The organism is Pseudomonas sp. GXZC (assembly GCF_026967615.1).
Lineage (GTDB): Bacteria > Pseudomonadota > Gammaproteobacteria > Pseudomonadales > Pseudomonadaceae > Aquipseudomonas > Aquipseudomonas azotoformans_A.
This window is the reverse complement of sequence record NZ_CP114115.1, coordinates 6,423,927-6,480,122: the sequence shown is the minus strand read 5'-3', so window position 1 is coordinate 6,480,122 and position 56,196 is coordinate 6,423,927. Positions and strand designations below refer to the sequence as shown.

Sequence of the window (56,196 nt, the reverse complement as noted above, 5' to 3'; positions counted from 1 at the left end):
TGAAAGCCCCGTGGTTTCAGGCTTCCATCACTTTCCGAATATCCGCCGCCAATTCTCTTACACGTTCTTCCTCGGTATCCCACGCACACATGAAGCGTGCGCCGCCTTTGCCGATAAAGGTGTAGAAACGCCAGCCCTTGTCGGTCAACGCGGCAATCGCCGGTTCCGAGAGTTGCAGGAACACGCCGTTGGCCTGCACCGGGAACATCAACTCCACTCCGGGAATGTCCGCCACCAGGCTGCTCAGCAATTGAGCGCAGTGGTTGGCGTGACGGGCGTGTTTGAGCCAGGCGTCGTTTTCCAGCAGGCCTACCCAGGGGGCTGACAGGAAACGCATCTTCGACGCCAGCTGGCCGGCCTGTTTGCAGCGGTAGTCAAAGTCTTCGGCCAGCTTGTGGTTGAAGAACAGGATCGCTTCGCCCACGGCCATGCCGTTCTTGGTGCCGCCAAAGCACAGCACGTCCACCCCGGCTTTCCAGGTGAGGTCCGCCGGTGAGCAGCCGAGGAACGCGCAGGCGTTGGAGAAGCGCGCGCCGTCCATGTGCAGGTTCAGACCCAACTCTTTGCAGGTGGCGCTGATGGCGCGGATTTCATCCGGGGTGTACACGCTGCCGACTTCGGTGGCCTGGGTCAGGGTGACCACGCGCGGCTTGGGGTAGTGAATGTCTTGGCGCTTGAGGGCGATCTCGCGGATCGACTCCGGGGTCAGCTTGCCGTTTTCGGTGCGAGCGGTGAGCAGCTTGGAACCGTTGGAGAAAAACTCCGGCGCGCCGCATTCGTCGGTTTCGACGTGGGCGGTTTCCGAGCAAATCACGCTATGGTAGCTCTGGCACAACGAGGACAGCGCCAGGGAGTTGGCGGCGGTGCCGTTGAAGGCGAAGAACACTTCGCAGTCGGTTTCGAACAGGTTGCGGAAACCGTCGGCGGCGCGGTGGGTCCATTCATCATCGCCGTAGGCGCGCTGATGGCCTTGGTTGGCTTGTTCCATGGCGGCCCAGGCTTCCGGGCAGATGCCCGAATAGTTGTCACTGGCGAATTGTTGGCTCTTGTCGGTCATGGCCCATTCCTGTGGTCGATGTTGGTGCGCACTGTAACCAAGATTGTTGCGGGTGCGCACGCACTGTAAATGCAAAGTCACTGGGGAATTATGCACGGTACTGGAACCCTGCCTGTCGGACGTGTCCGTGATGGCGCTTTGGATCTGCTCAAGTGGCTGGCACTCTTGAGCATGGTGCTCGATCACCTACGCTATGTCGGTTTGAGTCTGGACGGCCTGTACGTGCCGGGGCGCCTGGCGTTCCCTTGGTTTTGCCTGGCGATTGCGGCGAATCTGCACCGGGTCAGGAGTGCGCCCGTGACCGGCCAATGGCGCTACCTGGGCTGGCTGTTGCTGTTCAGCGTGATCAGCGAAGTGCCGTACCGCCTGTTTATCGACGATGCCGATACGTTGAACGTCTTGCCGACCTTGGCGCTGGGCCTGCTGGTTGCCCGGGGATGGCAGCAAAAGGCGCTTTTTGATCGAGGATTGGCGCTGATTGCCCTCATGATCGCGGCGGTGTTTTCTGCGCAGCTGATGTTCGGTTTTTTCGGCGTATTGCTGCCACTGGCGATGTTGCTGGTATTCCGTCGCCCTTGGTATTTCAGTGTATTGCCGGGCCTGGTCTGTGTGGCGGCCAATCAATGGCAGGTTCTGCTCAATAGCGGCACCCCCGTAGCGTTGGTCGGATTGGCCGCTTGCCTGATTGCGCCAATGCTTGGCCTGGTCCTCTTGCGACACGCTCAAAACGCCTCGCCACCGGCCATGCGCCGCTGGGCGTATGCCCTCTATCCCGCGCATTTCCTGCTACTGCTGGCTTTGCGCCACAGCCTTGCCTGAGTCGCTGAATTCATTCCATGTCGTAAACGCACCTTTGCGTGGCGTGCGTAGGCATTTGACCTGCTGGCGCCAGCCCTACCATCGCATCAAAGGGCCCTGCACGGGCCTCAACAATACGAAAGGCTGGGAGAGACGCGATGTTCAGCAAACAAGACCAGATTCAGGGATATGACGACGCACTGCTGGCGGCCATGAATGCCGAGGAGCAGCGCCAGGAAGATCATATCGAGCTGATCGCGTCAGAGAACTACACCAGCAAACGCGTAATGGAAGCCCAAGGCAGCGGCCTCACCAACAAATACGCCGAAGGCTACCCGGGCAAGCGCTACTACGGTGGCTGCGAGCACGTGGACAAAGTGGAAGCCCTGGCCATCGAACGTGCCAAGCAATTGTTCGGCGCCGATTACGCCAACGTGCAGCCGCACTCCGGTTCGTCTGCCAACAGCGCGGTGTACCTGGCTCTGATCAATGCGGGCGACACAATTCTGGGCATGAGCCTGGCCCACGGCGGTCACTTGACCCACGGCGCCAAAGTGTCGTCCTCGGGCAAGCTGTACAACGCGGTGCAATACGGCATCAACACCGACACCGGCCTGATCGACTACGACGAAGTCGAGCGCCTGGCCGTCGAGCACAAGCCGAAAATGGTTGTGGCCGGTTTCTCTGCCTACTCCAAGACTCTGGATTTCCCACGTTTCCGTCAGATCGCCGACAAAGTGGGCGCGCTGTTGTTCGTCGACATGGCCCACGTCGCCGGCCTGGTTGCCGCTGGCCTGTACCCGAACCCGCTGCCGTACGCCGACGTGGTCACCACCACCACCCACAAGACCCTGCGTGGTCCACGGGGCGGTCTGATCCTGGCCAAGTCCAACGAAGAGATTGAAAAGAAACTCAACGCCGCCGTATTCCCTGGCGCCCAGGGCGGCCCGCTGATGCACGTCATCGCCGGCAAGGCTGTGTGCTTCAAGGAAGCGCTGGAGCCAGGCTTCAAGGCCTATCAGCAACAAGTGATCGACAACGCCCAGGCCATGGCCGAGGTGTTCATCAAACGCGGATATGACGTGGTGTCCGGCGGTACCGATAACCACCTGTTCCTGGTCAGCCTGATCCGTCAGGGCCTCACCGGCAAAGAGGCGGACGCCGCCCTCGGTCGCGCCCACATCACCGTCAACAAGAACGCCGTGCCGAATGACCCGCAGTCGCCGTTCGTGACCTCGGGCCTGCGCATCGGCACCCCGGCGGTGACCACGCGTGGTTTCAAAGTGCCGCAGTGCGTCGAACTGGCCGGCTGGATCTGCGACATCCTCGACAACCTCGGCGACGCCGATGTCGAGGCCAACGTGGCCAAGCACGTGTCTGCCCTGTGCGCTGATTTCCCGGTTTATCGCTGAGCGCGGTTTTGGAGTAATGACTATGCAACGCTACTCGGGCTTCGGCCTCTTCAAGCACTCCCTCAGCCACCACGAAAACTGGCAGAAGATGTGGCGCACGCCCACCCCTAAGAAGGTGTACGACGTGGTCATCGTCGGCGGTGGCGGGCATGGTCTGGCGACCGCCTATTACCTGGCCAAGGAGCACGGCATCACCAACGTGGCCGTGGTCGAGAAGGGCTGGTTGGGCGGCGGTAACACCGCGCGCAACACCACCATCGTGCGTTCCAACTACCTGTGGGATGAGTCGGCGCACCTGTACGAACACGCGATGAAACTGTGGGAAGGCCTGTCCCAGGACCTGAACTACAACGTGATGTTCTCCCAGCGTGGCGTCTACAACCTGTGCCATACCCTGCAAGACATCCGTGATTCCGAGCGCCGCGTGAGTGCCAACCGCCTCAATGGCGTGGACGGCGAACTGCTCAACGCCAAGCAAGTGGCCGACGAGATCCCGTACCTCGACTGCTCCAAGAACACCCGCTATCCGGTGCTCGGCGCCACCGTGCAACGGCGCGGCGGCGTGGCCCGTCACGATGCCGTGGCCTGGGGCTTTGCCCGTGCGGCTGACGCCCTTGGCGTGGACTTGATCCAGCAGACCGAAGTGATCGGCTTCCGCAAGGAAAACGGCGTGTGCATCGGTGTGGAAACCAACAAAGGCTTTATCGGCGCCACGCGCGTCGGTGTGGTCACCGCCGGTAACTCCGGGCACATGGCCTCGCTGGCGGGCTTTCGCCTGCCGATCGAATCCCACCCGCTGCAAGCGTTGGTGTCGGAGCCGATCAAGCCGATTATCGACAGCGTGATCATGTCCAACGCCGTGCACGGCTACATCAGCCAGTCCGACAAGGGCGACCTGGTGATCGGCGCCGGTATCGATGGCTACAACGGCTACGGCCAGCGCGGCTCGTACCCGGTGATTGAACACACCATCCAGGCCATCGTCGAGATGTTCCCGGTGCTGTCGCGCGTGCGCATGAACCGCCAGTGGGGCGGCATCGTCGACACTACGCCGGATGCGTGCCCGATCATCTCCAAGACTCCAGTGCCGAACATGTTCTTCAACTGCGGTTGGGGCACCGGTGGTTTTAAAGCGACTCCGGGCTCAGGCAACGTGTTTGCCGCCAGCCTGGCCAAGGGTGAAATGCACCCGTTGGCCGCACCTTTCTCCATCGACCGTTTCCACAACGGTGCGTTGATCGACGAACACGGCGCTGCGGCCGTCGCCCACTAACAGGAGAAATTCCCTATGTTGCATATCTTCTGTCCTCACTGTGGCGAACTGCGCTCCGAAGAGGAATTCCACGCGTCCGGCCAAGCGCACATCCCGCGCCCGCTGGACCCGAACGCCTGCACCGATGAAGAGTGGGGCGACTACATGTTCTTCCGCGACAACCCCCGTGGCCTGCACCACGAACTGTGGATCCACGCCGCCGGTTGCCGCCAGTACTTCAACGCGACCCGCGACACCCTGACCTACGAAATTCTTGAAACCTACAAGATCGGTGAGAAGCCACAATTCACCGCCAAGGCCTCTGGAGAGAAGGTATGAGCCAGACCAATCGCCTGTCCAACGGTGGCCGGATCGACCGTAATAAAGTCCTGACCTTCAGCTTCAACGGCCAGACCTACAAAGGTTTTGAAGGCGACACATTGGCCGCAGCGCTGCTGGCCAACGGCGTCGACATCATCGGCCGCAGCTTCAAGTACTCGCGCCCACGCGGCATCTTTGCTGCGGGCGCCGAAGAGCCGAACGCGGTGCTGCAGATCGGTGCCACCGAAGCCACCCAGATTCCTAACGTGCGCGCCACGCAACAGGCGCTGTACCAAGGCCTGGTCGCCACCAGCACCAACGGCTGGCCGAACGTCAACAATGACGTGATGGGCATCCTCGGCAAGGTTGGCGGCAAGCTGATGCCGCCGGGGTTCTACTACAAAACCTTCATGTACCCGCAATCGTTCTGGATGACGTACGAGAAGTACATCCGTAAGGCCGCTGGCCTTGGTCGCTCGCCGACCGAGAACGATCCGGACACCTACGACAACTTCAACCGTCACTGCGATGTGCTGATCGTCGGCGCGGGCCCTGCGGGTTTGGCCGCAGCATTGGCCGCCGCGCGCAGCGGTGCCCGCGTGATCATCGCCGATGAGCAGGAAGAGTTTGGCGGTTCGCTGCTCGATTCGCGCGAAAGCCTCGACGGCAAGCCAGCTGCGGAATGGGTGGCCAGTGTCATTGCTGAATTGAAAGCCCTGCCAGACGTAGTGCTGCTGCCCCGCGCCACCGTCAACGGTTATCACGACCATAACTTCCTGACCATTCACGAACGCCTCACCGACCACCTGGGTGACCGTGCGCCGATTGGTGTGGTGCGCCAACGCATCCACCGTGTGCGCGCCAAGCGTGTGGTGCTGGCGACCGGTGCGTGTGAGCGCCCGCTGGTGTACGGCAACAACGACGTGCCGGGCAATATGCTGGCCGGTGCGGTTTCGACCTACGTACGTCGCTATGGCGTGGCGCCGGGTAAGAAGCTGGTGCTGTCGACCAACAACGATCACGCCTACCGCGTTGCGCTGGACTGGCTCGACGCCGGCCTGCAAGTGGTGGCTGTGGCTGATGTGCGCCACAACCCACGCGGCGCGCTGGTGGAAGAAGCCCGCGCCAAAGGTATTCGTATCCTCACCGGCAGCGCCGTGATCGAAGCCCGTGGCAGCAAGCACGTCACTGCCGCCCGCGTGGCTGCAATTGACGTCAAAGCGCATAAAGTCACCAGCCCTGGCGAGTGGCTGGACTGCGATCTGGTCGCCAGCTCCGGTGGCTACAGCCCGGTGGTCCACCTGGCCTCGCACCTGGGCGGCAAGCCGACCTGGCGTGAAGACATTCTCGGTTTTGTGCCGGGCGAAGCACCGCAGAAACGTGTGTGTGTCGGTGGTATCAATGGTGTCTACGGCCTTGGCGATTCCCTGGCCGATGGTTTTGAAGGCGGCGTGCGCGCAGCCAGTGAAGCCGGTTTTTCACCAGTCGAAGGCACCCTGCCAAAGGCCCTGAGCCGTCTGGAAGAGCCGACACTGGCTGTCTATCAAGTCCCGCACGACAAGCCAACCGCACGGGCGCCGAAGCAATTTGTCGACCTGCAAAACGACGTGACCGCCGCCGCCATCGAACTGGCGACCCGCGAAGGTTTCGAGTCGGTCGAACACGTCAAGCGCTACACCGCGCTGGGCTTCGGCACCGACCAGGGCAAGCTGGGCAACGTCAACGGCCTGGCGATTGCCGCCCGTTCGTTGAACGTGACCATCCCACAGATGGGCACCACTATGTTCCGCCCGAACTACACGCCGGTCACGCTCGGCGCCGTCGCCGGTCGTCACTGTGGGCACATCTTCGAGCCGGTGCGCTACACCGCGCTGCAAGCCTGGCACGTGAAGAACGGCGCCGAGTTTGAAGACGTCGGCCAGTGGAAACGCCCGTGGTACTTCCCACGCAACGGTGAAGACCTGCATGCCGCGGTAAAACGCGAATGCCTGGCCGTGCGCGACAGCGTCGGCCTGCTGGATGCGTCCACCCTCGGCAAGATCGACATCCAGGGCCCGGACGCACGCGAATTCCTCAACCGCATCTACTCCAACGCCTGGACCAAGCTCGATGTGGGCAAGGCGCGCTACGGTTTGATGTGCAAGGAAGACGGCATGGTCTTCGATGACGGCGTGACTGCCTGCCTCGCTGACAACCACTTCCTGATGACCACCACCACCGGCGGCGCCGCCCGCGTACTGCAGTGGCTGGAAATCTATCAACAAACCGAGTGGCCAGACCTCAAGGTGTACTTCACTTCGGTCACCGACCACTGGGCCACCATGACCCTGTCCGGCCCCAACAGCCGCAAGCTGCTGGCGGAAGTGACTGATATCGACCTGGACAAGGACGGCTTCCCGTTCATGACCTGGAAAGAAGGCCTGGTCGGCGGCGTACCGGCGCGGGTGTTCCGGATCTCGTTTACCGGCGAGCTGTCGTACGAAGTCAACGTGCAGGCCGACTACGCCATGGGCGTGCTGGAAAAAATCGTCGACGCCGGCAAGAAGTACAACCTGACCCCGTACGGCACCGAAACCATGCACGTACTGCGGGCGGAGAAGGGCTTCATCATCGTCGGCCAGGACACCGACGGCTCGATGACCCCCGACGACCTGAACATGGGTTGGTGCGTCGGCCGTACCAAACCGTTCTCGTGGATCGGCTGGCGCGGCATGAACCGTGAAGACTGCGTGCGCGAAGAGCGTAAGCAACTGGTGGGCTTGAAACCGATCGACCCGAATGTATGGCTGCCGGAAGGCGCGCAGTTGGTGTTCGATCCGAAGCAGACGATTCCGATGAAGATGGTTGGTCACGTCACCTCAAGCTATGCGCACAACTCCCTGGGCTATTCGTTCGCCATGGGCGTAGTGAAGGGCGGCTTGAAGCGTATTGGTGAGCGCGTGTTCTCGCCGCAGGCGGATGGCAGCGTGATCGAGGCGGAGATTGTTTCCTCGGTGTTCTTTGATCCGAAAGGTGATCGGCAGAACATCTGATAGACCGCGTCGCCTGCATCGCAGGCAAGCCAGCTCCCACACTTGGAATGCATTCCCCTGTGGGAGCCGGGCTTGCCCGCGATGAGGCCAGAACAGACACCACAGCATTCAGAACAGGTGCTTTATGACAGCAGCCAATGTGTACCAACAACGCCCAACCACCGGGGCCAAGGCCGAGTCGTCGCTGCACCATGCCGACCTCGCCAGCCTGGTCGGCAAGGGCCGCAAGAACGCCGGCGTGACCGTGCGCGAAAAGAAACTCCTGGGCCACCTGACCATCCGTGGCGACGGCCATGATGCAGCCTTCGCCGCTGGCGTACACAAGGCCCTGGGCATCGAACTGCCGAGCGCCTTGACCGTGATCGTCAAAGGTGAAACCAGCTTGCAATGGCTCGGCCCGGATGAGTGGTTGCTCATCGTGCCAAGCGGCGAAGAATTCGCCGCCGAACAAAACCTGCGTGCCGCCCTGGGTGAGCTGCATATCCAGATCGTCAACGTCAGCGGCGGCCAGCAGATTCTTGAACTGAGCGGCCCGAACGTGCGCGACGTGCTGATGAAGTCCACCAGCTACGACGTGCACCCCAACAACTTCCCGGTGGGCAAGGCGGTGGGCACGGTGTTCGCCAAGTCGCAACTGGTGATCCGCCACACGGCCGAAGACACTTGGGAACTGCTGATCCGTCGCAGCTTCTCGGATTACTGGTGGTTGTGGTTGCAGGATGCGTCTGCCGAATTCGGCCTGAGTGTTCAAGCCTGAGGAATGCCCCATGAGCCGCGCACCTGATACATGGATTTTGACCGCCGACTGCCCCAGCGTGCTCGGCACGGTGGACGCGGTCACCCGCTATCTGTTCGAACAGGGTTGCTACGTGACTGAGCACCACTCGTTCGATGACCGGCTTTCGGGCCGGTTCTTTATCCGCGTGGAGTTCCGCCAGCCCGACGGATTTGACGAACAAGGTTTCCGCGATGGCCTGGCCACCCGTGGTGAAGCCTTTGGCATGATCTTCGAGCTGACGGCGCCGAACTACCGGCCAAAAGTGGTGATCATGGTCTCCAAGGCCGACCATTGCCTGAACGACCTGCTGTATCGCCAGCGCATCGGCCAACTGTCGATGGACGTGGTCGCGGTGGTGTCCAACCACCCTGATTTGAAGCCCTTGGCCGACTGGCACCAGATTCCCTACTACCATTTCCCGCTCGACCCCAACGACAAACCGTCCCAGGAGCGTCAGGTGTGGCAAGTGGTGGAAGACACCGGCGCGGAACTGGTGATCCTTGCGCGATACATGCAAGTGCTCTCGCCGGAGCTGTGCCGCAAGCTGGATGGCAAGGCCATCAACATTCACCACTCGTTGTTGCCGGGGTTCAAGGGCGCCAAGCCGTATCACCAGGCGTACAACAAAGGCGTGAAGTTGGTCGGCGCCACGGCGCATTACATCAACAACGACCTGGATGAAGGCCCGATCATTGCCCAGGGCGTGGAGGTGGTGGATCACAGCCACTATCCCGAGGATTTGATTGCCAAGGGGCGGGATATCGAAGGGCTGACGTTGGCCCGGGCGGTGGGGTATCACATTGAGCGGCGGGTGTTTCTAAACGCCAATCGGACTGTGGTGCTCTGATTGCAAAGACAACAAACAGCATCTGTACCCGAGCATTTAACGCGCTGCCCACCCAAGGGCAACGCGGTTCCATAAAAACAACAGCGAGGTGAAAGCATGTCTGGTAATCGTGGTGTCGTGTATCTCGGCAACGGCAAGGTCGAAGTACAGAAAATCGACTATCCCAAAATGCAGGACCCCCGTGGCAGGAAGATTGAGCACGGCGTCATCCTGCGCGTGGTTTCCACCAACATCTGCGGCTCCGACCAACACATGGTGCGCGGCCGCACCACTGCCCAGACCGGCCTGGTGCTCGGTCATGAAATTACCGGTGAAGTGATCGAGAAGGGCAGCGACGTCGAAAACCTGAAGATCGGCGACCTGGTTTCGGTTCCCTTCAACGTGGCTTGCGGCCGCTGCCGTTCCTGCAAAGAGCAACACACCGGCGTCTGCCTGACCGTCAACCCGGCCCGTGCGGGTGGTGCCTATGGCTATGTCGACATGGGCGACTGGACCGGCGGCCAGGCCGAGTACGTGCTGGTGCCATACGCGGACTTCAACCTGCTGAAACTGCCGGATCGCGACAAGGCCATGGAGAAAATCCGCGACCTGACTTGCCTCTCCGACATTCTCCCGACGGGCTACCACGGCGCGGTGACTGCGGGCGTTGGCCCAGGCAGCACCGTCTACATCGCAGGCGCCGGCCCGGTCGGCCTGGCTGCTGCCGCATCTGCACGCCTGCTGGGCGCGGCGGTGGTGATCATTGGCGACGTCAACCCGATCCGCCTGGCCCACGCCAAGGCCCAGGGTTTTGAAGTGGCCGACCTGTCCACCGACACCCCACTGCACGAACAGATCGCCGCGCTGCTGGGCGAGCCGGAAGTGGATTGCGCTGTCGACGCCGTTGGTTTCGAAGCCCGTGGCCACGGCCATGAAGGCGTGAAAGCCGAAGCCCCGGCCACGGTGCTCAACTCGCTGATGGGCGTGGTGCGCGTGGCCGGCAAGATCGGTATTCCGGGCCTGTACGTCACCGAAGATCCAGGGGCTGTGGATGCCGCTGCCAAAATGGGCAGCCTGAGCATCCGCTTCGGCCTCGGCTGGGCCAAGTCCCACAGCTTCCACACCGGCCAGACCCCGGTGATGAAGTACAACCGCGCGCTGATGCAGGCGATCATGTGGGACCGTATCAACATTGCCGAAATCGTCGGCGTGCAGGTGATCAGCCTGGATGACGCACCACGTGGCTACGGCGAGTTCGATGCGGGCGTGCCGAAGAAGTTTGTGATCGATCCGCATAAGATGTTCAGCGCGGCGTAAAGAAAGAGCTGAAAAAATGGCGACCGTAAGGTCGCCTTTTTTATTCTGGGATTATCGGTTTTTCAATGGTCGATTGGAGCCATCCGGTGCTGGATAATCAGGTCGAGGTTTATTTTGATCCGTGAGTTCAAGCCCTGCTAACCGGCAATAAATTGTCCTGTTTGCTTCAGGGTACTTTTTTTTCATTTCGCCTATTGCCTCAGCTTCGCTATTAGCCTCTACAAAATCATCTATTACGTTTTGCGAGCCGTTGGTTGTACCAATTGTGCATAAGTATCGAGTCATTTTCGCTCTCCGTCGTTCTGCTTATAGTCGAGCAGATGTAGATTGATTTTAAGCGGTGCTTAAATCTTTTTAACCTGTTAAATCTCACAGTATTTTATAAACTATTGCTATAGCTTTCAGGTCGGTTGTTTCTATTTAGGTGACATATACGTCTGGGTTGGAGGGGTTTATTTTTTTATAAACAATGGCGACCCTGGGAAGGTCGCTGTTTTGTTAATGGGTTACTTGATGGTTGAAAGCCGCAGATAGGGATCGGCCACCTCACCGTTCTTGATCAGGCGCTTGCCGCCGTAGTCGCAATGGATTTTGTCGTTGCGTTCATTGACTGACTCAGCCTTCAGCTCGTACTCCGGGGCCAGGTAGTCATCTTTGGTTGCGGCTGTTTGCCCTGTCCACGTTTTGCCGTTAGCCGTCGCAGTGTACTGATAACCCTCGCCATAGGGCGCTGGAAGGTCAGGGTCTGTGTAGGGTTTGGATTGGATGTCACGGGGGGCGGGGCATTGGTCGATGCCAGTGGCTTGGGGCCGTGAAGTCTGGGCTTGGCTGCGAGATGGCAAATGGTTGAGTGCGCTGAAGGCAGCATAAAAATTGGGTATCAATCCGATCATGATCGTTACAGCTCCTTGTTTTGTGGCTGAGCCTCCCCGTTGAATGTGAATGGGAAGGCCAGCTTGGGTGGGCTGTGTCGATGGATGAGTTCCGCCAGAACCTGGACCGCGGGTCGTGGATGTGTGGACGGTCGCTGTAGGAATAATTCGGTGGCGCTTTTCACTGATGTGTAAATGAACATTTGGCAATCTCCAGGGCTTCGCAATACGTGCCTCTCCAATCGCCTATAGGGATAAGGTTCCACTTCAAGACCGGTTTGAGCGTGACCGAAAAGCTCGCATCGCTATTCATCGGCCCTTTGTAGGTGCAGGTGACGGAGTGGTCTTGTGCTTTGTAACGGGCGTCGTGGAACGTTGAGTCCGTCAGGTACGACGCGGTAGCCTGCGGGTTTTCACCGGACCAACTGCGCCCATCAGGCTGGCGCATCGCGTAGCGATAGCCTCCGCTGCCCATGGCATATTGTTTGATTTCGTGGGGTGTCGGACAGGTAGAAGTCGCTGCATACGCCGTGTTCGCCAGCGCCAGGGCGGCGATTACACCTGCAAGCATTGCGCTTTTCATAACGACCTCCTGCGGCGCGTGGGAGGCATCATGCTGCAGGTGATTATCCGGTGCTGGCTACTGTCAGAAGTGACAGTTTTTAAGACGGATTCGTGATCAACACCGGTTTTTTATTCCGAGATACAGCGCGTCGACTCAGCGAGCAGCCAACGCCCCCTGATAAACCGTCGGCCCCGTCGGCTGCTTGCTCAACGACCCACCCTTGGTCTCCGAACTCACCATCAACTCCACCGGCTTGCGAATGCTTTTTTGCTGGCGCGGGTTGAGGCCGATAATGCCTTTGCCATCTTCCGGCAACAGCCCCAGGGAGACCGGTGCACCCCCTTCAGGCATGGCCCAGAGTTCCAGGCTGCGATCCGGCTCAGGTGCCGCCGTGGCAATCGGTTCGACTTCGAGGTAATCCTTGTGCGCCCTGATTTGCGCTGCAGGCTGCTGGGCGGTGGTCACCAGGGTGGCGGCGGACTTGACGTTGTCTTGGGTATAGAGCGCGCCACCGAGGCCGGCGACGATGGCCACACAGACGCCGATAAACACGCGTGGGCGGCTCCAGAATGGGGGCTTTTGCTCTATCACTTGGGGGCGGGTCGCGCTCATGGGGCTATTCCTGACAAGGCTTTCAGTCCTGTCATGGACCCTGGTTTGCACGATGGGTTCCTGGCCCCGGTTCAGCTCAAAGTGATGCCAATTGGCCCTGATACAGCACCGGTCCGGTAGGTTGGCCGGTCGGTGAGCCGCCGTGCGGCTCCAGGCTCACGGCCAGGGTCAGCGGCGCGCTGAGCAACGCACGTTGTGTCTCGCTCAGTTGAATCCGGCCTTTGCCTGCGGCGGGCAGCAAGCCCAGTGAGATGGGTTTGCCACCCGGCGCAATCGCCCACAGTTCCAGGCTCAACGTCGGTGCTATCGCGGCCAGTGTCAGGGGTTCCACTTGCAGGTGGTCGGCGAACGCGCTGATCTGCAGCGCGGGTTGTTGGTTGGCGTTGACCAGGGTGGCGTTGTACGCCACCCCTGTGTCGCGTTGGTACAGCACACCGACGGTGACGGCGACGACCACTGCGCAGGCGGCGGCCAGGACGCGGAGGTTTTTCCAGAGCGCTTGCTTCGCCGGCACATGCAGCACCTGCGGCTCGATGCGTGCCTTGATGCTTGCCCACACGTGTTCCGGAACGGGTCGCTCAGGCAGGGCACCGGTCAGGCTGGCGAGCGCGTCCTGCCAATGGCCGAGTTCCATTCGCAGCGCGGCATCCTCCCGCAACAGCGCATCAAAGCGCCGACGCGCGGTAGCGGGCATCAGCCCGATGGCGTAGTCGGCGGCCAGGGCGCGGCGCAGGGCGGTGGTCTGGTAGTTCATGATTCAAGGCACCTGCGCAGGCGTTCCATGCCGCGGCGGATCCAGGATTTGACCGAGCCCAGGGGCGCTGCCAACTGCGTGGCCAGCTCCGAGCACGACAGGCCCTGGAAGTACGCCACGCTGATCGACCGGCGTTGCATGCCGTCGAGGGTGTCCAGGCAGCGGTTCAGGGCATGGGCTTGGCGTTCATGGTCGAGTTGGTCGTGGGCGCTGGGGGCGTCATCGATCAAGGCGTCTTGCTGACCATCGGCCAGCGGCTGTTCGCGGTGTTTGCGCAACTGGTCGATGGCCAGGTTGCGGGTGATGTTGACCATCCAGGTCATCGGCGCCGCCAGGTGCGCCTCGTAGCGCGAAGCGTTGTACCAGATGCGTACGAAGGCTTCCTGCAGCACTTCTTCGGCCAGGTCCGTGCGACCCATGAAGCGCAGGGCCACACCGTGCAGGCGCGGCGAAACGCTGCGGTAGAGGGTTTCGAACGCTTGGCGGTTACCCAAGGCACATTGCGCCAGCAAAGGGCGCAAGGGGTCAGCATCATCGGCGCTAATAGGGCTTCTCCAGACCCTCGTTCGAGGGTGACGGGACGGCACGCGGTAAGCGGAGGGTAGTTCAGCCTGGGCATTCATTCCATCCAACTCCGAGTGGCGTATGCAGGCTATACGCGGGCCGAGGCCATTCGGATGCAGAAAAATCTGAACTAACCTTGATGTGGGAACAATCGTTCCGGACTGTCAGTCAAACGCCTGCTTTTAGCTCTTACACCCAGAGGTTGTTTCGATGAAGATTTCACGCGGTTTCGCCCTTTCCTGCCTGATGACCCTGGCAGCCGCCCCGGTGTTCGCCGCAGGCTTCAGCCTTGGCGACGCAGCCAATGCGATTTCAGGCATGCAGGGTGGCAACAACAAGGCAGCCGCTGCCGCCCCGTCTTCCGAGACGGCCGGCCTGTTAAGCGCACTGACCTCGCAACTGAACATCACCCCCGAACAAGCGGTCGGCGGTACAGGCGCCATGCTCGGCCTGGCCAAGAACAAGCTGAGCGGCAACGATTATTCGCAACTGGGCAACAGCGTGCCGGGCCTCGACCAGTTGTCGGGCAACAACGCGTTGGGCAGCCTCGGCGCCTTGAGCGGGATGCTCGGCCAGACCGGCGGCAGCAAGACCAGCGGCCTGGATGGCCTGTTGGGTAATGTGAAAAGCACCAACGACCTGAACACCGCCTTCAGCGCCTTGGGCATGGACAGCGGCATGGTCGGCCAGTTTGCCCCGGTTATCCTGCAATACCTGGGCGGCCAGGGTGCCAGCAGCTCGGTGCTGGGCAAGCTGGCCCAGGCCTGGGGCACTGGCAGTTAAGAGCGCTCCGCGCGCAGTTGCTCGATGCGCGCGTCCTTCTCCATCCAGAGTTGGTTCACCCAGTTCTGGATGGCCTGGCGAAACGCCGGATCATTCTCGTAATCCCCTTGCCACAATGCCGGATCCAGTTCGCGGGTGCGGATATCAATGATCACCTTGGGCACCGCGCCACTGATCAAATCCCAGAACCCCGGAATCTTCTGCTGTGGATAGACCACGGTCACGTCGAGCACGGCATCCAGTTGTTCACCCATCGCCGCCAGCACGAACGCCACGCCGCCCGCCTTGGGCTTGAGCAAGCGAGTGAAGGGCGAATCCTGCTGCTTGCGCTTGGTTTCGTTGAACCGCGTGCCTTCCAGATAATTGACCACCGTCACCGGCTGGCGCTTGAACAGCTCGCAGGCCTCCTTGGTGATTTTTAAATCCTGCCCCGCGAGTTCCGGGTGCTTGGCCAGGAAGGCCTTGCTGTAGCGCTTCATGAAGGGGTAATCCAATGCCCACCAGGCCAGGCCGAGGAAGGGCACCCAGATCAGCTCTTTTTTCAGGAAGAATTTGAAGAACGGCGTGCGGCGGTTCAGCGCCTGGATCAGGGCCGGGATATCCACCCAGGATTGGTGGTTGCTGATCACCAGGTAGGACGTATCGCCCCGCAGGTCTTCACCGCCGCGGATATCCCATTGGGTCGGGATGCACAGCGCGAAGATCAACTTGTCGATCTCGGCCCAGGTCTCGGCGATCCACATCACCGCCCAGGACATGTAGTCACGCGAGCGCCCAGGGGCCACCAGCTTGAGCAGGGCAAACACCATCAACGGCCCGATCAGGATCAGGGTGTTGAGCAGCAGTAGCAATGAGACAAAACAGCCGGTGAGCACGCGGCGCATAAGTAACTCTTGAAATCCTGTGGGCGGGCCATGATAAGCAGCTTGAGTCTAGAGGCCAAATGCCAATTCGCCGGACGAATGTTTCACAATGTGCCGGTTATGCTGGGGCGAGCTAACTAAGTGCTGCCTTTGCGGTCTAGAATCCGCCTACTTCTTTCCGAGGAAATCACTTCGTGAAACTGCTCCTTGCCTCGCTCGCCCTGGCTGCCCTGCCGGTCATGGCCGCCGAACCGACCCTCTACGGTCGCTACGAATACATCCAGTTGCCGGAGATCGGCGAAACCTTCAAGGCCAAGATGGACACCGGCGCGCTGACGGCTTCGCTGTCGGCCCGCGACATCGAGACCTTCACCCGTGACGGCGACGATTGGGTGCGCTTCCGCCTCGGCGGCAAAGACGCCTCCAACAAAGTCTACGAACACAAGGTGTCGCGCATCAGCAAGATCAAGAGCCGCGCCGACGAAGACGACGACAAAGACGAAGCCACCGTGGCCAAGCGCCCGGTGATCGACCTGGAAATGTGCCTGGGCGACGTCAAGCGCACCGTCGAGGTCAACCTCACCGACCGCAGCAGCTTCAACTACCCGTTGCTGATCGGCGCCAAGGCCCTGCGTGAATTTGGCGCTGCGGTAAACCCGGCCCGTCGTTACACTGCCGACAAACCGGACTGCTGACGGACCCACATGCCGCATATTCTGATTGTCGAAGACGAAGCGGCGATTGCCGACACGCTGATCTTCGCCCTGCAAGGCGAGGGCTTCACCACCACCTGGCTGACCCTCGGCCAGGCGGCGCTGGAGCATCAGCGCCAGACCCCCGCCGACCTGATCATCCTCGACATCGGCCTGCCGGATATCACGGGTTTTGAAACCTGCAAGCAACTGCGCCGGTTCAGCGAAGTGCCTGTCATGTTTCTCAGCGCGCGGGATGGCGAGATCGACCGCGTGGTGGGGCTGGAGATCGGCGCCGACGATTATGTGGTCAAGCCCTTCAGCCCACGGGAGGTGACGGCGCGGGTCCGGGCGATCCTTAAACGCATTGGCCCAGGTGCTGCGCCGGCCGTGTTCCAGGTGGATCTGGAGCGCATGCAGATCAGCTATCGCGGCCAGCCGTTGAGCCTTACACGCCATGAATTTCGCCTGCTGCAAAGCCTGCTGGAACAGCCCGAGCGTGTGTTCAGCCGCGAGCAACTGTTGGACGCGGTGGGCGTGGCGGCGGATGCGGGTTACGAGCGCAATATCGACAGCCATATCAAAAGCCTGCGCAGCAAGTTGCGCAGCGTGGCCGCCGATGCCGAGCCGATCCAGACCCATCGCGGCCTCGGCTACAGCTACAGCCCGAGCAACAGCTGATGCGCCTGGGGCTGCGGATCTTCCTGGTGTATGCGCTGTTTATCGGCCTGACCGGCTACTTCGTGCTCAGCACCGTGATGAAGGAAATCCGCCCTGGCGTGCGCCAGTCCACCGAAGAAACCCTGGTGGACACCGCCAACCTGTTGGCCGAGATCGTGCGCAATGACGTGAAGAACGGCACCCTCGGCCAGAGCCACTGGCCGGAGCTGCTCAAGGCCTATGGCAACCGCCAGCCGGGTGCGACCATCTGGGGCTTGCCGAAGAACCAGGTCAACCACCGTATCTACGTAACCGATGCCAAGGGCACCGTGTTGCTCGACTCCACGGGCGAAGCGGTGGGGCAAGACTATTCCAAGTGGAACGACGTGTACCTGACCTTACGTGGCGAGTACGGCGCGCGTTCCACCCGCAGCGAACTGGATGACCCCGCGTCATCGGTGATGCACGTGGGCGCACCGATCCGTGACAACGGCCAGATCATCGGCGTGGTCACCGTGGCCAAGCCGAACAGTTCATTGCAGCCTTATGTCGACCGCACCGAGCGCCGCCTGTTGTGGTACGGCGCGGGCCTGGTGATTCTGGGCCTGCTGCTGGGCGCACTGCTGTCGTGGTGGCTGAGCGTGGCGCTGCGCCGTCTGACCGCCTACGCCGAAGCCGTCAGCGAGGGGCGGCGGGCCGAGCTACCCCATTACCGTGGCGGTGAACTCAAGCAGCTGTCCACCGCCGTCGAGCACATGCGCACGCAGTTGGAAGGCAAGGCCTACGTCGAACACTACGTACACACCCTGACCCACGAATTGAAGAGCCCATTGGCCGCGATCCGCGGTGCGGCGGAGCTGTTGCAGGGTGAGATGACCCGCGAACAACAGCAGCGCTTCGTCAGCAATATCGACAGCGAAAGCGCGCGTCTGCAGCAGTTGATCGAGCGCCTGCTGAACCTGGCGCAGGTCGAACAGCGTCAGGGTCTGGAAGAACAGGCGAGTATCCCGCTGGCGGCTATGGTCGATGAAGTGCTCAAGGCTCAGTGCGCGCGGATTGAAGGCGCCGGGTTGCAGGTCGAGCAGTCGATTGCGGCGGATGTGAAGGTGTACGGTGAACCCTTCCTGTTGCGCCAGGCCCTGGGTAATCTGCTGGACAATGCCCTGGACTTCACACCGCCCGGCGGCCTGTTGAAGTTCAGCGCACAGACGCGACACAACAACGTGCAAGTCAGCCTGTTCAACCAGGCCGCACCGATTCCCGACTACGCGTTGCCGCGCCTGAGCGAGCGTTTCTATTCGCTGCCACGCCCGGCCAGTGGGCGCAAAAGCACGGGGCTGGGCCTCAACTTTGTCGAGGAAGTGATGAAATTGCACGGCGGTGCGTTGCAGATCGGCAATGTCGACGGCGGCGTGCAGGTGGTGCTGCATCTCCACACAGTCTCCACATTGCCCACATAAATCTCCCACACGGGCTGCCCAGACTCTCTCCATCAAAACAGGGAGAGACCCATGAACCGCAGCCTGCTTTTCAAACTTGGCGCGATTGCGCTGCTGATGCTGGTATTGCTGATTCCATTGCTGATGATCAACGGCATCATCAGCGACCGCCAGCAACTGCGCGACGGCGTATTGATGGACATCGCCCGCAGCTCCAGCTACGCCCAGCGCCTCACCGGTCCGGTGATGGTGGTGCCGTATCGCAAGACCGTCCGCGAGTGGAAACTCAATGAAAAGCTCAACAAACGCTACGAAGTCACCCGTGAAGAGCGCGGTCGTCTGTATTTCCTGCCGGATCGATTTGAACTCGACGGCAAGGTGCAGACCGAACTGCGTGCGCGGGGCATCTACCAGGCGCGGCTGTTCCATGCCGACAACCGCATCAGCGGGCGTTTCGAGCTGCCTGCGCAATTGGGCATTACGGAGAATTTTGCCGATTACCGTTTTGAGCCGGCGTTTCTGGCGGTGGGCATCAGCGATATTCGCGGCATCGAGAACGCGCTGAAACTGGAGCTGGGCAGCCAGCAACTGGAGTTCGAGCCCGGCTCCCAAGTGGACTGGTTGGGTGAGGGCGTGCACGTTACACTGCCAGAGCACGACAGCAAAAAGCCCAACGTCGTGGACTTCGCCTTCGACCTGCGCCTGCAAGGCACCGAGCAACTGCAAGTGGTGCCGGTGGGCAAGACCAGCCAGGTGTCACTCGCTTCCAACTGGCCACATCCCAGCTTCATCGGCAATTTCCTGCCGGCACAACGTGAGATTACCGATAAGGGTTTTACCGCCAACTGGCAGACCTCGTTCTTCTCCACCAACCTTGAGCAAGCGCTGCAAACCTGCCTGGACAAGCAGGGCTGTGAAGACTTCAACAACCGCAGCTTCGGCGTGAACTTCATCGACCCGGTGGACCAGTACCTCAAGAGCGACCGTGCGATCAAATACGCGCTGCTGTTCATCGCCCTGACCTTCGCCGGCTTCTTCCTGTTCGAAGTGCTCAAGAGCCTGGCGGTGCATCCGATTCAATACGCGTTGGTGGGGTTTGCGCTGGCGTTTTTCTACCTGCTGTTGCTGTCGTTGTCCGAGCACATTGGGTTCGCGCTGGCTTATCTCCTCTCTGCCAGCGCCTGTGTGTCGTTGATCGGGTTCTATGTGTGCCATGTGTTGCGTAGCGTCGCTCACGGGCTGGGGTTTTCAGCGGGGTTGGCGGCGTTGTATGGCTTGTTGTACGGGCTGTTGAGTGCCGAGGATTACGCGTTGCTGATGGGCTCGTTGCTGCTGTTCGGCCTGCTGGGCACGGTGATGGTGCTGACGCGTAAGTTGGATTGGTATGGCGTAGGCAAGCGCAAGGCGGTTGAGCCTTTGGAGTTTGACCTGGAGGCGGTGCAATGATCGGGTTACGGGAGGATAGGCTGGAGCGGGCAAAATTGGTGCTACGGATTAATCAGCTGTTTTCTGTGGCGAGAGAGCTTGCTCCCGCTGGGGCGCGAAGCGGCCCCAAAGAATGGGCCTGCTACGCAGTCCAACGGGAGCAAGCTCCCTCGCCACAGTAAAATCTTACACCGGGGGTTGGGTCTGCTGCATCGAAGGCCGCTGGCTGACCTCGGCGTACCAGGCGGCAAGCTGCGGGTTATCCAGGCGCCATTGCATGTCCGGATGGCGGAAGTCGAGGTAACCCAAGGCGCAGGCCACGCTGATGGCGGCGATGTCGAAGTGGCTGGTCAGTTCAGCAATCGCATCCGCCTCCAATTCAGAGAGGCTGCGGCGGATCTTGTTGCGCTGCTCATCGAGCCACTGGTCCCAGTGCTTTTCGGCTGGACGCAGGGCCGTTTCGTAGCGCACCAACACGGCGGCATCCATGATGCCGTCGGCCATCGAGGCCAGGGTCAGGCGGCGCCAGCGGGCCGAGCCGTCGCGGGGAATCAGTGGGTTGCCGACGTGCTGGTGGTCGAAGTAATCGAGGATCACCCGGCTGTCGTGCAATACCGTGCCATCGGCCAGGCGCAGGGCCGGGATCTTGCCCACGGGGTTGCCTTGCACCACCTGCGCATCCGGGTTGACCGGGGTCGGCATGCAGCCGTGCAGCGCGACGCGGTCCTGCTGGCCGGTTTCAGCCAGCAGCACGCGCACCTTACGCACGAAGGGGGAAGCGGGGTTGTGGAACAAGGTCATGTTGGGAGCGGACATGGGCATTCCTCAAGAAAGGGCCGGGCTAATCTATCTCACCGCTTGAGCAAGGCCCAAGTGCCAATTGCAGCGGGAATGCCCAAACCGACCCAACTGAGCGAATCCCACAGCCCATCTCCCAGCAACGCCGCAAACAACCCGGCTGCGCTGAGCAGGCCGATCCCCAGCGGAACGCCAAACACTTTCCAGAAGTTCGATTGACGCGGCTTCATGCCTTGCCCGCCTTGCGCCGCACCATCCACAAGTAAATCCCACTGACCAGCACGATGATGGTCAGAACATCCAGCACCGCCCACAGGACCTTCATCGGCATGCCGCCGTAGTCGCCGAAATGCAGCGGCTGGGACATGCCCATGGCGTCCATGTACCACGGTCGTTCGGCGATGGCGGTGACGGCGAGGGTGCTGGCGTCGATCAGCACCGGCGTGAGCAGGTGCGAGGTCAGGTGGGTGCTGCCTTTCATGAACACAGCGTAGTGGTGCTCGCTGGAAAAGCGCGTGCCGGGGAAGGCGATGAAGTCCGGCTCCATGCCGGGGGCGGCCTTGGCAGCGATGGTCAGCAGTTCGGTAGCCGGTGCGCGCTGGGTCAGCGGCGGGGCGTTTTTGTAGGGCTCGATCATGGCGCTGAGGCTGTCCTGGCGCCAGGCGGCGATGATCAGGTCGGCGCAGGCGCTGATCACGCCGGTCACGCCCACCACCAGGGCCCAGGTCAGGGTGACCACGCCGATCAGGTTATGCAGGTCGAGCCAGCGCAGGCGCGTGGATTTGTCCTGGCGCACCGTGGCGAACTCCAGGCGACGCATGAACGGCAGATACAGGACCGTGCCCGAGATAATCGCCAGCACAAACAGAATGCCCATGAACGCCAGCAGCAACTTGCCCGGCAAGCCGGCGAACATGTCGACGTGCAGGCGCAGCAGAAACAAGGTGAATCCACCGTTGGCCGCCGGGGTTTCCAAGGCTTCACCGGTGCGCGCATCAAGCATGAAGGTGTGGGACGCGTTGGGCTCGGTGCCAGCGGTGGCGGCCATGATCGCGATCACGCCGTTCTTGTCATCCTCGTCCCAGGCCAGGTATTGCAGGGCATCGCCGGGGCGATGGGCCTGGGCGGCGCTGACCAGTTGTTCGAGGTTGAGCTGCGGCGTGTCAGCAGGCATTTGCGCCAGTTCCGGCTCGTTGCCCAGTAGATGATCGATCTCATGGTGAAACACTAACGGCAGGCCGGTGAGGGCGAGCAGCAGCAGGAATACCGTGCAGATCAGGCTGGTCCAAGTGTGGATGAAGGACCAGCGGCGGATGGTTTTGCTTTTCATTTTTTCAACCTTCAGACACACCAAAGCCGCCCACGGGGGCGGCCTGGGGTTAACTCAGCCGATTACCACTGGTAGGTGGCGCTGGCGACGACGCTGCGTTGGTCGCCGAAGTAGCAGTAGTTGCCATCGCAGGTCGACAGGTAGTCCTTGTTGAACAGGTTGGTGGCATTCAACTTGACCGATGCGCCTTTGAGGCTGTTGTCCAGGCGGCCCAGGTCGTAATGCACTGAACCGTCGAACACGGTATAGGCGTTGGCCTTGCCGAGCCAGGTGTTGGCCTGGTCGCCGTAGGTGTTGCCGGTGTAGCGCGCGCCGAAGCCGATGCCGAAGCCATCGAGCGGGCCGGTGTGCCACGTGTAGTCAGTCCACAGCGAAGCTTGCTGGTTGGGCATCAACGTCAGGCGGTTGCCTTTGTAGATGCCTTTTTGCACCTCGGATTTGGCCAAGGTGTAGGCGGCGATGACCTTGAGGTTTTCGGTCACGTCGGACACAGCTTCCAGTTCCAGGCCCTTTACCTTCACTTCGCCGGTCTGGCTGTTGATTTGCTGGCCCCCTGCGCCGAGCGTCGTGACCTGCACGTTTTTTTGGGTCAGGTCGTACACCGCTGCGCTCAGCAAAGTGTTGGAGCCGGGCGGCTGATACTTGACGCCCATTTCCCACTGCTTGCCTTCCGTAGGTTTGAAGGTCTTGGTGGCATTGGTATCGGCGTTGCTCGCCGGCTGGAAGGACTCGGCGTAGGACAAGTACGGTACGAAGCCCGAATCGAACACATAGCTCAGCGCCGCGTTGCCGCTGAAATGCTTGATGCGGTCAGTGTTGGTCGCGTCGTTATCGTTGAAGTACGTAGTGCCCTGATGCACCCAGTCTTCACGCCCGCCCAGGGTCAGGCGCCATTTGTCCAAGGCCATCTGGTCCTGCACGTAGAGGCCGGTCTGTACGGTTTTCTGGTTGTAGTCGTAGAAAGGCCGCACGCCGGTTGGGCGCAGCGTCGGCGTGGTGTTGATCGGGTTGAAGATGTTGATGTTTGACGCGGTCCCGTAAATCGCACGGTAGGACGTGTCGGTGCGTTGGTGATCCAGGCCCAGCAGCAGGGTGTGGATAACGTCGCCCGTGGCGAAATCCGCCTGGAAATTGTTATCCACCGCGAACTGGCCAATGCTTTCGTTGACGTTGGTGGTCGAGCGGCTGATATCGCCCGCCGCATTTGCCGGGGAAAATGCATAAGAGCCCACGGTCAACTGTCGGAAGTCCAGTTCCGACTTGGTGTAGCGCAGGTTCTGCTTGAACTGCCAGGTGTCGTTGAAACGGTGTTCGAACGCATAGCCCAGCGCATAGTAGGTGCGATCGTAGAACTCGTAGTCCGGGTCGCCCAGGTTCTTGTGGTGGGAAACGTCACCCAGCGGCGACTTGATCTTGGTGCCCTGGATCGGCATGAACTGGCTGGTTGTGCCCGTATCGTCCCGCGTGAATTGCGACAAGAAGGTCAGCTTGGTATCCGGATCGATGTTCCATGTCAGGCTTGGCGCAAGGTTGTAGCGCTTGTTGTCGATGTGGTCGACCTGGGTGCCGGCATCGCGCACCACGCCGCTGAGGCCGTAGAGGAACTGGCCGTCATCGTCGATCTTGCCGGTGCTGGCAAAGTTGATCTGACGGTAGTTATCGCTGCCGTATTGCACCTGGACGGCGTGGCTCGACTCTTCGCTGGGACGGCGGCTGACCATGTCCAGCAAGCCGCCCGGCGGGGTCTGGCCGTACACCGAGGAGGCCGGGCCGCGCAGCAGGGCGAGGCGGTCGAGGTTCCAGGTCTCGGCTTTCGGGTTGGCGTAGACGCCACGTGGCAGCGGCAGGCCGTCGAGGAACTGGGTGGGTTCGAAGCCACGTACACGCATCCAGTCGTAGCGGGTGTCGCTGCCATAGCTGGCGGACACGATGCCCGGCATGTATTTCACCGCGTCATCCAGGTTCTGCACGTTGCGGTCTTGCATCTGCTCGCGGGTGGCGACAGAGATCGAACGCGGCGCCTCGACCAGTGCGGTGTCGGTCTTTGTGCCTGCGGCGGTGCGTTTGGCCAGGTAGCCGTCGACCGGGCCCCAGGCGCTTTCATAGCTGTCCTGGCCGGTGATATTGGTGGTCGGCAACGCCACGACGCCTTCTGGAATCGCCACCAGGGTGTAGGTCCCCGCCGTACTCTGCTCAAGCTGCAACCCCGTGCCACGCAACGCCTCACGCAGCGCGCCCGGAGCATCGAACTGGCCCTTGACCGGCGCCGAGGTCTTGCCCGACGCCAAGGCCGGGCTGAGGGTCAGCGCCAGGCCGCCCTGGCTGGCGATCTGGTTCAGGGTGGTGGCCAGTGGGCCCGCCGGCAGATTGTAGGTGCGCACGCTGGACGCCTGTTCCGCAGCAATCAGCGAAGTGCTGGCCAGCGGGGCGCTGAGGGCAATCGCCACGGCTAACAGGCTGGGGCGCAACAAGGTGTCTAGCGTGCGGGACATAGGGCGGCTCCTGAATGGAAATATTTCGCAATTGCCTAGGTGCCGAACGAGAATCGAAAAGTGATAGGGCAGGATGAAAATATTTTTTATTTGGCCGCGGGTGCCTTGCCGATCACGGTCACCCACCACGGCGTGTGCTGCTCGATCTGCACCGGCAGCGTCGGCAGCAGTGCGTTGAGCGCCAGCGTGGTGTCGTGCAGCGGGAAGCTGCCAGTGATGCGCAGGTCAGCGACGTTTTTATCCACCCCCAGGTAACCGGTGCGGTAACGGCTGAGCTCCGCAACCACATCGCCCAGGCGCGCGTTATCGACTACCAGCATGCCGCGGGTCCAGGCGTCGGTGGCGGGGGTGACGGCAAGCGCAGGGCCGAGACCATCGCTGCGCATCAGCACTTGCTGGCCTTCCTTGAAGATCTGTTCCTGATTCAGCGCTTCGGGTTGGGCGGCCACGGCCGATTGCAACACGCTCAGGCGCGTAGCGTCGTCTTCGCGCTTGACGATAAACCGCGTACCCAGCGCCCGCAGGCTGCCGTCGCGGGTTTGCACATAGAATGGCCGCGCGTCGTTGTGGCCGGTCTCGACCAGGATTTCGCCTTCCTGCAACACGATCAGCCGGCGTTTTTCATCAAAACGTACGTCGATAGCGCTGTGGGTGTTGAGGTTGATCAGCGTGCCGTCCGCCAGCTTCAGCGTGCGCTGCTCGCCGGTGGCGGTGCGTTGGTCGGCCAGCCAATAGTGGATCGGCACATAGCGTTCACCGGCAAACAGCGCCAGGCCAATCACCAGCGCGATGCTGGCAAGGCCACTGCCCAGCTTGCGCACGCGCTGGCGAATACCTTCACGCGATTGCAGCAACGCCGCCCGCGCCGGGCCCGAGGCCACGCTGAAACGCTGGTCGAGCATGCCCAACTGGCGCCAGGCGCGGGCGTGTTCTTCATCGCTGGCCAGCCATTTATCGAATTCTTCACGCTCAATTACGCTGCCGTCGCCCGAATCGAGAGACAACTGCCACGCAATCGCCGCATCCAGCACGCGGGCCGAGACGGGTTTGGAGCTGATCACCGTCACAGCGGCTCGCCATATAGCGCGATGTAGCACTGGCGAATGCCCTGGGCCAAGTACTGGCGCACGCGGGGCACCGACACGCCGAGGCGTTGGGCGATTTCGGCGTGGCCCATGCCGTCGAGGCGGTTATAGAGGAAGGCGGCGCGGGCCTTGCTCGACAGCTTGCCGAGCAGGCGGTCGATGGCCTTGAGGTCTTCGAGGATCAGTTGCTGTTCTTCCGGCGACGGGTGTTCGCTTTCCGGGATCAGCATCAGTTCGGTGAGGTAGGCCTGTTCCAGGGCCGCGCGACGGAAGTAGTCGAACAACAGGCCCTTGGCGATTGCTACCAGGAACGCCCTTGGTTCGCGGGGTTCGCGCAACTCATCACGGCCGAGCAGGCGCATGAAGGTGTCCTGGCTCAGGTCTTCGGCGCGGCTCGGGCAGGCCACGTTGCGTCGAAGCCAGGCCAACAGCCAGCCACGATGGTCGCGATACAACGCGCCAACAAGCTCACTGTGGGGGTTCTGGATCGACGACAAGGCATCACCTGGTAAACGCGATGTTTAAACTAACGAGAATTATTCGCGATTGTGTCAGAGCCGTGGAGTGGGCGCAATTGGCGTCTGTCGGTTTGAAGGGGGACTTTTTTGTGGTGAGCGGGCTTGCCCCGCGCTGGGCTGCGAAGCGGCCCTGAAACCAGACGCCGCGTTCTCTCTGGAAAAATGCGGTGGTCTTATAGGGGCCGCTTCGCAGCCCGGCGCGGGGCAAGCCCGCTCACCACAACAAGCCCGGTCACCACAGGGTTCTGAGGCGTTAGAAAGAGGGCGCGTGTTGACGCCGTTTCCATTGGCTCAAACGCTCTTGCAGCGCCTGTGGCGTGTCGATGTGTTGCTGGCGCGCGCGGCTGAACAGGATCAGCATCAGCTCCGCCGTGGCCAGGGCGTCGGCGCTGGCGTGATGGCGCTCGCCCACGTGCAGGTGGAAGTGGTTGATCCAGTCGTCCAACCCGGCTTCGCGGATGTGCGCGTCCGGGCACAGCAGCGGGGCGATGTCTGCAACATCGAGAAATGGATGGGCCAGGCGATAAGCCAGGCTGTCCTTGAGCGCCCGGCACAGCATGTGTTGATCGAACGGTGCATGGAAGGCCAGCAATGGGCTGTCGCCCACAAAGTCCATGAAGTCCAGTAACGCGTCGACCGGATCGCTGCCGGCGGCAATCGCACTGGGGCCGAGGCCGTGGATCAACACGCTGGGGCTGAGTTTGGTTTCGGCCCGTTGCAGCGTGCGTTCGAACAGTTGCGAAAAATCCACCGCGCCATCTTCGATCACCACCGCGCCAATCGACAGCACCTGGTCACGGTTAAGGTTGAGGCCGCTGGTTTCCAGGTCCACCACCACCCAGCGCTGGTTGCGCAGGGTGACGTTGCCCAGCGGCGTGGGTTTGCGCAGTTGCGCCAGGCGCTGTTGTTGCGCGCTGTCGAGCCCGGGCGTTTTCTTACGCAGCCAGTTGAACAAGCTCACAGCTGATACCGCAATGTCAGGCTGCTTTGCAGGCGCTGGGCTTGGCGCAGGGATTCACGCAGGATGCGCCGGTCCAGATGGTTGAGGCTGTCCGGGTCGACACGGTTGGAATACGGCTGATTCTCGCGGGTTTGCAGTTGGTGCTGTTGCATGCGGGTCTGCTGGATAAAGTGGTAGGCCTCTTCATACGCAGCGCCGTCCAGGGGCTCAATCACCTCCTTGACCACCAGTTGGCGCAGGCGCTCCAAGGTGTTATTGGCGTGAATACCATTGGCCAGGGCCAACAGGCGTGCGCCGTCGACAAAGGGCGTCAGGCCCTGCACCTTGAGGTCGAGCGTGGCTTTTTCGCCGCCTTTACGCGTGAGTACAAATTCGCGGAAACGTCCTACGGGCGGACGCTGGCGCAACGCGTTTTCGGCCAGCATGCGTTGGAACAACCGGTTGTCCGCCACCTGGTCGAGAATGCCTTGGCGCAATTGCTCGCAGCCACGTTCATCGCCCCACACCACACGCAGGTCGAAATAGATGCTGGAACCCAGCAGATTCTCTGGCGTGGCCTCGCGGATAAACGCCGCAAATCGCCGCGCCCATTCCGCCCGCGACAGGCACAGCTCCGGGTTGCCGGCCATGATGTTGCCTTTGCACAGGCTGAACCCGCACAGCGCCAGGCTCTGGTTGATCTGCTGCGCCAGCGGCAACAACCGGCCTCGGATCGCCGCGGCTTCGGCCGCGTCCTTGGCGTCAAACAGGATGCCGTTGTCCTGATCGGTGTACAGCGTCTGCTCGCGGCGGCCTTCGCTGCCAAAGCACAACCAACTGAAGGGCACGCCGGGGTCGCCTTTTTCGGCCAGGGTCAGCTCGATCACCCGGCACACGGTGTGATCGTTGAGCAGCGTAATGATGTGGGTGATCTGGGTGGACGAGGCACCATGGGCCAGCATCCGTTCGACCAACTGGCCGATCTCGCCGCGAATCGCCACCAGGTTGTCCACCCTCGGCGCATTGCGGATGGTGCGCGCCAGGTGCACCAGGTCCACCCGTTGCAGGGAAAACAAATCGCGCTCGGACACCACGCCGCACAGGCGCTGGTCCTTGACCAGGCAGACGTGGGCAATATGCCGCTCGGTCATGGCGATCGCGGCGTCGAAGGCGCTGTGGTCCGGCGTCAGGAAGAACGGCGCCTGGGTCATATGCCCTTCGATGGCCTGGCTGAAATCGCTGGTGCCATCGGCCACCACCTGGCGCAGGTCGCGCAGGGTGAAAATCCCCAGGGGCGCCTTGTGTTCATCCACGATCACGATGCTGCCGACCTGTTGCTCATGCATCAGCGTGACGGCTTCGCGCAGCGGCGTGGCGGGGCTGCACGTGACGGGGTGGCGCATGGCTAATTCGCCGAGCCGCGTGTTCAGGGAATACTGAGTGCCGAGGGTTTCCACGGCTTTTTGCTGCACTTGCTGATTGACCTGGTCCAACAGGCTGCTGACGCCGCGCAGGGCAAAATCGCGAAACGGGCTGGAGAGTGCAAACAGCTTGATGAACGCCGGTTTGTTCAGTTGCAGGCAGAAGGTGTCTTCGGCGGCCTTGTGCTCGGTGCGCGTCGCCCGTTCGCCCAGCAACGCGGCCAGGGGGAAGCACTCGCCGGTGGTGATTTCAAACGTGGTTTCGGCGCTGTCCGGACGTTCACCGACCACCCGGCCCTGTTTGACGATATAAAAGTGCTCCACCGGCCCGCCCGAGGGTTTGAGGATGCTGTCGCCGGGGCCATAGAAGCGTAACTGGCACTGTTCCACCAAAAACGCCAGGTGAGCGTTTTCCATCTGGTTGAACGGCGGGAAGCGTTGCAGGAATTGCAGGGTGCCGTGGATATTTTGCAACACAGCAGTTTTCCCCGCCTGGGCGAAGGCATCAGCTTTACTCATAACAATGACCGCAGTTTTTTTGTCGTTATCGTCCCTCATGGTCGACTCCTGCGCAGCGGGTGCCCATTGGACGTAAGTCTAGGTCGATACAAACGGCACACACCTAGGGAAAAACCTTACATGACTATCGTCCAAAACCCGTAGAACGCCCACTAGGCAAACTTTCCGACGAAGTGCACATTGAACGCCCTTCCGCAGATGTCTGACGAGTGTGCTGGGAGATTGATGAGAACTGCTGAGAACCGTATGTCCGACCACGATATTTTGAGTGATGCCGAGCGCGAGGCGCTGAGCGCCGTGATGCTGGAGCCTGATTTACCGCCACAACGCGTGTTGATCGTCGACGACGACAAGGACGCACGCGAGTTGCTGGCGGAAATCCTGGGGCTGGACGGTATTCGCTGCATGACCGCCGACAGTGGTGAGGCGGCGTGGGATTTGTTGAAGTCGAGCAGCTCCATCGGTTTGCTGATCACCGACCTGCGCATGGCGCCCAGCAATGGCCTGGAACTGATCCGACAAGTGCGTGAGTCCACGCGGGCCGCGCTGCCGATCATCATCATGTCGGGGGATGCCGAAGCGCCGGATGTGATCGATGCGATGCACTTGAGCGTGGTGGATTTTTTGCTCAAGCCGATCGATAGCGTGAAGTTGGCGAAGATGGTGAAGCGGGAGTTGGGGATGGCGCAGTAAAACTCCGGTTGCATAAAAAAGCCCTGATCGTGTGATCAGGGCTTTTTCATTTACAGGCCGTTCTTGGCCTTGAACTCCCGACGCCGACGGTGCAACACCGGCTCGGTATAGCCATTCGGCTGCTTCGTCCCTTCAATCACCAACTCCACCGCCGCCTGGAACGCGATGTTGCTGTCGAAATCCGGTGCCAGTGGACGGTACAGCTTGTCCCCAGCGTTCTGACGGTCCACCACCGGCGCCATGCGCTTGAGGCTTTCCATCACCTGGGCTTCGTTGACGATGCCGTGGCGCAGCCAGTTGGCGATGTGCTGGCTGGAGATGCGCAGGGTGGCGCGGTCTTCCATCAGGCCCACATCGTTGATGTCCGGCACTTTCGAGCAACCGACGCCCTGGTCGATCCAGCGGACGACATAACCGAGGATGCCTTGGGCGTTGTTGTCCAGTTCGTTGCGGATTTCTTCGTCGGACCAATCGGTGTTGCTGGCCAGAGGAATGGTCAGGATGTCGTCCACCGACGCACGCTCGCGCTTGGCCAACTCGGCCTGGCGGGCAAATACGTCGACCTTGTGGTAGTGCAACGCGTGCAGCGCAGCCGCCGTTGGCGACGGCACCCAGGCGGTGTTGGCGCCGGCCAATGGGTGGGCGATTTTCTGTTCGAGCATCGCCGCCATCAAGTCGGGCATGGCCCACATGCCTTTACCAATCTGTGCGCGACCTTGCAGGCCGGTACTCAGGCCGATGTCCACGTTCCAGTTTTCGTAGGCGCCGATCCATTTTTCTGCCTTCATCGCCGCCTTGCGCACCATCGCGCCGGCTTCCATGGAGGTGTGGATCTCGTCGCCGGTACGGTCAAGGAAGCCGGTGTTGATAAACACCACGCGCTCGCTGGCGGCCTTGATGCATGCCTTGAGGTTGACCGTGGTACGGCGCTCCTCGTCCATGATCCCGACTTTCAGTGTGTTGCGCGGCAGCTTCAGCACGTCTTCGACGCGGCCGAACAGCTCGTTGGTGAACGCGGCTTCTTCCGGGCCGTGCATCTTCGGCTTAACGATGTACACCGAACCGGTGCGGCTGTTCTTGCGGCTGTTGTTGCCGTTGAGGCTGTGGGTCGCGGCGAGGCTGGTGACCAGGCCGTCGAGAATGCCTTCCGGCACTTCGTTGCCGTCTTTGTCGAGGATCGCATCGATGGTCATCAGGTGACCCACGTTGCGCACGAACAATAGCGAGCGACCGTGCAGCGTCACGTCCTGGCCATCCACGCCGGTATAAACGCGGTCGGCGTTCATGGTGCGAGTAAAGGTCTTGCCGCCCTTGGCCACTTCTTCGGCCAAGTCGCCCTTCATCAGGCCGAGCCAGTTGCGGTAGATCACCACTTTGTCATCGGCATCGACGGCGGCGACGGAGTCTTCACAGTCCATGATGGTGGTCAGCGCGGCTTCCATCAGCACGTCTTTGACGCCGGCGGCGTCGGTCTGGCCGACCGGGGTGCTGGCGTCGATCTGGATTTCGAAGTGCAGGCCGTTGTGTTTCAGCAGGATCGCAATCGGCTCGGCCGCAGGGCCCTGGAAACCGATCAACTGTGCGTCGTCGCGCAGGCCGCTGTTGCTGCCGCCCTTGAGGCTGACGATCAGCGTGCCGTCGACGATCTTGTAGCCGGTGGAATCGACGTGGCTGCCGGCACTGAGCGGTGCGGCCTCATCGAGGAAGGCGCGGGCGAAGGCGATGACCTTGTCGCCACGCACTTTGTTGTAGCCCTGGCCCTTTTCGGCACCGTCGGCTTCGCTGATGGCGTCGGTGCCATACAGCGCGTCGTACAGCGAGCCCCAGCGCGCATTCGAGGCGTTGAGGGCGAAGCGGGCGTTCATCACCGGCACTACCAGCTGCGGGCCGGCCATGCGGGCGATCTCGTCATCGACGTTTTGGGTCGTGGCCTGGAAATCCGCGGCTTCTGGCAGCAGGTATCCAATGTCTTGCAGGAAGGCTTTGTAGGCCACCGGGTCGTGCGCCTGGCCGGCATGAGTCTGGTGCCAGGTATCGATCCGCGCTTGGAAATCGTCGCGTTTGGCGAGTAGGGCTTTGTTCTTCGGGGCCAGGTCATGGATGACCTTGTCGGCGCCGGCCCAGAACTGATCGGCAGTGATGCCGGTGCCGGGAATGGCTTCGTTGTTCACGAAGTCGAACAGGACTTTGGCGACCTGCAGGCCACCGACTTGAACGTGTTCAGTCATTGCTTGCCTCACTCTGCACAGCTTAAGCGCTTTTTAGATTTTCATTATGTAGTGCCAGGTTGCGCATACTACATGATGACTTGCGGTTGTGAAAATTAGACTAAATACGTCGTTTAGCGACCCACTTTGGTCGTACGGTCACAGCGGAGAACCAGATGTTCTCAAAAAACTATTAGATTGTTCCAGATAAATATAAAAATGGTACACGATTTGTTATCAGGGGCCTTCGGGTCCACCTTGTAGATTGAATTCCAGAGGGCGTTGCCATGGACCATCTTGTACTCACAATTATCGCTGCCGACAAACCCGGCCTGGTCGAGCGCATCGCGCAGAATATCGCCGCCCACGGTGGCAACTGGCTGGAAAGCCGCATGGCGCACATGGCCGGGCAGTTTGCAGGGATCCTGCGGGTCAGCGTGCCTACAGAGCACCGTCAGGCGTTGGTCGGGGCGTTGGAGGATTTATCCACCCATGGCATTCGCGTACTGGTGGGCGAGGGCAGCAGCGGGCAGGCCTTGGCGTCCAAATCGATCATGATGACGCTGGTGGGCAATGACCGGGCGGGCATTGTGCGCGAGATCACTGCGCTGCTGAGCCAGCAGGGCGTGAACCTGGAGAGCCTGAGCACCGATGTGCGCCCCGCGCCCATGAGCGGCGACCCGTTGTTCACTGCCGAGGCGCTGTTGCAGGTGCCGACCGCGTTATCCCTGGACACCTTGCAGCTGTCCCTGGAAACCCTGGCCGATGACTTGATGGTGGAACTGCATCACGAGGAATAATCTGCCCACAGGGTTATGCATGGAAATCTTGCATGGGCCTGTGGATAACCTGTAGAGACCCCTCGCCAGCCCACACCGGCCGGGGCTCTTCGCTGATTGAGCAAAAAACGAGCAATTTCAAAAGCTTGTGCACAAATGGCGGGGATCAGGTTGTGGATAACCTTGGGGTGGATGTCTGCAAGCCACACCCGCTGTGGCTTGCAGAGGTTTGTACGTTATTTGATCAGCGTTTGCGCGCGCTGAGCCAGATATCCACGCTGTACACCACCAGGCCCGCCCAGATGAAGGCAAAGGCCGTCAGCGTGCTCGGTGCCAAGTGTTCGCCGAACAGCAGCACGGCTTCGAGCAATACCAGGGTCGGCGCGACGTACTGCAAAAAGCCCAACGCGGTGTAGGGCAAATGCCGTGCGGCGGCGTTGAAACACACCAGCGGGATCAGCGTCACCGGGCCGGCCGCCACCAGCCACCAGGCTTCGGACGTACTCCAGAACGCCATCTGCGCGCTATGGGCGGTCGGGTTGAACAGCAGCCAGGCAACTGCAATCGGCACCAGCATCCAGGTTTCCACCACCAGCCCCGGCAGCGCCTTGACCGGCGCCTGCTTGCGGATCAGCCCGTAGAAACCAAAGGTCAACGCCAGCACCAGCGACACCCATGGCAAGCTGCCGACCTGCCACACCTGTTGCGCCACACCCACGGCAGCCAGCCCGACGGCAACCCACTGCAAGCGGCGCAGGCGTTCACCCAGGATCAGCATCCCCAGCACCACATTCACCAATGGGTTGATGTAGTAACCCAGGCTCGCTTCCAGCATGCGTCCGGTGTTCACCGACCACACATACGTCAGCCAGTTACCCGCGATCAGCGAACCACTGAGGGCCAGGATCGCCAGGCGCTTGGGGTTGTCGCGCAACTCGCGGAACCAGCCGGGATGCTTCCACACCATCAACAGCAAACCGCCGAACAGCGCCGACCACAACACGCGGTGCACGATGATTTCGGCGGCGGGCACGCTGGCGATGGCTTTGAAGTAGAGCGGGAACAGACCCCAGATGACGTAGGCGCTCAGGCCCAGGATGTACCCCTTGCGGGGGTTGGCGGCTTGCATTGCAGAATCCTTGCTTAGGCAGCTAACAAAGCGCGATTGTAAGGATATTTGTCCGTCAAAACAGCTTCAATGGCTCTTCATTCAAGGCGGCCAATTGCTCGCGCAATGCCAACACCTGATCGCCCCAATAACGCTCGCTGCCAAACCACGGGAAGCTGTGGGGGAACGCCGGGTCGTCCCAACGCCGTGCCAGCCAGGCGCTGTAGTGCATCAGACGCAAGGCGCGCAGGGGTTCGATCAGCGCCAGTTCTCGCGGGTCGAAGTCATGGAACTCCTGATAGCCGTCCATCAATTCCGACAACTGCCCCAGACATTCCTGACGATCTCCGGCGAGCATCATCCACAGGTCCTGCACCGCCGGGCCCATGCGGCAGTCGTCCAGGTCGACGATATGGAACATCTCGTCGCGGCACATCATGTTGCCGGGGTGGCAATCGCCGTGCATGCGGATGTTCTTGTGCGGCGTGGCTTTGTACACCTCTTCCACACGCTTGAGCAGGTCGCGGGCCACCGACTCGTAGGCCGGCAGCAGGCTCTTGGGGATGAAATTGCCTTCAAGCAAGGTGGTGAGTGAGTCGTGACCGAAGTTCTTCACGCCCAAGGCTTCGCGGTGTTCGAACGGGCGGGTGGAGCCCACCGCATGCAAACGTCCGAGCAATTGCCCAAGGCGATACAGCTGATCGAGATTACCCGGCTCCGGCGCACGGCCGCCACGGCGGGGGAACAGGGTGAAGCGGAAACCGGCGTGTTCGAACAGGCTTTCGCCGTTGTGGATCAATGGCGCGACCACCGGCACTTCGCATTCGGCCAGTTCGAAAGTGAAGCGGTGTTCTTCGAGGATCGCCTCGTTGGTCCAACGCTGCGGCCGATAGAACTTGGCGATCAGCGGTTCCGAGTCTTCAATGCCCACTTGATAGACGCGGTTTTCGTAGCTGTTGAGCGCCAGAACGCGAGCATCGCTGAGGAAACCGATGCTTTCGACAGCATCGAGTACCAGGTCGGGCGTGAGTGTTTCAAACGGGTGGGCCATGCGAACTCCTGCGCGCAGCAGGGCGCCGCGTCCGGCCGGGTATGGTAACAGTGATAGGTGGTGACTGTGCTGTTGTGGTGAGCGGGCTTGCCCCGCGCTGGAGTGCGCAGCGCTCCCGTTTTATTGGGGTCGCTACGCAACCCAGCGCGGGGCAAGCCCGCTCACCACAGAGGGCTTATTAGGCGCCGACGATACCGCCGTCATCCCGCCGAATCGCCATCACCGACGAGCGCGGCTTGCCATTCGGCAGATGCTCCGGCCAAGTCGAACCACCGGTTTCGCCTGGGTGCTGGATCCCCACAAACAGCGTCTTCTGATCCGGCGAGAAGCTGATGCCCGTCACTTCACAGGCCACCGGTCCGACCATGAAGCGGCGAATTTCCCCAGTGGAAGGGTCGGCGCAGAGCATCTGGTTGTTGCCCATGCCGGCGAAGTCACCTGCGTTGCTGTAGTCCCCGTCCGTAAGAATCCACAGGCGCCCGGCCTTGTCGAAGCCCAATCCGTCTGGACTGTTGAACATGTTCTGCGGGTTGATGTTCGACGAGCCACCCTTCGGCGTGCCGGCGTGCACGCCAGGGTTGCCGGCCACCACGAACAGGTCCCAGGTGAATTCCGAGGCGCCGTGGTTATCGGCGTCGGCCTTCCAGCGCAGGATCTGGCCGTAAACGTTTTTCTCACGCGGGTTGGGGCCGCCCACCGGTTGGCCCTCTTCACCGCGCTTGGCGTTGTTGGTCAGGGTGCAATAGACCTGGCCGTCGGTGGGGCTGACCACGATCCATTCCGGGCGGTCCATGCGCGTGGCTTTCACCACACTGGCGGCCAGGCGCGCGTGGATCAGTACTTCGGCCTGGTTGGCGAAACCGGTGCTGGCATCGATGCCGTTTTTGCCGTGGGTCAACTCGACCCATTGGCCCTTGCCCTTGGGGTGGTCGGCGTTGCCGTCGCCCGCGTCGAAGATCGCCACATACAGGGTGCCGTGGTCGAGCAGGTCTTTGTTGGCCTTGGGGTTCTTGTGGTTGATCTTGTCGCGGCTGACGAACTTGTAGATGAACTCGCCGCGCTCATCGTCGCCCATGTACACCACAGCGCGGCCGTCGCGGGTTTCCGCCAGGGCAGCGTTTTCGTGCTTGAAGCGGCCCAGGGCGGTGCGCTTGGCCGGGGTGGATTGCGGGTCGAACGGGTCGATTTCCACGACCCAACCGTGGCGGTTGAGTTCGTTGGGGTTCTTGGCCATATCGAAGCGCGGGTCATGCTGATGCCAGTTGATGTCTTTGCTGGCGGCGACCACGCCATAGCGTTTCTGCCCGGCGTCGAAGGTTTGTTGTGGGTTGCTGCTGCCGAAGCAGTCGGTGAAGTTCTCTTCACACGTCAGATAAGTGCCCCATGGCGTCTTGCCGTTGGCGCAGTTCTGGAAGGTACCCAGGGCTTTTTTGCCGGATTTGTCGGCGCTGGTTTTGAGCCAGTCGTGGCCAGCGGCGGGACCACTGAGGCGAATCGGTGAGTTGCCGTGGATACGGCGGTTGTAGCGCGAGTCCTGCACGAACTGCCAGGTGTCGCCCTTGCGCCGCACTTCGATGACCGACACGCCTTCGCTGGCCTGAGCCTTGTGCACGTCTTCGGCCGATTGCGGCGCGCCGCCGTGGGCGAAGAGGTAGCGGTAGTTGGTGTATTCGTTGTTGATCGCCATCAGCGCGCGGTTGTCGTCACCGGGGAAGGCAAACAGGCTCATGCCGTCGTTGTTGTCGCCGAACTGCTGTTCCTGGGCCTTGGCCGTGCCATTGCCGGACGGGTCGAAGGCCGGCGCGCTCTTGCTCAGTGGCTGGCCCCAGCTGATCAGCACCGACGCGCTGTAGCCCGGCGGCAAGGTGATGGCGTCGCTGGTGGCGGCGGCGATGCTGGTGAACCCCAGCAACGGGCTGGCGCTGGCGGCGTTGACGGCGAGGGCGCTGCGGCTCAGCAGGTTGCCACCCAGGAACATCGCGGCGCCACACAGGGCACCGGCGCCGATGAAACGGCGGCGGGTGAGGCCGACCATTTGCTCAAGGTCGGTGGCTTGGTTTTCTTCTAATAGGCTCATCTCAGGCTCCCTGCGGTTTTTGCAGACACCATAAGGAGCGGGCGTGACGAAATTGTTGCAGTTTAAATAGCGGGCCGCTTACACCGGCGTGCCGAGCAGCACATTGCTCGGCGCAAATTGAACCTGGATCGCTTTGCCTTCGGTCACACGCAGCGCCTTGAGCGCGGCGGGCTGCGCCAGGGCGCACAAAACCTGGCCGCTGGGCAGGGTGACACGCACTTCGCTGGGCCCGTCTTCGGCGTCGAGAATGGCGTCGACGATGCCGCTCATGCAATTGTGTCCAGTTGTTGCGAAGGCCTCGGGTGTCAGCAACTCCAGCCAGCCTGCCTTGATCAGTGCGACCACTTCCACGCCGGTTTCCAGTTCCAGTCGCTGCGTGCTGTCGTGGGTGATCTGCGCAGCCAGGGTCAGCCCACCGGCCAGTTGCAGGCGGATCAGATCATTGCGGCCATGCTGCTCGATGGCGACGACCTGACCATGCAGTTGGTTACGTGCGCTGGTGCGCAGCATCAAGCGGCCCAGTAGATTGAAATCGCTGGCGGCTTCGTCCGAGCCCAGCACTTCGGCCTGCACCACTTGCAGGCGCTGGTAAAGGCGCAACACACGCTCACCTTCGATCGTCAACCTGGCGCCGCCGCCGCCTTTGCCGCCGACGCTACGTTCTACCAAGGGCTTTTGCGCCAGGTTGTTCAACTCGTCGATGGCATCCCACGCCGCCTTGTAGCTCAAGCCCGCGCTCTTTGCCGCGCGGGTGATGGAGCCCTGCTCAGCGATATGCGCCAGCAAGGCAATGCGCTGGGGACGGCGGATGATGTGTTGGCTGAGGGACGTTGGCAGAGACATGGGCATACGCTTCGATGGGATAAGCCGAACGTTGCGGGCAAGGGTGGCCGGAGTCAAGTCAACTGCCCGGTTTGGGCGTGCGGGCCACGCAGTACACATCGACCTGCAGCGCCCCGGCATTCATCAACAACCGCGCCAGGCTGTGGGCGGTGGCGCCGGTGGTGAGTACGTCGTCCACCAGCGCGAAGTGACGGCCTTGCACCCGTGCGTCGGGCGCCAGGGCGAAAGCGCCGAGCAGGTTGCGTTGTCGGGTTTTGGCATCGAGGGCTTGTTGCGCCACGGTTTCATGGGGGCGTAACAACAGGTGTTCATCGTAGGGGATGTGCAAGTCGTGGCTGAGCCAGCGCGCCAGCATCAAGGCCTGGTTATAGCCGCGTTCACGCAGGCGCTTGCGGGCCATGGGTACCGGCAGCAGGCAGTCGGGGCGTGTGAGTCCGGTGTTGTCGAAGCGATGTTGCATATGCTGCGCCAACAGCCGCGCCAGCATCTGCCCCAGGGGCCAGCGCGCTTGGTGCTTGAAGCGGCTGATCAGGCTGTCGAGCGGAAAGCTGTAGGTCCAGGGCGCGATCACCTGTTTAAAGGCCGGCGGATGTCTCTGGCATTGGCCGCAGATCAACCCCTCCATCGGCAAGGGCAGGGCGCACAGGGTGCAGTGTTCTATCAGCCACGGCAGCTCGGTTTCGCAGACGTTGCACACAGAGTCGGCTGATTGCGTGGCCTCATCGCAGATTAAACAGGTTTGGGTGTTTTTTGACCAGATGTAAACCTGGTGTTTGTAGGCTGGTTGACAGTGCATGAATCTTCCTTAAATATGCCGAGCATCCGTGTCGTGCCTGTGGGTATTGCCCTTCCCGCAGCGCTTGCCAAAGCATAATCAAGGAATCGCCCATGAGCGCCAGCACCACCGCCACTCTGCGTCACGATTGGTCCCTCGCCGAAGTCAAGGCCCTGTTCGTACAGCCGTTCAATGACCTGCTGTTCCAGGCGCAGACCGTGCACCGCGCGCATTTCGACGCCAACCGTGTGCAGGTGTCGACGCTGCTGTCGATCAAGACCGGCGCCTGCCCGGAAGATTGCAAATATTGTCCGCAGTCGGGCCACTACAACACTGGCCTGGAAAAAGAGAAGCTGATGGAAGTGCAGAAGGTTCTCGAAGACGCTGCCCGCGCCAAAGCCATCGGCTCGACCCGCTTCTGCATGGGCGCCGCCTGGAAGCACCCGTCGGCTAAAGACATGCCCTACGTGCTGCAGATGGTCAAAGGCGTGAAGGCCATGGGCCTGGAAACCTGCATGACCCTCGGTCGCCTCGATCAGGACCAGACCGAAGCCCTGGCCCAGGCCGGCTTGGACTACTACAACCACAACCTCGATACCTCGCCCGAGTTCTACGGCAGCATCATCACCACCCGCACCTATAGCGAGCGCCTGCAAACCCTGGCCTACGTGCGGGATTCGGGGATGAAGATATGCTCCGGTGGCATCCTCGGCATGGGCGAGTCCCTCGACGACCGCGCCAATTTGCTGATCCAACTGGCCAACCTGCCGGAGCATCCGGAGTCGGTGCCGATCAACATGTTGGTGAAAGTGGCCGGTACGCCGCTGGAAAACGCCGAAGACATCGACCCATTCGACTTCATCCGCATGCTCGCCGTGGCGCGCATCCTGATGCCGCAGTCCCATGTACGCCTGTCGGCGGGTCGTGAGGCAATGAACGAGCAGATGCAGGCCCTGGCGTTTTTCGCCGGCGCCAACTCGATCTTCTACGGCGACAAACTGCTGACCACCGCCAACCCGCAGGCGGACAAGGACATGCAACTGTTCTCGCGCCTGGGCATCCTGCCGGAAGCCCGTGAAGAACACGCGGATGAAGTGCATCAGGCGGCGATCGAGCAGGCGTTGGTGGAGCAGAAGAGCAGCGAGCAGTTCTATAACGCTGTGGTGTGAGGGATGTCTTTCGATCTCGCCGCGCGCCTCGCTGCCCGCCGTGCCGAACACCTTTATCGCCAACGTCCGCTGCTCGACAGCCCCCAAGGCCCGGAAGTGGTGGTGGATGGCAAGCCGCTGCTGGCGTTCTGCAATAACGATTACCTGGGCCTGGCCAATCACCCACAAGTGATTGAAGCCTGGCGCGCCGGTGCGTCCCGCTGGGGCGTGGGCGGCGGTGCTTCGCACTTGGTGGTCGGGCATGCGACGCCGCACCATGAGCTGGAAGAAGCGCTGGCCGACCTTACCGGCCGTCCGCGTGCGCTGCTGTTTACCACCGGCTACATGGCCAATCTCGGTGCGGTCACGGCGTTGGTGGGGCAGGGCGATACGGTGCTGGAAGACCGGCTCAACCATGCCTCGTTGCTGGATGCGGGCTTGCTGTCGGGGGCGCGTTTCAATCGCTACCTGCATAACGATGCTGCAAGCCTGGCCAAGCGCCTGGAGAAAGCCACCGGCAATACCCTGGTGGTCACCGATGGCGTGTTCAGCATGGACGGCGACCTGGCCGACCTGCCCGCGCTGGCCCGTGAAACCAAGGCCAAGGGCGCGTGGTTGATGGTGGATGATGCCCATGGTTTTGGCCCACTGGGTGCCCACGGCGGCGGTATCGTCGAGCATTTCGGCTTGAGCCAGGAGGATGTGCCGGTGCTGGTCGGCACCCTCGGCAAGGCGTTCGGCACGGCCGGCGCTTTTGTGGCGGGCAGTGAAGAACTGATCGAAAGCCTGATCCAGTTCGCGCGCCCGTACATCTATACCACCAGCCAACCGCCTGCCCTGGCCTGCGCCACCTTGAAAAGCCTGGAGCTGTTACGCACCGAGCATTGGCGACGCGAGCACCTCAACGGCCTGATCCGCCAGTTCCGTCACGGCGCCGAGCAGCTCGGGCTGGACCTGATGGACAGCTTCACGCCGATCCAGCCGATCCTGATCGGCGACAGCGCCAAGGCCATGCGCCTGTCGCAGATGCTGCGCGAGCGCGGTCTGATGGTCACCGCCATTCGCCCACCCACCGTGCCGGCTGGCAGTGCGCGTTTGCGTGTGACCTTGACGGCGGCCCACACCGAGGCGCAGGTGCAGCTATTGTTAAACGCATTGGAAGAATGTTTCCGCTTGTTAGGCGCCACGGAGCCCGACCATGCGTGATCGACTGATATTGCTGCCGGGTTGGGGCCTCGGTGTATCGCCGCTGGAGCCGTTGGCCGCTGCATTGCAAGGCTTGGACGAACACCTGCAGGTGCAGATCGAGCCGTTGCCCGCGTTGGATTCCAGCGACCTGAATGAATGGCTCGACGAACTCGACGCCACGCTGCCGGACAACGCCTGGCTAGGCGGTTGGTCGCTGGGTGGCATGCTGGCTTCCGAGCTGGCGGCGCGCCGAGGAGAACGTTGCTGCGGCTTGCTCACGCTGGCGAGCAACCCGTGTTTTGTCGCCCATGAAGGTTGGCCGAGTGCGATGCCAGCCGAGACCTTCGATGCGTTTCTCGCCGGTTGCCACGCCGACTCCCAAGTGACCCTCAAGCGCTTCGGTCTGCTGTGCGCCAAGGGCGCCGAAGACCCGCGTGGATTATCGCGCTTGCTGGTCAGTGGCGCGCCGAGTACGCCTTCCAGTGTGCTGATGCCCGGCCTCGAACTGCTCGCCCAACTCGACACCCGCGAAGCCTTGCTGGCGTATCGCGGCCCGCAGTTGCATCTGTTCGCCGGGCTGGACGGGTTGGTCCCCGCCGAAGCCGCCAGCGACCTGCTGGCGTTGCTGCCCGATGTTGAAATCGGCCTGATTGAACAGGCCGGCCACGCGTTTCTTCTGGAAGACCCCCACGGTGTCGCGGGGGCCATCCAGGCTTTTTTGCATGAGTGCGTCGATGACTGATTTATCCCACACCCCGCTGCCAGGCGCGTTGCCCGACAAGCGCCAGGTGGCGGCGTCCTTTTCCCGTGCAGCCGCCAGTTACGACAGCGTTGCCGAGTTGCAGCGCGCAGTGGGCAGCCAATTGCTGGCACGCTTGCCGGCTGACATTGCGCCGCATCGCTGGCTGGACATGGGCTGCGGCACCGGTTATTTCAGCCGCGTGCTGGCCGAACGTTTGCCCGCCAGCCAAGGCATTGCACTGGACATCGCCGAAGGCATGCTCAATCACGCGCGTCCGCTGGGGGGGGCGCAGCACTTCGTCGCTGGCGATGCCGAGCGCTTGCCGCTTAACGCTGGCAGCGTGGCGCTGATTTTCTCCTCCCTCGCGGTGCAGTGGTGCGCAAACTTTGAGGCGGTGCTCAGCGAGGCCTACCGCGTGCTGCAACCGGGTGGCACGCTCGCTTTTGCCAGCCTGTGCGTGGGCACGCTGGAAGAGCTGCGCGAAAGCTGGCGCGCGGCGGATGGCCTGGTTCACGTCAACCGCTTTCGTACGTTCGAGGCTTATCAACATCTGTGTGCGGCCAGCGGCTTGCGGGTGGTGAGTCTGGAGCGCCGCCCCCATGTGCTGCATTACCCGGACGTGCGCAGCCTCACCCATGAATTGAAGGCCCTGGGTGCGCACAACCTCAACCCCGGCCGGCCGGGAGGGTTGACGGGGCGCGCGCGGATTGTTGCACTGGTGCAGGCGTATGAGCGGTTCCGCCAGGCCCAAGGCCTGCCGGCGACTTACCAAGTGGTGTATGCCGTACTGGAGAAACCTCTATGAGCGCCGCCTACTTCATCACCGGCACCGACACTGACGTCGGCAAGACCACCGTCGCTGCTGGCCTGCTGCACGCGGCGCGACAAGCTGGCAGAAGCACTGCCGCTGGCAAGCCCGTGGCTTCCGGTTGCCAGGTCACGCCCAAGGGCTTGCGCAACGCTGATGCGCTGGCGTTGCTGGCCGAATGTTCGTTGCCCCTGACGTATGCCGAGGTCAACCCGGTGGCGTTCGAACCGGCCATCGCGCCGCATTTGGCGGCGCGGGAGGCGGGCGTCTCTCTGACCGTGCAATCGTTGCTCAAGCCCATGCAGCAGATTCTGGCGCGCGAAGCAGATTTCACCTTGATCGAAGGCGCAGGCGGTTGGCGGGTGCCTCTGGCCGATCAGGCGAACCTGTCGGATTTGGCGATGGCGCTCAAGCTGCCGGTGATCCTGGTGGTGGGCGTGCGCCTGGGTTGCATCAGCCATGCCTTGCTCACCGCCGAAGCCATCGCCCGTGACGGTTTACAGCTGGCCGGGTGGGTGGCGAATATCATCGACCCCAAGACCTCCCGTCTGGAAGAAAACCTTGCCACCCTGGCCGAGCGGCTGCCTGCACCCTGTCTGGGCCGTGTGCCGAAACTCAAGCAGGCGGGGGCTGAAGCGGTGGCGGAGTACTTGCAGTTGGACTTGCTTGACTGATTTTGGCTATCGCTAAGGCATTATGCCATTAGTGTTTTTGACGGGCGTTTTGCGGACAACTCTGCTTCAATCACGGTTCACGATTCTCTAAAGGCAGGCTTACGCCATGGAAATCTCTGGAAGCAGCGCGTTTTATTCGGGCCTGAGCAGCATTCAGACCGGGCAGAACCGTGTCGACCAGGCCGCCGGCAAAATCGCCAGCGCTGCGACGACCCAGCCCTCGGATGCGCAAAGCGACCGTCTGCAAGCCAACGACCGCGCCCAGCCGTCCAACTCGGCCAGCAACATGGTCGAAATGGCCCAAGGCAAATTTCAAGTGGAGCTCGGCGCCAAAGTCGCCAAGGCTTCGGATGAAATGCTCGGCACCCTGATCGACACCTACGCTTAATCCCCTCTGACTCCCACCGGCCTCTTACTGAGGTCGGTTGTGCTTGCACAATTCTTGATTCCCTTCTGAACTCCTTGTGGCAACCCGCCGCAGGCGTCGCCGTGCGCGCCTTTGATTCACGTCATGACAAACGGCATCCGGACGACGCTTGACATCCCCAGGTGGTAAACGTATGTTTCAAACACCTGTTTGACCGCCACAACAATTCCACGCGGTTGTTCATTCCAGATACATCAGCAGAGGTTTATCGCTATGCCTGACTACAAGGCCCCCTTGCGTGATATTCGCTTCGTTCGTGACGAACTGCTTGGCTATGAAGCGCACTATCAGAGCCTGCCGGCTTGCCAGGACGCTACCCCGGACATGGTTGACGCCATCCTTGAAGAAGGCGCCAAGTTTTGCGAGCAAGTACTGGCACCGCTGAACCGCGTGGGCGACATCGAAGGCTGCACCTGGAGTGAGTCGGGCGTTAAAACCCCAACCGGTTTCAAAGAAGCCTACAAACAATTCGTCGAAGGCGGCTGGCCAAGCCTGGCCCACGACGTGGAGCACGGCGGCCAAGGCCTGCCGGAATCCCTGGGCCTGGCCGTGAGCGAAATGGTGGGCGCCGCCAACTGGTCGTGGGGCATGTACCCGGGCCTGTCCCACGGTGCGATGAACACCATCTCCGAGCACGGTACTCCCGAGCAGCAAGAGGCTTACCTGACCAAGCTGGTGTCGGGTGAATGGACCGGCACCATGTGCCTGACCGAGCCACACTGCGGCACCGACCTGGGCATGCTGCGCACCAAGGCCGAGCCTCAGGCCGACGGTTCCTACAAAGTCTCCGGCACCAAGATCTTCATCTCGGCCGGTGAACACGACATGGCCGACAACATCGTCCACATCGTACTGGCCCGCCTGCCGGACGCACCGGCCGGGACCAAAGGTATCTCGCTGTTCATCGTGCCCAAGTTCCTGCCGAACGCGGACGGTTCGATCGGCGCGCGCAACGCCGTGACCTGTGGATCCCTTGAACACAAGATGGGCATCCACGGCAACGCCACCTGCGTGATGAACTTCGACGCGGCCACCGGTTTCCTGATTGGCCCGGCGAACAAAGGCCTGAACTGCATGTTCACCTTTATGAACACCGCTCGCCTGGGTACCGCGCTGCAAGGCCTGTCCCACGCCGAGATCGGCTTCCAGGGCGGCCTGAAGTACGCTCGCGACCGCCTGCAAATGCGCTCCCTGACTGGCCCGAAAGCGCCGGACAAAGCCGCCGACCCAATCATCGTGCACCCTGACGTGCGCCGCATGCTGCTGACCATGAAAGCCTTCGCCGAAGGCAACCGTGCGATGGTGTACTTCACCGCCAAGCAAGTGGACATCGTCAAATACGGCACCGACGACGAAGCCAAGAAGCAAGCCGACGGCCTGCTGGCGTTCATGACCCCGATCGCCAAGGCGTTCATGACCGAAGTCGGTTTTGAATCCGCCAACCACGGCGTGCAGATCTACGGCGGCCACGGCTTTATCGCCGAGTGGGGCATGGAGCAGAACGTTCGCGACAGCCGCATCTCGATGCTGTACGAAGGCACCACCGGCATCCAGGCCCTGGACCTGCTGGGCCGCAAAGTGCTGATGACCCAAGGCGAAGCGCTCAAAGGTTTCACCAAGATCGTGCACAAGTTCTGCCAGGCCAACGAAGGCAACGAAGCCGTCAAAGAGTTCGTTGCACCGCTGGCGGCACTGAACAAAGAGTGGGGCGAGTTGACCATGAAGGTCGGCATGGCCGCGATGAAAGACCGCGAAGAGGTGGGTGCCGCTTCGGTGGACTACCTGATGTACTCCGGTTACGCGTGCCTGGCTTACTTCTGGGCCGACATGGCGCGCCTGGCGGCCGAAAAACTGGCTGCCGGTACCACCGAAGAGGCGTTCTACACCGCCAAACTGCAGACTGCGCGCTTCTACTTCCAGCGCATCCTGCCGCGTACCCTGGCCCATAAAGCCACCATGCTGTCGGGCGCCAACAACCTGATGGACATGAAAGAAGAAGACTTCGGCCTGGCTTACTAAGCCTTACCGGGTTCACTTCAAGAGCCGCCGCTCCTTTACGGGAGCGGCGGCTTTTTTGTGGGCGATAAAAAACCACAGTAAAGCGCTCAGGGATTACCGCTGGCTGCCGTTACAGTGATGGCAATGTGATACATGCGTGCCAGGTTGTGCTTAACTGTCGGCATCAAGGCACAGTGCCATCATTTTTTTGCGGGTCGGAGTTTTACCCTTGTCGCGCGTGTCCGCTGTACGTTTCAGTCACTTTTTACCTTCGTTGCTGCTCTTGCTGGCCGGGCTCTCGGCTGCGTACGTCAAGGACCTCAACGTCTTCTTCACGTCGCTGTTCAATGTGTTGCCGACCCTGGTGTTGTTGCTCGGTGGCTCGTACTGCGCGGTGTATCGCCGTCAGCGCGAACTGTTCCTGATGATCACGGTGTACATCGCCTACTTCCTGTTGGATACACAGACCGATTTTTACCGCGACAACGGCCGCGTGCGCGAAGACGCGGCGGTGGTGTTTCACCTGTGCTGCCTGCTGTTGCCGCTACTGTTCAGCATCTACGCGCTATGGCAGGAGAAGACCCACCTGTTCCGGGACTTCGTCGCCCGTGGCGCGGTGTTGCTGGCGATCGGCAGCGTGGCGCTGGCGCTGGAGCAAAGTTATCCCCAGGCGGTGCTCAATTGGCTGGCGGAGATTCGCTGGCCGGTGCTGCATGGCAGCTGGATGAGCCTGATCCAGCTGTCATACCCGATGTTCCTGATCGGCTTCCTGACCCTGGCGGCGCAGTACTGGTATCAGCCACGTCCGCTGCACGCGGCGCAACTGGTGGGTTTGCTGGGGCTGTTCTGGATGTTGCCGCAGACATTCATCCTGCCGTTCACCCTGAACATCATGTGCAGCCAGGTGATGCTGATGATCGCCGCCGGTGTGGCCCATGAGGCTTATCAAATGGCCTTCCGCGATGAGCTCACTGGCTTGCCGGGGCGTCGCGCGCTGAACGAGCGCATGCAGCGGCTGGGGCGCAACTACGTGCTGGCGATGAGCGACGTCGACCACTTCAAGCGCTTCAACGACACCCACGGCCATGATGTCGGCGACCAGGTGCTGCGCCTGGTGGCGAGCAAGCTGTCCAAGGTCAACGGTGGCGGACGCGCTTATCGCTATGGTGGTGAGGAGTTTGCCGTGGTGTTCGCCGGCAAGACGGTGGAAGAATGCATGCCGCACTTGGAGGAGATCCGCGAGATCATCGCGGACTACGATATCAAGCTGCGCAATTCGGACCGCCCCCAGGACGATCACCAAGGCCGTCAGCGCCGTGCGGGCAGTGGTGCCTCGAGTGTTTCGGTGACCATCAGCATCGGCGTGGCCGAGCGCCAGGCCGAGCAGCGCACGCCCGAAGAGGTGCTCAAATCCGCCGACCAGGCGCTGTACGCCGCCAAAGGCGCGGGGCGCAACTGTGTGGTTGCGGCCGGGCAAACCCGTCGTGGCGCGGTGCGCACAGAGGGCGCTGCCGGTTGAGTGATGGCGCTGTATTCAGCAGCGCTACAGTGATTGTCCGAGGCAATGCCCGGCAGTAGGTTGAAACCATCTGCTGACGGAGACATTGCCATGCCTGACTACAAAGCTCCCCTTCGTGACATGCGTTTTCTGATCGACAACGTGTTTGATTTCCACGGTCATTACGCCGCCTTGGGCGCGACCGATGCCAGCCCGGACATGGTCAGCGCGATCCTCGAAGAAGGCGCCAAATTCTGCGAAAACGTACTCGCGCCGCTTAACCGCAGCGGCGATGAAGAAGGCTGTCATTTCGACAATGGCGTGGTGACTACGCCCAAGGGTTTCAAGGAAGCCTTCGCGCAGTACGTGGAAGGTGGCTGGCACGGCGTGGCGGCAGACCCGGCCTACGGCGGCCAGGGCTTGCCGTCGTCGCTGGGCTTGGTGCTCAGCGAGATGATCGGCTCCAGCAACACCTCCTGGGGCATGTACCCAGGGCTGACCCACGGCGCGATGTCGGCGATCCACGCCCACGGCACCGCCGAGCAGAAAGACACGTTCCTCAACAAACTCACCGCCGGCGAATGGACCGGCACCATGTGCCTCACCGAAGCCCATTGCGGCACCGACCTGGGCCTGATCAAGACCCGCGCCGTGCCCCAGGCGGACGGCAGCTATGCGGTCACCGGCAGCAAGATCTTCATCTCGGCCGGCGAGCACGACATGAGCGCCAACATTATCCACCTGGTGCTGGCCAAACTGCCGGACGCACCGGCGGGCACCAAGGGCATCTCGCTGTTTATCGTGCCCAAGTTCCATGCGGATTCGGGGGAGCGTAACGCGGTGCACTGCGGCTCCATCGAGCACAAGATGGGCATCAAGGGCTCGGCCACCTGCGTGTTGAACTTCGACGGCGCCAAGGGCTTTTTGATTGGTGAGGCGAACAAAGGCCTCAATTGCATGTTCACCATGATGAACCACGCGCGCCTGGGCACGGGGATGCAGGGCCTGTGCAATGGTGAGGCGAGCTTCCAGGGCGCGATCAAATACGCCAACGACCGCCTGCAGATGCGTTCGCTGACCGGTGCCAAGGCCCCGGATAAAGCCGCCGACCCAATCATCGTGCACCCCGATGTGCGCCGCATGCTGCTGACCATGAAGGCCTTCAACGAAGGCAATCGCGCACTGACCTACTTCACCGCACAGTTGCTCGACACCGCGCACCTGAGCAACGACGCCACCCAGCGTCAGGACGCTGAAGACCTGCTGGCGTTTCTCACACCCATCTGCAAAGCCTTCATGACCGACACCGGCCTTGAGGTGACCAACCACGGTATGCAGGTCTTCGGCGGCCACGGTTACATCCGCGAGTGGGGCATGGAACAACTGGCTCGCGATGCGCGGATTGCGCCGATCTATGAAGGCACCAACGGCATCCAGGCCCTCGACCTGCTGGGGCGCAAGGTGTTGGGCAGCCAGGGCAAGTTGCTGCGCGGCTTTACCAAGATCGTGCATAAGTTCTGCGCGGCGAATGCCGAGCACCCGCAGCTCAAGGCCTCTGTGGCGCAGCTCAACCAACTGAACGGAGAATGGGGAGAACTGACCACCAAAGTCGGCATGGCCGCGATGAAGAACCCCGATGAAGTGGGTGCGGCGGCCGTGGATTACTTGATGTACAGCGGCTACGTGATACTCGCGTACCTGTGGTTGCGCATGGCGATGGCTGCCCTTGAGCAACCGGACTCGGATTTCTCCAAGGCCAAGCTTGCGACCTGCGACTTCTATTTCAAGCGCCTGCTGCCACGTACCGCCACCCACCGCGCTGCGGTGGAAGCGGGCAGCGAATGCCTGATGAGTCTGCCTGCGGAGGCATTTGCGCTGTAATGACTTAAAAATACCAATCAGTCACAAGTGGACCCTATGTGTCTGAAAAGTTGTTCGGGTACACTCTGAGCCTGTAAAACCGACTCTTACCGAATTACTTTTCACGTTCTCACGAGGTTTGCCATGGCTGATTACAAAGCGCCGCTGCGTGATATGCGCTTCGTCCTCAACGAAGTCTTTGAGGTCGCCACCACTTGGGCCCAATTGCCGGCATTGGCAGACACCGTTGACGCCGAAACCGTAGAGGCCATCCTCGAAGAAGCCGGCAAGGTCACCGCCAAATCCATCGCCCCGCTCAGCCGCGGTGGCGATGAACAGGGTTGCCGCTGGGACAACACCGCAGTATTCACGCCGGATGGTTTTCCACAGGCCTACAAAACCTATGCCGAAGGCGGCTGGGTGGGTGTAGGGGGTGACCCGATGTTCGGCGGCATGGGCATGCCCAAGGCAGTGTCGGCCCAGGTTGAAGAGATGATCAACTCGTCGAGCCTGGCGTTCGGTTTGTACCCGATGCTGACTTCCGGCGCCTGCGTGTCGATCAACACCCACGCCAGCGAAGAACTGAAGGCGGCTTATCTGCCGAAGATGTATTCCGGCGAATGGGCTGGCTCCATGTGCCTGACCGAGGCCCATGCCGGTACTGACCTGGGGATTATCCGCACCAAGGCCGAGCCACAGGCGGACGGTTCCTACAAAGTCAGCGGCACCAAGATCTTTATCACCGGCGGTGAACACGACCTCACCGACAACATCATCCATCTGGTGCTGGCCAAGCTGCCGGACGCACCGGCCGGTCCCAAGGGCATCTCACTGTTTCTGGTGCCGAAGTTCATGGTCAATGCCGACGGCAGCCTGGGCGCACGTAACACCGTGAGTTGTGGTTCCATCGAGCACAAGATGGGGATCCAGGCGTCGGCGACCTGCGTGATGAACTTCGACGAGGCCGTGGGTTACCTGGTGGGCGAACCGAACCGGGGCTTGGCGGCGATGTTCACCATGATGAACTACGAGCGACTGGGTGTAGGCATCCAGGGCCTGGCATCCGGCGAGCGTTCCTACCAGAACGCCATCGACTATGCGCGCGACCGCGTGCAAAGCCGTGCGCCAACCGGGGCTCAGCACAAAGACAAAGTGGCCGACCCGATCATCGTGCACCCCGACGTGCGCCGCATGTTGCTCACCATGAAGGCCGCGAACGAAGGTGGCCGGGCGTTCTCCACCTATGTGGCGACGCAGCTGGACATCGCCAAGTTCAGCGACGACGCTGCTGCGCGTGAGCGTGCCGATAACCTCGTCGCGCTGTTGACCCCGGTAGCCAAGGCGTTCTTGAGCGACCTGGGCCTGGAAACCACTGTGCTCGGCCAACAGGTGTTCGGCGGCCATGGCTACATTCGCGAGTGGGGCCAGGAGCAACTGGTGCGTGATGTGCGCATCACTCAGATCTACGAAGGCACCAACGGCATCCAGGCGCTGGATTTGATGGGACGCAAGATCGTCGGCAGCGGCGGGGCGTTCTATACCCTGTTTGCCGATGAAATCCGCGCGTTCATTGCCTCGGCGGGTGCCGAGTTGACGGAGTTCACCAAGCCGCTGGGTGCAGCAGTGGATAACCTGGATGAGTTGACCGCCTGGGTGCTGGACCGCGCCAAGACCAACCCGAATGAAATCGGCGCGGCGTCGGTGGAGTATTTGCACGCCTTTGGCTACATGGCCTACGCCTACATGTGGGCGCGCATGGCCAAGGCTGCGCTGGGCAAGGAGTCTGAAGAAGACTTCTACGCCAGCAAATTGGGCACTGCGCGCTTCTACTTTGCGCGCCTGTTGCCACGTATCCATTCGCTGAGTGCGTCGGTAAAAGCCGGTAGCGAATCGCTGTTCCTGCTGGACGAGGCCCTGTTCTAAGGGCTTGGAGGGCGTGTAAGCATTCTCTTACATGACGTGCTGCTAATCGTCCTCTATCGCCAGATTGGATCCACGGATAATCTACTTCACATGGACGTCGCGCAGGAAGCGCAAAGCAACAACACGGACACGTAGGATTCTGCCAGGACGGCGGAGTGAAATGGATGTCAGGGAAACAGTCTGCAAAGCCCCGCTTCGGCGGGGTTTTCTTTTGCCCGCGAAAAAGTCAGCCCCTTGAGTTCAAGGCTGTGCCTGCGGGGCGTTCATCACGTCTTCCAGCAGAGTGCGCAGCAACGCCACCGTCGCTTGCTGGCGCTGCACATCGCGGCACACCAGGCCGACTTTCAGCGGCACCCTGGGTTCACTCAAGGGTTTCCACAGCAGCGACTGGCTGTTGTGTTCGTCCTGAGAGCGGCCCGGCAGCACCGTCGCCAGTTTTGTGTGGGGCAGGCTGTCGAGAATCCCCACCATGGTGTTCAACTCCGCCTGTACTTGTGGGCGCCTTCCGAGGTTGGACAGCTGTCCTTGCCAGATCTGCCGGACCTGGAACTCTTCCCCTAGCAACAACATCGGCAATTCGGCCGCCTGCTTCAGCGAGACTTTCTTGAATTCCCGCAAGGGGTGATCCTCGGGGATGACGACTTTCAGTTCATCTTCATACAGCAACACGCCATGCAGTCCCGGCTGGCGCGGCGGCAAGTAGCTGATGCCGATATCCAGCGAGCCGTTGAGCAGTCGGCGCTCGATCTCAAGCCCAGTCAATTCGTAGATCTGCACCACCAGATGTGGCTGGGCCTTGCGCACGCGCTCCAGCATCTGCGGGACCAGGCTGGTGTGCACGGTTTGCAGTACGCCGATAGCCAGCGTGCGCATCGCCTGGCCCTTGAAGTTGCGCAAGGCTTCAACCGCCTGTTGCATGCCGTCGATCAATGGCAGCGCGTGGTTGTACAGCGTGTGCGCCGCCAGTGTTGGCAGCAGGCGCTTGCTGCTGCGTTCGAACAGGCTCACATCCAGGTTCTGTTCCAATTGGCGAATCTGCTGGGACAGCGCCGGTTGAGAGATCGACAGACGCTCGGCGGCACGGCCTACGTGGCCTTCCTCATACACCGCGACGAAATAACGCAGTTGCTTGAAATCCATAAGACTTACTTATCGAAAAAGCTGGAAAAACGAAATGGCTGTTGGCCCTTGAGGCGCCTAGTCTAGCGCCTATTCGCAGGGCTTACAGGGCCGGATCGGGCAATGAACAGCGTGTATGTTGATAGCGTTTACATAGGAAAGGCAAAAAACCTCAAGGCAGCACAGGCGTATCGCACCGACCAAGGTCCGGTTGCTATTGGGGGCGAGCTATGAATCTGTTTCGTCGCCCCGCGCCGAGCCTGGACGATTTGATTTTCGAAGCGCCCAGCGATACTTCTTCCAGCGACTCCCTGATGCCCTCCGTCGCCCGCCCTGCGCAAGTTTTCGTACGCGGACAAGGCTCTTGGCTGTGGGACAGCGACGACCGTGCTTACCTGGATTTCAGTCAGGGCAACGCGGCCAACAGTCTCGGCCACAGCCCTCAAGTGTTGATCAAGGCGCTGACGGACCAGACCCAGGCGCTGATCAACCCCGGCAACGGCCTGCATAACCGCGCTCAACTCAACCTCGCTGAGCGCCTGTGCCATCGCACCGGTAGCGATCAGGCATACCTGCTCAACAGCGGCGCTGAAGCCGTTGAAGCCGCGATCAAGTTGGCGCGCAAATGGGGCCAGCTGCATCGCGGAGGAGCGCATCGCATCCTCAGTGCCAGCGCCGGTTGCCATGGCCGCAGTTTTGCAGCGATGTCGGCGTCGGCGGGTGGTCCAGAAAACCGTTTCGAACCGCAATTGCCCGGCTTCAGCCATGTGCCCTTCAACGACCTGCCGGCGCTGCATGCGGCCGTCGACGCGCAAACCGTCGCCATCCTGCTCGAACCGATCCAGGGCGAAGCGGGCGTCGTCCCTGCGACCGAGCATTACCTCAAAGGCGTCGAGCGCTTGTGCCGTGAACTGGGGATCCTGCTGATCCTCGACGAAGTACAAACCGGCATGGGCCGCTGCGGCACCTTGCTCGCCGAGCAGCAATACGGCGTGCGTGCCGACATCATCACCCTCGGCAAAGGCCTGGGCGGCGGGGTGCCTCTTGCAGCGCTACTGGCGCGGGGCAAAGCCTGTTGTTTCGACGTGGGCGAGTTGGACGGTACTCACCACGGTAACGCACTGATGGCATCGGCCGGGCTGGCGGTGCTCGATGCCGTGCTGGAGCACGGCTTTATGGACCACGTACGTGGGTCCGGCGTGTACCTGGGCGAAGGTCTTGCCCGCCTGGCCTACCGCTACGACCACGGTCAACTGCGTGGCCACGGCCTGATGTGGGGCCTGACGTTGTCGGAAGATTCTGCGGAGGCTGTCGTAAAGGCAGCGTTGCACGAAGGCCTGATCCTCAATGCCCCGCAACCCAACTGCCTGCGCTTCACCCCGGCCCTGACCGTGAGCAAAAGCAACATTGACGAAATGCTCCTGCGTCTGGCCCGCGCCTTCTCCCGCGTGCGCACCGCCCAACTGCAATGCCGCAAGGGCATCGCCGTTTAACCCCCTACTCCTGAACCGTCTCGCGGTCTACGCGACGCCTCCGGCCTGATTCTTTTGGCTGGGGGCGTTTTTTTGCCTGTGCAATGACGGATGGCCCAACGCCAGATCCCACTGAACCCTCACGAACGCCCAAGGTCGATTAGCTACACGGCTCACACGAGCCGATTTTCTGGAGCTGACCCCATGGATTTCATTCGTATCATCATCGCCATTCTGTTGCCGCCACTGGGTGTGTTCCTGCAAGTGGGTTTCGCTGGCGCGTTCTGGCTGAATATCCTGCTGACCCTGTGCGGCTACATCCCTGGCATCGTGCACGCGGTGTACATCATCGCCAAGCGCTGAGGCCGTCAGCCTTTTGCGATGAGCCGTGAGTTGCGCTCGTTGCGAAAGGCCAACTGCTCGATGGTCTGGGTGGCGTGTTCGGCTTCTTCCCGCGCTTGCAGGATGATGCCGTGCTGCTCGGACTTGCTGCACACCGGGTCGGCATTGCTCGCGTCCCCTGTGAGCATGAAGGCCTGGCATCGGCAGCCGCCGAAGTCCTTTTCCTTTTCATCGCATGACCGGCATGGCTCGGGCATCCAGTCGTAGCCGCGAAAGCGGTTGAAGCCGAACGAGTCGTACCAGATGTGCTGCATGCTGTGGTCGCGCACGTTGGGAAATTGCACCGGCATCTGTCGGGCGCCGTGACAGGGCAGGGCGGTGCCGTCTGGCGTCACGGTCAGAAAGATACTGCCCCAGCCGTTCATGCAGGCTTTCGGGCGTTCCTCGTAGTAATCCGGGGTGACGAAAATCAACTTGCACGGGTGACCTTCGGCTTCCAGCTTGGCGCGATATTCGTTGGTGATGCGTTCGGCGCGCACCAGTTGTGCCTGGGTCGGCAACAGCCCGACACGATTGAGCTGGGCCCAACCGTAGAACTGGCAGGTGGCGAGTTCGACGAAGTCCGCTTCCAGCGCAATACACAGCTCGATGATGCGGTCGATCTTGTCGATATTGTGCCGATGAGTGACGAAATTCAGCACCATCGGGTAACCGTGAGCCTTCACTGCGCGGGCCATTTCCAGCTTTTGCGCGAAGGCTTTTTTCGAGCCGGCCAGCAGGTTGTTCACCTGTTCGTCGCTGGCCTGGAAGCTGATCTGGATATGGTCCAGGCCGGCTTTCTTGAAGTCGCTGATTTTCTGTTCGGTCAGGCCGATGCCGGAGGTGATCAGGTTGGTGTAGAACCCCAGCCTGCGCGCTTCGGCGATCAGCTCGGCCAAGTCTTGACGCACCAACGGCTCACCGCCGGAAAACCCCAGTTGTGCGGCCCCCATCTCGCGGGCTTCGCGAAACACCTTGAACCATTGCTCGGTACTCAGCTCCTTGCCCTGCTCGGCAAAGTCCAACGGGTTGGAGCAGTACGGGCATTGCAACGGGCAGCGGTAGGTCAGCTCGGCCAGTAGCCACAGCGGCAAGCCAACCGGCGGTTTTTCAGGCAAGGGTAATCCAGTGCTCTGCACGGGCGACCTCCATGAAATCCTCGATGTCTTTACCGAGTTCTGGCACGCCGGGGAACTGTTTATCCAGCTCAGCGATGATCGCCGCCACGTCGCGCTCGCCGTCGATCAAACCACCGATCAGCGCAGCGCTGTCGTTGAGCTTGATCATGCCCTCGGGATAAAGCAGCACATGGCCTTTTTGCGCGGGCTCGTACTGGTAGCGATAGCCCTGGCGCCAGGTGGGTTTCTTGCTGCGATCAAAGCTCATAGGGGGATCCCTTTATGCCACACCCGTTGGTCGGTCACGCTGTGATACGGCGGGCGTTTGAGTTCGTAGGCCATGCTCATGGCGTCCAGCATGCTCCACAAAATATCCAGTTTGAACTGGAGAATTTCCAGCATGCGTTCCTGGCCTTCACGGGTGGTGTAGTGCTGCAACGTGATCGCCAAGCCGTGCTCCACATCACGACGAGCCTGGCCCAGGCGGGTGCGGAAATATTCATAACCGGCCGGGTCGATCCACGGGTAATGCTGCGGCCAGCTGTCGAGGCGCGACTGGTGGATCTGCGGCGCGAACAATTCGGTCAGCGAACTGCTGGCGGCTTCCTGCCAACTGGCGCGGCGGGCGAAGTTGACGTAGGCGTCTACCGCGAATCGTACGCCGGGCAGTACCAATTCCTGCGAACGCAGTTGGTCCGGGTCGAGGCCCACAGCCTGGCCCAGGCGCAGCCAGGCTTCGATACCACCGTCTTCACCGGGGGCGCCATCATGGTCGAGCAAGCGCTGGATCCACTCGCGGCGTATCTCGCGGTCCGGGCAGTTGGCCAGGATCGCGGCGTCTTTCAGGGGGATGTTCACCTGATAGTAGAAACGGTTGGCGACCCAGCCCTGGATCTGCTCGCGGGTCGCGCGGCCTTCGTACATCGCCACGTGGTACGGGTGATGGATATGGTAGAAGGCGCCCTTGGCCCGCAGGGCGGCTTCGAATTCGGCGGTGGTCAATGGCGTGTCAGTCATGTCGGTCGCTCCTACAATTCAATGCTCATGCCGTCGTAAGCCACTTCGACATTGCGTCGCACCAATTCCGCTCGCTCGGGGGAGTCTTCATCGAGGATCGGGTTGGTGTTGTTGATGTGGATAAGCACTTTGCGCTGCTTGGGCAATTGCTCCAGCACTTCGAGC

General features: G+C 61.4%; 54 protein-coding genes (1 of these 54 cut by a window edge). 27 read left to right on the top strand and 27 right to left on the bottom strand.

The genetic code is table 11. The annotated features are described in order from the left end of the window. Positions 1-16 precede the first annotated feature (16 nt). Positions 17-1,057, bottom strand: a complete 1,041-nt coding sequence (locus OZ428_RS30675) for a threonine aldolase family protein (protein ID WP_133075406.1) — start codon at positions 1,055-1,057, stop codon at positions 17-19. Positions 1,058-1,147: 90 nt separating this feature from the next. Here OZ428_RS30675 and OZ428_RS30670 point away from each other — a divergent pair, with 90 nt between their 5' ends. The 8 genes from OZ428_RS30670 to fdhA all read left to right on the top strand — a co-directional run bounded on the left by OZ428_RS30670 (position 1,148) and on the right by fdhA (position 10,793). Continuing rightward, positions 1,148-1,876 carry a TraX family protein gene (locus OZ428_RS30670; protein WP_133075405.1) on the top strand — a complete coding sequence of 243 codons (729 nt, stop codon included), beginning with the start codon at positions 1,148-1,150 and terminating at the stop codon, positions 1,874-1,876. A gap of 137 nt (positions 1,877-2,013) precedes the next feature. Further along, the gene (glyA, locus tag OZ428_RS30665) at positions 2,014-3,267 is read left to right on the top strand and encodes a serine hydroxymethyltransferase (protein WP_133075404.1); all 1,254 of its coding nucleotides are present in this window, start codon (positions 2,014-2,016) and stop codon (positions 3,265-3,267) included. A 22-nt stretch (positions 3,268-3,289) separates the two neighbouring features. Beyond that, on the top strand, positions 3,290-4,540 hold the full coding sequence (locus tag OZ428_RS30660) for a sarcosine oxidase subunit beta family protein (protein WP_269132196.1): 1,251 nt from the start codon (positions 3,290-3,292) through the stop codon (positions 4,538-4,540). A 15-nt stretch (positions 4,541-4,555) separates the two neighbouring features. Then, positions 4,556-4,858 carry a sarcosine oxidase subunit delta gene (locus tag OZ428_RS30655; protein ID WP_010207083.1) on the top strand — a complete coding sequence of 101 codons (303 nt, stop codon included), beginning with the start codon at positions 4,556-4,558 and terminating at the stop codon, positions 4,856-4,858. Next, positions 4,855-7,872 (top strand): sarcosine oxidase subunit alpha, encoded by a 3,018-nt coding sequence (locus OZ428_RS30650; protein WP_269132195.1) that lies wholly within the window; start codon positions 4,855-4,857, stop codon positions 7,870-7,872. The genes OZ428_RS30655 and OZ428_RS30650 overlap by 4 nt, the downstream gene beginning before the upstream one ends. 124 nt (positions 7,873-7,996) lie before the next feature. Further along, positions 7,997-8,629: a sarcosine oxidase subunit gamma gene (locus tag OZ428_RS30645; protein ID WP_269132194.1), complete on the top strand. Its 633-nt coding sequence runs from the start codon at positions 7,997-7,999 to the stop codon at positions 8,627-8,629. Positions 8,630-8,639: 10 nt separating this feature from the next. Then, positions 8,640-9,497, top strand: coding sequence for a formyltetrahydrofolate deformylase (gene purU / locus OZ428_RS30640; protein WP_016977808.1), 858 nt, complete (start codon positions 8,640-8,642; stop codon positions 9,495-9,497). 96 nt (positions 9,498-9,593) lie between these two features. Further along, complete coding sequence (gene fdhA, locus OZ428_RS30635) at positions 9,594-10,793, top strand: formaldehyde dehydrogenase, glutathione-independent (RefSeq protein WP_133075400.1); 1,200 nt, start codon at positions 9,594-9,596, stop codon at positions 10,791-10,793. A 51-nt stretch (positions 10,794-10,844) separates the two neighbouring features. Here fdhA and OZ428_RS30630 read toward each other — a convergent pair whose 3' ends face one another. From OZ428_RS30630 to OZ428_RS30605, 6 genes are all read right to left on the bottom strand, one after another. After that, positions 10,845-11,078, bottom strand: coding sequence for a hypothetical protein (locus OZ428_RS30630; RefSeq protein ID WP_269132193.1), 234 nt, complete (start codon positions 11,076-11,078; stop codon positions 10,845-10,847). A 221-nt stretch (positions 11,079-11,299) separates the two neighbouring features. Further along, positions 11,300-11,686, bottom strand: coding sequence for a hypothetical protein (locus OZ428_RS30625; RefSeq protein ID WP_133075398.1), 387 nt, complete (start codon positions 11,684-11,686; stop codon positions 11,300-11,302). A gap of 160 nt (positions 11,687-11,846) precedes the next feature. After that, positions 11,847-12,248: a DUF3757 domain-containing protein gene (locus OZ428_RS30620; RefSeq protein ID WP_133075397.1), complete on the bottom strand. Its 402-nt coding sequence runs from the start codon at positions 12,246-12,248 to the stop codon at positions 11,847-11,849. Between the two features lie 135 nt (positions 12,249-12,383). Beyond that, positions 12,384-12,842 carry an anti-sigma factor domain-containing protein gene (locus tag OZ428_RS30615; RefSeq protein ID WP_133075396.1) on the bottom strand — a complete coding sequence of 153 codons (459 nt, stop codon included), beginning with the start codon at positions 12,840-12,842 and terminating at the stop codon, positions 12,384-12,386. Positions 12,843-12,918: 76 nt separating this feature from the next. Further along, complete coding sequence (locus OZ428_RS30610) at positions 12,919-13,596, bottom strand: anti-sigma factor (protein WP_133075395.1); 678 nt, start codon at positions 13,594-13,596, stop codon at positions 12,919-12,921. Further along, positions 13,593-14,219, bottom strand: coding sequence for an RNA polymerase sigma factor (locus OZ428_RS30605; protein ID WP_033898060.1), 627 nt, complete (start codon positions 14,217-14,219; stop codon positions 13,593-13,595). The genes OZ428_RS30610 and OZ428_RS30605 overlap by 4 nt, the downstream gene beginning before the upstream one ends. Before the next feature lie 151 nt (positions 14,220-14,370). Between OZ428_RS30605 and OZ428_RS30600 the strand changes: the two genes are divergently transcribed. Then, positions 14,371-14,943, top strand: a complete 573-nt coding sequence (locus OZ428_RS30600) for a DUF2780 domain-containing protein (protein WP_033898061.1) — start codon at positions 14,371-14,373, stop codon at positions 14,941-14,943. On the opposite strand, the gene OZ428_RS30595 is transcribed toward OZ428_RS30600, so the two are convergent. Further along, positions 14,940-15,827: an acyltransferase gene (locus OZ428_RS30595; protein ID WP_269132191.1), complete on the bottom strand. Its 888-nt coding sequence runs from the start codon at positions 15,825-15,827 to the stop codon at positions 14,940-14,942. The genes OZ428_RS30600 and OZ428_RS30595 overlap by 4 nt on opposite strands. A 173-nt stretch (positions 15,828-16,000) precedes the next feature. Between OZ428_RS30595 and rloA2 the strand changes: the two genes are divergently transcribed. The 4 genes from rloA2 to creD are packed head-to-tail and all read left to right on the top strand — an operon-like array spanning position 16,001 to position 20,043. Beyond that, positions 16,001-16,501, top strand: coding sequence for a retropepsin-like aspartic peptidase RloA2 (rloA2, locus tag OZ428_RS30590; protein ID WP_033898063.1), 501 nt, complete (start codon positions 16,001-16,003; stop codon positions 16,499-16,501). 9 nt (positions 16,502-16,510) lie between these two features. Then, a complete protein-coding gene (creB, locus tag OZ428_RS30585) occupies positions 16,511-17,179 on the top strand; it encodes a two-component system response regulator CreB (protein WP_033898064.1) in 669 nt (222 codons plus the stop codon). Next, entirely contained in the window at positions 17,179-18,618 is a 1,440-nt protein-coding gene (gene creC / locus OZ428_RS30580; protein ID WP_269132190.1) for a two-component system sensor histidine kinase CreC, read from the top strand. The genes creB and creC overlap by 1 nt, the downstream gene beginning before the upstream one ends. Positions 18,619-18,669: 51 nt before the next feature. Next, entirely contained in the window at positions 18,670-20,043 is a 1,374-nt protein-coding gene (gene creD, locus OZ428_RS30575) for a cell envelope integrity protein CreD (RefSeq protein WP_269132189.1), read from the top strand. Positions 20,044-20,208: 165 nt separating this feature from the next. On the opposite strand, the gene OZ428_RS30570 is transcribed toward creD, so the two are convergent. From OZ428_RS30570 to OZ428_RS30535, 8 genes are all read right to left on the bottom strand, one after another. Beyond that, entirely contained in the window at positions 20,209-20,838 is a 630-nt protein-coding gene (locus OZ428_RS30570; protein WP_133075391.1) for a glutathione S-transferase N-terminal domain-containing protein, read from the bottom strand. A 35-nt stretch (positions 20,839-20,873) separates the two neighbouring features. Next, complete coding sequence (locus OZ428_RS30565; RefSeq protein WP_269132188.1) at positions 20,874-21,050, bottom strand: hypothetical protein; 177 nt, start codon at positions 21,048-21,050, stop codon at positions 20,874-20,876. Continuing rightward, positions 21,047-22,150 carry a PepSY-associated TM helix domain-containing protein gene (locus OZ428_RS30560; RefSeq protein WP_269132187.1) on the bottom strand — a complete coding sequence of 368 codons (1,104 nt, stop codon included), beginning with the start codon at positions 22,148-22,150 and terminating at the stop codon, positions 21,047-21,049. The genes OZ428_RS30565 and OZ428_RS30560 overlap by 4 nt, the downstream gene beginning before the upstream one ends. Positions 22,151-22,212: 62 nt before the next feature. Continuing rightward, positions 22,213-24,642, bottom strand: coding sequence for a TonB-dependent siderophore receptor (locus OZ428_RS30555; protein WP_269132186.1), 2,430 nt, complete (start codon positions 24,640-24,642; stop codon positions 22,213-22,215). 86 nt (positions 24,643-24,728) lie between these two features. Next, the gene (locus tag OZ428_RS30550; RefSeq protein WP_038843098.1) at positions 24,729-25,709 is read right to left on the bottom strand and encodes a FecR domain-containing protein; all 981 of its coding nucleotides are present in this window, start codon (positions 25,707-25,709) and stop codon (positions 24,729-24,731) included. Beyond that, on the bottom strand, positions 25,706-26,224 hold the full coding sequence (locus OZ428_RS30545) for an RNA polymerase sigma factor (RefSeq protein WP_016977831.1): 519 nt from the start codon (positions 26,222-26,224) through the stop codon (positions 25,706-25,708). Before OZ428_RS30545 ends, OZ428_RS30550 begins: the two co-directional genes overlap by 4 nt. Positions 26,225-26,498: 274 nt before the next feature. Beyond that, positions 26,499-27,206 (bottom strand): 3'-5' exonuclease, encoded by a 708-nt coding sequence (locus OZ428_RS30540; protein WP_269132185.1) that lies wholly within the window; start codon positions 27,204-27,206, stop codon positions 26,499-26,501. Next, positions 27,203-29,125: a putative nucleotidyltransferase substrate binding domain-containing protein gene (locus OZ428_RS30535; RefSeq protein WP_269132184.1), complete on the bottom strand. Its 1,923-nt coding sequence runs from the start codon at positions 29,123-29,125 to the stop codon at positions 27,203-27,205. The genes OZ428_RS30540 and OZ428_RS30535 overlap by 4 nt, the downstream gene beginning before the upstream one ends. 246 nt (positions 29,126-29,371) lie before the next feature. On the opposite strand from OZ428_RS30535, the gene OZ428_RS30530 reads away from it, so the two are divergent. After that, on the top strand, positions 29,372-29,818 hold the full coding sequence (locus OZ428_RS30530) for a response regulator (RefSeq protein WP_025857000.1): 447 nt from the start codon (positions 29,372-29,374) through the stop codon (positions 29,816-29,818). Between the two features lie 50 nt (positions 29,819-29,868). Here the strand turns inward: OZ428_RS30530 and OZ428_RS30525 are convergent, their stop codons facing one another. After that, complete coding sequence (locus tag OZ428_RS30525) at positions 29,869-32,046, bottom strand: malate synthase G (protein WP_269132183.1); 2,178 nt, start codon at positions 32,044-32,046, stop codon at positions 29,869-29,871. 266 nt (positions 32,047-32,312) lie between these two features. On the opposite strand from OZ428_RS30525, the gene OZ428_RS30520 reads away from it, so the two are divergent. Next, positions 32,313-32,825, top strand: a complete 513-nt coding sequence (locus tag OZ428_RS30520) for a glycine cleavage system protein R (RefSeq protein WP_133075384.1) — start codon at positions 32,313-32,315, stop codon at positions 32,823-32,825. Between the two features lie 223 nt (positions 32,826-33,048). Here OZ428_RS30520 and rarD read toward each other — a convergent pair whose 3' ends face one another. The 5 genes from rarD to OZ428_RS30495 form a co-directional block, all read right to left on the bottom strand. Further along, positions 33,049-33,933, bottom strand: coding sequence for an EamA family transporter RarD (rarD, locus tag OZ428_RS30515; RefSeq protein ID WP_010207032.1), 885 nt, complete (start codon positions 33,931-33,933; stop codon positions 33,049-33,051). A gap of 55 nt (positions 33,934-33,988) precedes the next feature. Continuing rightward, on the bottom strand, positions 33,989-34,963 hold the full coding sequence (locus OZ428_RS30510; RefSeq protein WP_016977838.1) for a serine/threonine protein kinase: 975 nt from the start codon (positions 34,961-34,963) through the stop codon (positions 33,989-33,991). 178 nt (positions 34,964-35,141) lie between these two features. Beyond that, positions 35,142-37,040 carry a PhoX family protein gene (locus OZ428_RS30505; protein WP_269132182.1) on the bottom strand — a complete coding sequence of 633 codons (1,899 nt, stop codon included), beginning with the start codon at positions 37,038-37,040 and terminating at the stop codon, positions 35,142-35,144. Positions 37,041-37,118: 78 nt separating this feature from the next. Next, a complete protein-coding gene (locus tag OZ428_RS30500) occupies positions 37,119-37,883 on the bottom strand; it encodes a TOBE domain-containing protein (protein ID WP_269132181.1) in 765 nt (254 codons plus the stop codon). A 58-nt stretch (positions 37,884-37,941) separates the two neighbouring features. Next, complete coding sequence (locus OZ428_RS30495; RefSeq protein WP_133075380.1) at positions 37,942-38,679, bottom strand: ComF family protein; 738 nt, start codon at positions 38,677-38,679, stop codon at positions 37,942-37,944. Positions 38,680-38,771: 92 nt separating this feature from the next. Here OZ428_RS30495 and bioB point away from each other — a divergent pair, with 92 nt between their 5' ends. From bioB to OZ428_RS30445, 10 genes are all read left to right on the top strand, one after another. Then, a complete protein-coding gene (bioB, locus tag OZ428_RS30490; protein WP_269132180.1) occupies positions 38,772-39,827 on the top strand; it encodes a biotin synthase BioB in 1,056 nt (351 codons plus the stop codon). 3 nt (positions 39,828-39,830) lie between these two features. Continuing rightward, positions 39,831-41,012: an 8-amino-7-oxononanoate synthase gene (gene bioF, locus OZ428_RS30485; protein WP_269132178.1), complete on the top strand. Its 1,182-nt coding sequence runs from the start codon at positions 39,831-39,833 to the stop codon at positions 41,010-41,012. After that, positions 41,005-41,736 (top strand): alpha/beta fold hydrolase, encoded by a 732-nt coding sequence (locus tag OZ428_RS30480; RefSeq protein ID WP_133075378.1) that lies wholly within the window; start codon positions 41,005-41,007, stop codon positions 41,734-41,736. Before bioF ends, OZ428_RS30480 begins: the two co-directional genes overlap by 8 nt. After that, positions 41,729-42,541 (top strand): malonyl-ACP O-methyltransferase BioC, encoded by an 813-nt coding sequence (gene bioC, locus OZ428_RS30475; RefSeq protein WP_269132177.1) that lies wholly within the window; start codon positions 41,729-41,731, stop codon positions 42,539-42,541. Before OZ428_RS30480 ends, bioC begins: the two co-directional genes overlap by 8 nt. After that, positions 42,538-43,218 carry a dethiobiotin synthase gene (bioD, locus tag OZ428_RS30470; protein ID WP_016977846.1) on the top strand — a complete coding sequence of 227 codons (681 nt, stop codon included), beginning with the start codon at positions 42,538-42,540 and terminating at the stop codon, positions 43,216-43,218. The genes bioC and bioD overlap by 4 nt, the downstream gene beginning before the upstream one ends. Positions 43,219-43,324: 106 nt before the next feature. Further along, the gene (locus OZ428_RS30465) at positions 43,325-43,606 is read left to right on the top strand and encodes a hypothetical protein (protein ID WP_016977847.1); all 282 of its coding nucleotides are present in this window, start codon (positions 43,325-43,327) and stop codon (positions 43,604-43,606) included. A gap of 252 nt (positions 43,607-43,858) precedes the next feature. Then, on the top strand, positions 43,859-45,664 hold the full coding sequence (locus OZ428_RS30460) for a phenylacyl-CoA dehydrogenase (protein WP_016977848.1): 1,806 nt from the start codon (positions 43,859-43,861) through the stop codon (positions 45,662-45,664). A 208-nt stretch (positions 45,665-45,872) separates the two neighbouring features. Beyond that, a complete protein-coding gene (locus tag OZ428_RS30455) occupies positions 45,873-47,162 on the top strand; it encodes a GGDEF domain-containing protein (RefSeq protein WP_269132176.1) in 1,290 nt (429 codons plus the stop codon). Positions 47,163-47,252: 90 nt separating this feature from the next. Then, the gene (locus OZ428_RS30450) at positions 47,253-49,022 is read left to right on the top strand and encodes an acyl-CoA dehydrogenase C-terminal domain-containing protein (RefSeq protein ID WP_269132175.1); all 1,770 of its coding nucleotides are present in this window, start codon (positions 47,253-47,255) and stop codon (positions 49,020-49,022) included. 123 nt (positions 49,023-49,145) lie between these two features. Further along, positions 49,146-50,924 carry an acyl-CoA dehydrogenase C-terminal domain-containing protein gene (locus OZ428_RS30445; RefSeq protein WP_269132174.1) on the top strand — a complete coding sequence of 593 codons (1,779 nt, stop codon included), beginning with the start codon at positions 49,146-49,148 and terminating at the stop codon, positions 50,922-50,924. A gap of 240 nt (positions 50,925-51,164) precedes the next feature. Here the strand turns inward: OZ428_RS30445 and OZ428_RS30440 are convergent, their stop codons facing one another. Then, positions 51,165-52,064 carry a LysR family transcriptional regulator gene (locus OZ428_RS30440; RefSeq protein ID WP_016977852.1) on the bottom strand — a complete coding sequence of 300 codons (900 nt, stop codon included), beginning with the start codon at positions 52,062-52,064 and terminating at the stop codon, positions 51,165-51,167. Positions 52,065-52,273: 209 nt separating this feature from the next. Between OZ428_RS30440 and OZ428_RS30435 the strand changes: the two genes are divergently transcribed. Continuing rightward, positions 52,274-53,536: an aspartate aminotransferase family protein gene (locus tag OZ428_RS30435; RefSeq protein WP_269132173.1), complete on the top strand. Its 1,263-nt coding sequence runs from the start codon at positions 52,274-52,276 to the stop codon at positions 53,534-53,536. A gap of 183 nt (positions 53,537-53,719) precedes the next feature. Then, entirely contained in the window at positions 53,720-53,878 is a 159-nt protein-coding gene (locus tag OZ428_RS30430) for a YqaE/Pmp3 family membrane protein (RefSeq protein WP_007904205.1), read from the top strand. Between the two features lie 5 nt (positions 53,879-53,883). Here the strand turns inward: OZ428_RS30430 and pqqE are convergent, their stop codons facing one another. The 4 genes in view from pqqE to pqqB are tightly spaced (at most 11 nt apart) and all read right to left on the bottom strand, a layout consistent with a single transcriptional unit that may run on beyond the window. Continuing rightward, positions 53,884-55,014, bottom strand: a complete 1,131-nt coding sequence (gene pqqE, locus OZ428_RS30425) for a pyrroloquinoline quinone biosynthesis protein PqqE (protein ID WP_050587907.1) — start codon at positions 55,012-55,014, stop codon at positions 53,884-53,886. Next, positions 55,007-55,282 (bottom strand): pyrroloquinoline quinone biosynthesis peptide chaperone PqqD, encoded by a 276-nt coding sequence (gene pqqD, locus OZ428_RS30420; protein ID WP_033898094.1) that lies wholly within the window; start codon positions 55,280-55,282, stop codon positions 55,007-55,009. The genes pqqE and pqqD overlap by 8 nt, the downstream gene beginning before the upstream one ends. Continuing rightward, positions 55,279-56,031: a pyrroloquinoline-quinone synthase PqqC gene (pqqC, locus tag OZ428_RS30415; RefSeq protein WP_177110330.1), complete on the bottom strand. Its 753-nt coding sequence runs from the start codon at positions 56,029-56,031 to the stop codon at positions 55,279-55,281. Before pqqC ends, pqqD begins: the two co-directional genes overlap by 4 nt. A gap of 11 nt (positions 56,032-56,042) precedes the next feature. Next, positions 56,043-56,196, bottom strand: the 3' end of a protein-coding gene (gene pqqB / locus OZ428_RS30410; RefSeq protein ID WP_010207003.1) for a pyrroloquinoline quinone biosynthesis protein PqqB. 758 nt of this gene lie beyond the right edge of the window; only the last 154 of its 912 coding nucleotides appear in the window; its start codon lies beyond the right edge, outside the window — the gene reads right to left on this strand; its stop codon occupies positions 56,043-56,045.

What these genes read in the sequence shown, in the direction of transcription:
- OZ428_RS30675 (WP_133075406.1), bottom strand. Translation starts at nt 1,057, where the DNA reads ATGACCGACAAGAGCCAACAATTCGCCAGTGACAACTATTCGGGCATC.
- OZ428_RS30670 (WP_133075405.1), top strand. Translation starts at nt 1,148, where the DNA reads ATGCACGGTACTGGAACCCTGCCTGTCGGACGTGTCCGTGATGGCGCT.
- glyA (WP_133075404.1), top strand. Translation starts at nt 2,014, where the DNA reads ATGTTCAGCAAACAAGACCAGATTCAGGGATATGACGACGCACTGCTG.
- OZ428_RS30660 (WP_269132196.1), top strand. Translation starts at nt 3,290, where the DNA reads ATGCAACGCTACTCGGGCTTCGGCCTCTTCAAGCACTCCCTCAGCCAC.
- OZ428_RS30655 (WP_010207083.1), top strand. Translation starts at nt 4,556, where the DNA reads ATGTTGCATATCTTCTGTCCTCACTGTGGCGAACTGCGCTCCGAAGAG.
- OZ428_RS30650 (WP_269132195.1), top strand. Translation starts at nt 4,855, where the DNA reads ATGAGCCAGACCAATCGCCTGTCCAACGGTGGCCGGATCGACCGTAAT.
- OZ428_RS30645 (WP_269132194.1), top strand. Translation starts at nt 7,997, where the DNA reads ATGACAGCAGCCAATGTGTACCAACAACGCCCAACCACCGGGGCCAAG.
- purU (WP_016977808.1), top strand. Translation starts at nt 8,640, where the DNA reads ATGAGCCGCGCACCTGATACATGGATTTTGACCGCCGACTGCCCCAGC.
- fdhA (WP_133075400.1), top strand. Translation starts at nt 9,594, where the DNA reads ATGTCTGGTAATCGTGGTGTCGTGTATCTCGGCAACGGCAAGGTCGAA.
- OZ428_RS30630 (WP_269132193.1), bottom strand. Translation starts at nt 11,078, where the DNA reads ATGACTCGATACTTATGCACAATTGGTACAACCAACGGCTCGCAAAAC.
- OZ428_RS30625 (WP_133075398.1), bottom strand. Translation starts at nt 11,686, where the DNA reads ATGATCGGATTGATACCCAATTTTTATGCTGCCTTCAGCGCACTCAAC.
- OZ428_RS30620 (WP_133075397.1), bottom strand. Translation starts at nt 12,248, where the DNA reads ATGAAAAGCGCAATGCTTGCAGGTGTAATCGCCGCCCTGGCGCTGGCG.
- OZ428_RS30615 (WP_133075396.1), bottom strand. Translation starts at nt 12,842, where the DNA reads ATGAGCGCGACCCGCCCCCAAGTGATAGAGCAAAAGCCCCCATTCTGG.
- OZ428_RS30610 (WP_133075395.1), bottom strand. Translation starts at nt 13,596, where the DNA reads ATGAACTACCAGACCACCGCCCTGCGCCGCGCCCTGGCCGCCGACTAC.
- OZ428_RS30605 (WP_033898060.1), bottom strand. Translation starts at nt 14,219, where the DNA reads ATGAATGCCCAGGCTGAACTACCCTCCGCTTACCGCGTGCCGTCCCGT.
- OZ428_RS30600 (WP_033898061.1), top strand. Translation starts at nt 14,371, where the DNA reads ATGAAGATTTCACGCGGTTTCGCCCTTTCCTGCCTGATGACCCTGGCA.
- OZ428_RS30595 (WP_269132191.1), bottom strand. Translation starts at nt 15,827, where the DNA reads ATGCGCCGCGTGCTCACCGGCTGTTTTGTCTCATTGCTACTGCTGCTC.
- creB (WP_033898064.1), top strand. Translation starts at nt 16,511, where the DNA reads ATGCCGCATATTCTGATTGTCGAAGACGAAGCGGCGATTGCCGACACG.
- creC (WP_269132190.1), top strand. Translation starts at nt 17,179, where the DNA reads ATGCGCCTGGGGCTGCGGATCTTCCTGGTGTATGCGCTGTTTATCGGC.
- creD (WP_269132189.1), top strand. Translation starts at nt 18,670, where the DNA reads ATGAACCGCAGCCTGCTTTTCAAACTTGGCGCGATTGCGCTGCTGATG.
- OZ428_RS30570 (WP_133075391.1), bottom strand. Translation starts at nt 20,838, where the DNA reads ATGTCCGCTCCCAACATGACCTTGTTCCACAACCCCGCTTCCCCCTTC.
- OZ428_RS30565 (WP_269132188.1), bottom strand. Translation starts at nt 21,050, where the DNA reads ATGAAGCCGCGTCAATCGAACTTCTGGAAAGTGTTTGGCGTTCCGCTG.
- OZ428_RS30560 (WP_269132187.1), bottom strand. Translation starts at nt 22,150, where the DNA reads ATGAAAAGCAAAACCATCCGCCGCTGGTCCTTCATCCACACTTGGACC.
- OZ428_RS30555 (WP_269132186.1), bottom strand. Translation starts at nt 24,642, where the DNA reads ATGTCCCGCACGCTAGACACCTTGTTGCGCCCCAGCCTGTTAGCCGTG.
- OZ428_RS30535 (WP_269132184.1), bottom strand. Translation starts at nt 29,125, where the DNA reads ATGAGTAAAGCTGATGCCTTCGCCCAGGCGGGGAAAACTGCTGTGTTG.
- OZ428_RS30530 (WP_025857000.1), top strand. Translation starts at nt 29,372, where the DNA reads ATGTCCGACCACGATATTTTGAGTGATGCCGAGCGCGAGGCGCTGAGC.
- OZ428_RS30525 (WP_269132183.1), bottom strand. Translation starts at nt 32,046, where the DNA reads ATGACTGAACACGTTCAAGTCGGTGGCCTGCAGGTCGCCAAAGTCCTG.
- OZ428_RS30520 (WP_133075384.1), top strand. Translation starts at nt 32,313, where the DNA reads ATGGACCATCTTGTACTCACAATTATCGCTGCCGACAAACCCGGCCTG.
- rarD (WP_010207032.1), bottom strand. Translation starts at nt 33,933, where the DNA reads ATGCAAGCCGCCAACCCCCGCAAGGGGTACATCCTGGGCCTGAGCGCC.
- OZ428_RS30510 (WP_016977838.1), bottom strand. Translation starts at nt 34,963, where the DNA reads ATGGCCCACCCGTTTGAAACACTCACGCCCGACCTGGTACTCGATGCT.
- OZ428_RS30505 (WP_269132182.1), bottom strand. Translation starts at nt 37,040, where the DNA reads ATGAGCCTATTAGAAGAAAACCAAGCCACCGACCTTGAGCAAATGGTC.
- OZ428_RS30500 (WP_269132181.1), bottom strand. Translation starts at nt 37,883, where the DNA reads ATGTCTCTGCCAACGTCCCTCAGCCAACACATCATCCGCCGTCCCCAG.
- OZ428_RS30495 (WP_133075380.1), bottom strand. Translation starts at nt 38,679, where the DNA reads ATGCACTGTCAACCAGCCTACAAACACCAGGTTTACATCTGGTCAAAA.
- bioB (WP_269132180.1), top strand. Translation starts at nt 38,772, where the DNA reads ATGAGCGCCAGCACCACCGCCACTCTGCGTCACGATTGGTCCCTCGCC.
- bioF (WP_269132178.1), top strand. Translation starts at nt 39,831, where the DNA reads ATGTCTTTCGATCTCGCCGCGCGCCTCGCTGCCCGCCGTGCCGAACAC.
- OZ428_RS30480 (WP_133075378.1), top strand. Translation starts at nt 41,005, where the DNA reads ATGCGTGATCGACTGATATTGCTGCCGGGTTGGGGCCTCGGTGTATCG.
- bioC (WP_269132177.1), top strand. Translation starts at nt 41,729, where the DNA reads ATGACTGATTTATCCCACACCCCGCTGCCAGGCGCGTTGCCCGACAAG.
- bioD (WP_016977846.1), top strand. Translation starts at nt 42,538, where the DNA reads ATGAGCGCCGCCTACTTCATCACCGGCACCGACACTGACGTCGGCAAG.
- OZ428_RS30465 (WP_016977847.1), top strand. Translation starts at nt 43,325, where the DNA reads ATGGAAATCTCTGGAAGCAGCGCGTTTTATTCGGGCCTGAGCAGCATT.
- OZ428_RS30460 (WP_016977848.1), top strand. Translation starts at nt 43,859, where the DNA reads ATGCCTGACTACAAGGCCCCCTTGCGTGATATTCGCTTCGTTCGTGAC.
- OZ428_RS30450 (WP_269132175.1), top strand. Translation starts at nt 47,253, where the DNA reads ATGCCTGACTACAAAGCTCCCCTTCGTGACATGCGTTTTCTGATCGAC.
- OZ428_RS30445 (WP_269132174.1), top strand. Translation starts at nt 49,146, where the DNA reads ATGGCTGATTACAAAGCGCCGCTGCGTGATATGCGCTTCGTCCTCAAC.
- OZ428_RS30440 (WP_016977852.1), bottom strand. Translation starts at nt 52,064, where the DNA reads ATGGATTTCAAGCAACTGCGTTATTTCGTCGCGGTGTATGAGGAAGGC.
- OZ428_RS30435 (WP_269132173.1), top strand. Translation starts at nt 52,274, where the DNA reads ATGAATCTGTTTCGTCGCCCCGCGCCGAGCCTGGACGATTTGATTTTC.
- OZ428_RS30430 (WP_007904205.1), top strand. Translation starts at nt 53,720, where the DNA reads ATGGATTTCATTCGTATCATCATCGCCATTCTGTTGCCGCCACTGGGT.
- pqqD (WP_033898094.1), bottom strand. Translation starts at nt 55,282, where the DNA reads ATGAGCTTTGATCGCAGCAAGAAACCCACCTGGCGCCAGGGCTATCGC.
- pqqC (WP_177110330.1), bottom strand. Translation starts at nt 56,031, where the DNA reads ATGACTGACACGCCATTGACCACCGCCGAATTCGAAGCCGCCCTGCGG.